The sequence below is a fragment of the Paenibacillus nanchangensis genome (assembly GCF_046543445.1).
Lineage (GTDB): Bacteria > Bacillota > Bacilli > Paenibacillales > Paenibacillaceae > Paenibacillus_AQ > Paenibacillus_AQ nanchangensis.
Window position 1 is genome coordinate 1 of sequence record NZ_JBHOFD010000033.1, and the last position, 57,671, is coordinate 57,671.

At 43.0% G+C, this 57,671-nt stretch carries 51 protein-coding genes (1 of these 51 running past the window's edge); 41 read left to right on the top strand and 10 right to left on the bottom strand.

What is annotated here, in order from left to right:
* Nucleotides 1–139 precede the first annotated feature (139 nt).
* On the bottom strand, nt 140–526 hold the full coding sequence (locus tag ACE6ED_RS22700; RefSeq protein ID WP_410829707.1) for a carboxymuconolactone decarboxylase family protein: 387 nt from the start codon (nt 524–526) through the stop codon (nt 140–142).
* A gap of 101 nt (nt 527–627) precedes the next feature.
* Between ACE6ED_RS22700 and ACE6ED_RS22705 the strand changes: the two genes are divergently transcribed.
* From ACE6ED_RS22705 to ACE6ED_RS22735, 7 genes are all read left to right on the top strand, one after another.
* Nucleotides 628–1,002, top strand: coding sequence for a MerR family transcriptional regulator (locus ACE6ED_RS22705; protein ID WP_410829708.1), 375 nt, complete (start codon nt 628–630; stop codon nt 1,000–1,002).
* Between the two features lie 78 nt (nt 1,003–1,080).
* Complete coding sequence (locus ACE6ED_RS22710; RefSeq protein ID WP_410829709.1) at nt 1,081–2,457, top strand: hypothetical protein; 1,377 nt, start codon at nt 1,081–1,083, stop codon at nt 2,455–2,457.
* A 466-nt stretch (nt 2,458–2,923) separates the two neighbouring features.
* Nucleotides 2,924–3,334: a hypothetical protein gene (locus tag ACE6ED_RS22715; protein ID WP_410829710.1), complete on the top strand. Its 411-nt coding sequence runs from the start codon at nt 2,924–2,926 to the stop codon at nt 3,332–3,334.
* A gap of 105 nt (nt 3,335–3,439) precedes the next feature.
* Nucleotides 3,440–4,270 (top strand): hypothetical protein, encoded by an 831-nt coding sequence (locus ACE6ED_RS22720; RefSeq protein ID WP_410829711.1) that lies wholly within the window; start codon nt 3,440–3,442, stop codon nt 4,268–4,270.
* A 4-nt stretch (nt 4,271–4,274) separates the two neighbouring features.
* A complete protein-coding gene (locus tag ACE6ED_RS22725; protein ID WP_410829712.1) occupies nt 4,275–4,844 on the top strand; it encodes a GNAT family N-acetyltransferase in 570 nt (189 codons plus the stop codon).
* A gap of 30 nt (nt 4,845–4,874) precedes the next feature.
* Complete coding sequence (locus ACE6ED_RS22730; protein ID WP_410829713.1) at nt 4,875–6,698, top strand: sensor histidine kinase; 1,824 nt, start codon at nt 4,875–4,877, stop codon at nt 6,696–6,698.
* Nucleotides 6,679–7,281: a response regulator transcription factor gene (locus ACE6ED_RS22735; protein WP_410829714.1), complete on the top strand. Its 603-nt coding sequence runs from the start codon at nt 6,679–6,681 to the stop codon at nt 7,279–7,281. Before ACE6ED_RS22730 ends, ACE6ED_RS22735 begins: the two co-directional genes overlap by 20 nt.
* Nucleotides 7,282–7,725: 444 nt before the next feature.
* Here the strand turns inward: ACE6ED_RS22735 and ACE6ED_RS22740 are convergent, their stop codons facing one another.
* From ACE6ED_RS22740 to ACE6ED_RS22750, 3 genes are all read right to left on the bottom strand, one after another.
* Nucleotides 7,726–8,502: an ABC transporter permease gene (locus ACE6ED_RS22740; RefSeq protein WP_410829715.1), complete on the bottom strand. Its 777-nt coding sequence runs from the start codon at nt 8,500–8,502 to the stop codon at nt 7,726–7,728.
* Nucleotides 8,499–9,392: an ATP-binding cassette domain-containing protein gene (locus ACE6ED_RS22745; RefSeq protein WP_410829716.1), complete on the bottom strand. Its 894-nt coding sequence runs from the start codon at nt 9,390–9,392 to the stop codon at nt 8,499–8,501. Before ACE6ED_RS22745 ends, ACE6ED_RS22740 begins: the two co-directional genes overlap by 4 nt.
* Before the next feature lie 361 nt (nt 9,393–9,753).
* Entirely contained in the window at nt 9,754–9,837 is an 84-nt protein-coding gene (locus ACE6ED_RS22750; protein WP_410829765.1) for a putative holin-like toxin, read from the bottom strand.
* A gap of 190 nt (nt 9,838–10,027) precedes the next feature.
* On the opposite strand from ACE6ED_RS22750, the gene ACE6ED_RS22755 reads away from it, so the two are divergent.
* The 16 genes from ACE6ED_RS22755 (at nt 10,028) to ACE6ED_RS22830 (ending at nt 26,099) form a co-directional block, all read left to right on the top strand.
* Nucleotides 10,028–11,017, top strand: a complete 990-nt coding sequence (locus ACE6ED_RS22755; RefSeq protein WP_410829717.1) for a tRNA dihydrouridine synthase — start codon at nt 10,028–10,030, stop codon at nt 11,015–11,017.
* Between the two features lie 82 nt (nt 11,018–11,099).
* Entirely contained in the window at nt 11,100–11,408 is a 309-nt protein-coding gene (locus ACE6ED_RS22760) for an SDR family oxidoreductase (protein ID WP_410829718.1), read from the top strand.
* The gene (locus tag ACE6ED_RS22765) at nt 11,405–11,851 is read left to right on the top strand and encodes a copper amine oxidase N-terminal domain-containing protein (protein ID WP_410829719.1); all 447 of its coding nucleotides are present in this window, start codon (nt 11,405–11,407) and stop codon (nt 11,849–11,851) included. Before ACE6ED_RS22760 ends, ACE6ED_RS22765 begins: the two co-directional genes overlap by 4 nt.
* Nucleotides 11,852–12,224: 373 nt before the next feature.
* A complete protein-coding gene (locus ACE6ED_RS22770) occupies nt 12,225–12,794 on the top strand; it encodes an SF0329 family protein (protein ID WP_410829720.1) in 570 nt (189 codons plus the stop codon).
* A 340-nt stretch (nt 12,795–13,134) separates the two neighbouring features.
* Nucleotides 13,135–13,692: a PadR family transcriptional regulator gene (locus ACE6ED_RS22775; RefSeq protein ID WP_410829721.1), complete on the top strand. Its 558-nt coding sequence runs from the start codon at nt 13,135–13,137 to the stop codon at nt 13,690–13,692.
* Complete coding sequence (locus ACE6ED_RS22780) at nt 13,685–14,404, top strand: CPBP family intramembrane glutamic endopeptidase (RefSeq protein ID WP_410829722.1); 720 nt, start codon at nt 13,685–13,687, stop codon at nt 14,402–14,404. The genes ACE6ED_RS22775 and ACE6ED_RS22780 overlap by 8 nt, the downstream gene beginning before the upstream one ends.
* Before the next feature lie 260 nt (nt 14,405–14,664).
* Nucleotides 14,665–15,618: a hypothetical protein gene (locus ACE6ED_RS22785; RefSeq protein WP_410829723.1), complete on the top strand. Its 954-nt coding sequence runs from the start codon at nt 14,665–14,667 to the stop codon at nt 15,616–15,618.
* Between the two features lie 100 nt (nt 15,619–15,718).
* Nucleotides 15,719–16,255: a hypothetical protein gene (locus ACE6ED_RS22790; protein ID WP_410829724.1), complete on the top strand. Its 537-nt coding sequence runs from the start codon at nt 15,719–15,721 to the stop codon at nt 16,253–16,255.
* Nucleotides 16,256–16,574: 319 nt separating this feature from the next.
* Nucleotides 16,575–16,904 carry a MazG-like family protein gene (locus tag ACE6ED_RS22795; protein ID WP_410829766.1) on the top strand — a complete coding sequence of 110 codons (330 nt, stop codon included), beginning with the start codon at nt 16,575–16,577 and terminating at the stop codon, nt 16,902–16,904.
* 19 nt (nt 16,905–16,923) lie between these two features.
* On the top strand, nt 16,924–18,816 hold the full coding sequence (locus ACE6ED_RS22800) for a DNA/RNA helicase domain-containing protein (RefSeq protein WP_410829725.1): 1,893 nt from the start codon (nt 16,924–16,926) through the stop codon (nt 18,814–18,816).
* Between the two features lie 249 nt (nt 18,817–19,065).
* Complete coding sequence (dndB, locus tag ACE6ED_RS22805; RefSeq protein WP_410829726.1) at nt 19,066–20,163, top strand: DNA sulfur modification protein DndB; 1,098 nt, start codon at nt 19,066–19,068, stop codon at nt 20,161–20,163.
* A complete protein-coding gene (gene dndC / locus ACE6ED_RS22810) occupies nt 20,160–21,545 on the top strand; it encodes a DNA phosphorothioation system sulfurtransferase DndC (RefSeq protein WP_410829727.1) in 1,386 nt (461 codons plus the stop codon). The genes dndB and dndC overlap by 4 nt, the downstream gene beginning before the upstream one ends.
* Complete coding sequence (dndD, locus tag ACE6ED_RS22815) at nt 21,542–23,545, top strand: DNA sulfur modification protein DndD (protein ID WP_410829728.1); 2,004 nt, start codon at nt 21,542–21,544, stop codon at nt 23,543–23,545. Before dndC ends, dndD (ACE6ED_RS22815) begins: the two co-directional genes overlap by 4 nt.
* Entirely contained in the window at nt 23,535–23,918 is a 384-nt protein-coding gene (dndE, locus tag ACE6ED_RS22820) for a DNA sulfur modification protein DndE (protein ID WP_410829729.1), read from the top strand. The genes dndD (ACE6ED_RS22815) and dndE overlap by 11 nt, the downstream gene beginning before the upstream one ends.
* 2 nt (nt 23,919–23,920) lie before the next feature.
* A complete protein-coding gene (locus ACE6ED_RS22825; RefSeq protein ID WP_410829730.1) occupies nt 23,921–25,048 on the top strand; it encodes a cysteine desulfurase family protein in 1,128 nt (375 codons plus the stop codon).
* 22 nt (nt 25,049–25,070) lie between these two features.
* On the top strand, nt 25,071–26,099 hold the full coding sequence (locus tag ACE6ED_RS22830) for a nuclease-related domain-containing protein (protein WP_410829731.1): 1,029 nt from the start codon (nt 25,071–25,073) through the stop codon (nt 26,097–26,099).
* Here ACE6ED_RS22830 and ACE6ED_RS22835 read toward each other — a convergent pair.
* Nucleotides 26,096–28,171: a UvrD-helicase domain-containing protein gene (locus ACE6ED_RS22835; protein WP_410829732.1), complete on the bottom strand. Its 2,076-nt coding sequence runs from the start codon at nt 28,169–28,171 to the stop codon at nt 26,096–26,098. The two genes, ACE6ED_RS22830 and ACE6ED_RS22835, sit on opposite strands and share 4 nt — an antisense overlap.
* Nucleotides 28,168–31,068 carry a PD-(D/E)XK nuclease family protein gene (locus ACE6ED_RS22840; protein WP_410829733.1) on the bottom strand — a complete coding sequence of 967 codons (2,901 nt, stop codon included), beginning with the start codon at nt 31,066–31,068 and terminating at the stop codon, nt 28,168–28,170. Before ACE6ED_RS22840 ends, ACE6ED_RS22835 begins: the two co-directional genes overlap by 4 nt.
* Before the next feature lie 115 nt (nt 31,069–31,183).
* Between ACE6ED_RS22840 and ACE6ED_RS22845 the strand changes: the two genes are divergently transcribed.
* The 6 genes from ACE6ED_RS22845 (at nt 31,184) to ACE6ED_RS22870 (ending at nt 39,717) form a co-directional block, all read left to right on the top strand.
* Nucleotides 31,184–31,393, top strand: a complete 210-nt coding sequence (locus ACE6ED_RS22845) for a DNA modification system-associated small protein (RefSeq protein WP_410829734.1) — start codon at nt 31,184–31,186, stop codon at nt 31,391–31,393.
* Complete coding sequence (dndD, locus tag ACE6ED_RS22850) at nt 31,390–33,387, top strand: DNA sulfur modification protein DndD (RefSeq protein WP_410829735.1); 1,998 nt, start codon at nt 31,390–31,392, stop codon at nt 33,385–33,387. Before ACE6ED_RS22845 ends, dndD (ACE6ED_RS22850) begins: the two co-directional genes overlap by 4 nt.
* Before the next feature lie 11 nt (nt 33,388–33,398).
* Nucleotides 33,399–33,794, top strand: a complete 396-nt coding sequence (locus tag ACE6ED_RS22855; protein WP_410829736.1) for a hypothetical protein — start codon at nt 33,399–33,401, stop codon at nt 33,792–33,794.
* 593 nt (nt 33,795–34,387) lie between these two features.
* Nucleotides 34,388–34,675 carry a hypothetical protein gene (locus ACE6ED_RS22860; RefSeq protein WP_410829737.1) on the top strand — a complete coding sequence of 96 codons (288 nt, stop codon included), beginning with the start codon at nt 34,388–34,390 and terminating at the stop codon, nt 34,673–34,675.
* A gap of 298 nt (nt 34,676–34,973) precedes the next feature.
* Nucleotides 34,974–37,331 carry an MrcB family domain-containing protein gene (locus ACE6ED_RS22865; protein ID WP_410829738.1) on the top strand — a complete coding sequence of 786 codons (2,358 nt, stop codon included), beginning with the start codon at nt 34,974–34,976 and terminating at the stop codon, nt 37,329–37,331.
* The gene (locus ACE6ED_RS22870; protein ID WP_410829739.1) at nt 37,303–39,717 is read left to right on the top strand and encodes a DUF2357 domain-containing protein; all 2,415 of its coding nucleotides are present in this window, start codon (nt 37,303–37,305) and stop codon (nt 39,715–39,717) included. The genes ACE6ED_RS22865 and ACE6ED_RS22870 overlap by 29 nt, the downstream gene beginning before the upstream one ends.
* Before the next feature lie 209 nt (nt 39,718–39,926).
* Here ACE6ED_RS22870 and ACE6ED_RS22875 read toward each other — a convergent pair whose 3' ends face one another.
* Entirely contained in the window at nt 39,927–40,889 is a 963-nt protein-coding gene (locus ACE6ED_RS22875; RefSeq protein WP_410829740.1) for an NAD(P)-dependent alcohol dehydrogenase, read from the bottom strand.
* A gap of 107 nt (nt 40,890–40,996) precedes the next feature.
* On the opposite strand from ACE6ED_RS22875, the gene ACE6ED_RS22880 reads away from it, so the two are divergent.
* Nucleotides 40,997–41,587 carry a Crp/Fnr family transcriptional regulator gene (locus ACE6ED_RS22880; protein WP_410829767.1) on the top strand — a complete coding sequence of 197 codons (591 nt, stop codon included), beginning with the start codon at nt 40,997–40,999 and terminating at the stop codon, nt 41,585–41,587.
* 268 nt (nt 41,588–41,855) lie between these two features.
* Here the strand turns inward: ACE6ED_RS22880 and wsfD are convergent, their stop codons facing one another.
* Both wsfD and ACE6ED_RS22890 read right to left on the bottom strand, forming a co-directional pair.
* Nucleotides 41,856–43,928 carry a glycan biosynthesis hexose transferase WsfD gene (wsfD, locus tag ACE6ED_RS22885; protein WP_410829741.1) on the bottom strand — a complete coding sequence of 691 codons (2,073 nt, stop codon included), beginning with the start codon at nt 43,926–43,928 and terminating at the stop codon, nt 41,856–41,858.
* Nucleotides 43,929–44,154: 226 nt separating this feature from the next.
* Nucleotides 44,155–44,616 (bottom strand): MarR family winged helix-turn-helix transcriptional regulator, encoded by a 462-nt coding sequence (locus ACE6ED_RS22890; RefSeq protein ID WP_410829742.1) that lies wholly within the window; start codon nt 44,614–44,616, stop codon nt 44,155–44,157.
* Nucleotides 44,617–44,760: 144 nt separating this feature from the next.
* Here ACE6ED_RS22890 and ACE6ED_RS22895 point away from each other — a divergent pair, with 144 nt between their 5' ends.
* From ACE6ED_RS22895 to ACE6ED_RS22945, 11 genes are all read left to right on the top strand, one after another.
* Nucleotides 44,761–45,690, top strand: a complete 930-nt coding sequence (locus tag ACE6ED_RS22895) for an ATP-binding cassette domain-containing protein (RefSeq protein WP_410829743.1) — start codon at nt 44,761–44,763, stop codon at nt 45,688–45,690.
* Between the two features lie 14 nt (nt 45,691–45,704).
* Nucleotides 45,705–46,493, top strand: a complete 789-nt coding sequence (locus tag ACE6ED_RS22900) for an ABC transporter permease (RefSeq protein ID WP_410829744.1) — start codon at nt 45,705–45,707, stop codon at nt 46,491–46,493.
* Nucleotides 46,494–46,657: 164 nt separating this feature from the next.
* Nucleotides 46,658–47,074 carry a MerR family transcriptional regulator gene (locus ACE6ED_RS22905; RefSeq protein ID WP_410829745.1) on the top strand — a complete coding sequence of 139 codons (417 nt, stop codon included), beginning with the start codon at nt 46,658–46,660 and terminating at the stop codon, nt 47,072–47,074.
* A gap of 11 nt (nt 47,075–47,085) precedes the next feature.
* Entirely contained in the window at nt 47,086–47,439 is a 354-nt protein-coding gene (locus tag ACE6ED_RS22910; protein WP_410829746.1) for a DUF4260 domain-containing protein, read from the top strand.
* 73 nt (nt 47,440–47,512) lie between these two features.
* The gene (locus tag ACE6ED_RS22915; protein WP_410829747.1) at nt 47,513–48,040 is read left to right on the top strand and encodes an AAA family ATPase; all 528 of its coding nucleotides are present in this window, start codon (nt 47,513–47,515) and stop codon (nt 48,038–48,040) included.
* A 99-nt stretch (nt 48,041–48,139) separates the two neighbouring features.
* Nucleotides 48,140–48,616: a GNAT family N-acetyltransferase gene (locus ACE6ED_RS22920; RefSeq protein WP_410829748.1), complete on the top strand. Its 477-nt coding sequence runs from the start codon at nt 48,140–48,142 to the stop codon at nt 48,614–48,616.
* Between the two features lie 406 nt (nt 48,617–49,022).
* Nucleotides 49,023–50,063, top strand: coding sequence for a zinc-dependent alcohol dehydrogenase (locus tag ACE6ED_RS22925; protein WP_410829749.1), 1,041 nt, complete (start codon nt 49,023–49,025; stop codon nt 50,061–50,063).
* Nucleotides 50,064–50,172: 109 nt separating this feature from the next.
* Nucleotides 50,173–52,128, top strand: a complete 1,956-nt coding sequence (locus ACE6ED_RS22930) for an alpha-amylase family protein (protein WP_410829750.1) — start codon at nt 50,173–50,175, stop codon at nt 52,126–52,128.
* A gap of 15 nt (nt 52,129–52,143) precedes the next feature.
* Complete coding sequence (locus tag ACE6ED_RS22935) at nt 52,144–53,271, top strand: sugar ABC transporter substrate-binding protein (RefSeq protein ID WP_410829751.1); 1,128 nt, start codon at nt 52,144–52,146, stop codon at nt 53,269–53,271.
* 32 nt (nt 53,272–53,303) lie between these two features.
* On the top strand, nt 53,304–53,963 hold the full coding sequence (locus ACE6ED_RS22940) for a RibD family protein (RefSeq protein ID WP_410829752.1): 660 nt from the start codon (nt 53,304–53,306) through the stop codon (nt 53,961–53,963).
* A gap of 50 nt (nt 53,964–54,013) precedes the next feature.
* Nucleotides 54,014–55,387 (top strand): MATE family efflux transporter, encoded by a 1,374-nt coding sequence (locus ACE6ED_RS22945; protein ID WP_410829753.1) that lies wholly within the window; start codon nt 54,014–54,016, stop codon nt 55,385–55,387.
* Between the two features lie 298 nt (nt 55,388–55,685).
* Here ACE6ED_RS22945 and ACE6ED_RS22950 read toward each other — a convergent pair whose 3' ends face one another.
* Nucleotides 55,686–57,671 carry the 3' portion of an S-layer homology domain-containing protein gene (locus ACE6ED_RS22950; RefSeq protein ID WP_410829754.1) on the bottom strand. It continues 1,968 nt past the right edge of the window, so 1,986 of the gene's 3,954 nt are visible here — the last part of the coding sequence; its start codon lies off the right edge, out of view; the stop codon is at nt 55,686–55,688.

A 57,671-nucleotide genomic window follows, 5' to 3' on the forward strand; every position in this document is an offset into this window, starting at 1 on the left:
CTACAGACTGTATAATAAGTAAGAGCTTCGCATAAGGATAAAAGAAACCGTGACAGCTATTGCTGGCGCGGTTTCTGCTATGTGCGGCGAAAATATGGATATTGGATTGGATAGGATTGGATTGGTATTGGTATTGGTTTTACCCGATTTGTACATTCTGTTCTTGAAAAATACGTTTTGCTACAAATATAGCATTTAACACACGCGGAAAACCTGTGTAGGGAATACAATGCGTGATAGCCTCAATGATCTCGCGAGGAGAGAGTCCCACATTAAGAGCCGCGTTAATATGAACCTGAAGCTGGGGTTCGCAACCGCCTTGTGTGGTTAAGGAAGCAAGAGTGACAAGCTGCCGTTGTTTTAAGTCCAAGCCTTCTCTGGAATAAATATCTCCAAAAGCAAATTCAACCACGTACCGGCCAAGGTCAGGAGCAATGTCCTGCAATGACGCGATCACCCGCTCTCCCCCTTCCCCGTCAATTTCCATTAGCTTTTCCCAGCCACGTTGATAGCGCTCTGTAGTCATATTCAACCCCCTGTAAGTAAATGATCAAGCCACCTCTTAAAGTCATGCTATACTTTCGAGTGCACTCTAAGGCAACACTATTTTTTGTTATAATCAGTATCATGGACAAACATTTTACGATTCAACAAGTTTCGCAAATAACCGGGCTGTCCGTTCACACTTTACGTTACTATGAGAAAATTGGTTTGCTGAACGGCGTAGCGCGTAACGAATCTGGATACCGCAAGTATCGGGATTCCGACTTGTTATGGATAGATTTTTTAATCCGGCTGCGGGAAACTGGAATGCCAATCAGTGAGATGAAGCAGTTTTCTGAGTTGCGGAGTCAGGGTGAAGCTACAATCAAGGAAAGGAGAACAATGCTAGAACTGCATCAAAATAAAGTAACCAAACAAATTGAAGAGCTACAGGAGAACCTGCTCAAAATCGAACATAAAATTACACTTTATAAGGGGTTAGAGGAAGAAGGCATTTGATTGAATAGGGCAAAGGCGGCTAAGGCGCTACGGTATGTTCTATATCTCAAAGTACAGATTTAATTAATAGGAGTGAAAATGAAAATGACGAGGCAAACTGAAGTACAAGCATTATTAAGTCGTTTGTCCAAAGACGAACTGATTTGTATTATTGCCCAATTCGCGGAGCAGGATGAGATGTTTAGACAACGTCTTCTGTTGAAATATGCTAAAGGAGAACATTCTCAGCAGATTCAGTCCTACAAGAAACGAATCAAATCCATTGTGAAAAGCTATGTTGGACGAGATGGATTCATTCCTTATCGGGAAACCTATGGGTTTGCGAGTGAAATGCTTGAGTTGTTGGAAGACTCTAGCGACATGGAGCATGAATCGCTGGCACTGGAGATCATTTTACTGGTACTGGAAGAAGGGCTGGCGGCATTTCAGTATGCGGATGATTCTAACGGCGACATTGGCATGTTAGTGAAGGAAGCGTTGGGACAGATTCAGAAAATCGTTGATAGCCAGGAACGTCAGGATCTGTCGGCTCGGGAACGGCTTTTTAAACGTCTGCTCAGCGTGGGTAAGAGTAAGATTTTTGAGGGATGGGAGGATTTCCAGATTGCATTATTTCATATCTGTGCCGAATTTGCGGATGTGGAGAAGCTCAGAGGGCAGTTGAAAAGGGAGATTGAGCATCAAATTGCTTCAAATGCCAACGATGAGTATCTAAAATATACAAATGAAGCGCTGCTCAAAATTTTATTTCAGTTCGTTCAGGACTACGGCTCTAAAGAGGAAGTGGAGAGATTTGTACAAGAAAATCTTCATTTTTCTTTTTTCAGAGAGTGGGCCATTGAGAAAAGTCTGGCAAACCGAAATTATCGCCGTGCCATCGAATTAGCTGAAGAAGGGGAGCAGCAGGATCAGCCGTTTCCTGGATTGCTTACCAAGTGGAAGGCTGTAAGATATGAAGCTTATAAAAAGCTTTCTCTCAGGCAAGAGCAGGTGGAGTTGGCTAAAGAGCTTTTGCTGAATGGGGACTATGTCTATTATCATGAACTGGAGTCGTTGTTCCCTGGGGACAAGGAAGAGTTCTACCGCAGCATCCTTCCCGAATTGAAAAAAGCTAACCATTGGAAAACCCGGGAAGTCTATCTTAAGCTCATTGCAGAAAAAAATGACACGGAAGAAATGATGGCTTATGTAACGGCCAATCCTTCCAGGATAGAAGAATATGCAGACCGGCTGTCTACCGATTACCGCGAGGAAATGAAGCAGGTTTATAGCCAACATATCTATAACACGGCCAGCACATCTTCCAACAGAAAAGAGTATCAGCGTGTATGCGCCATGCTTAAACGATATAAAAAAGTAGTAGGGAAACCAAGCCAGGAGGAAATCATCGCTCAATTAAAAGCTCAATATCCTACACGGCCGGCTTTTATGGATGAGCTGGCAAAGCTAACGTAAAAGAGGCCAACTGTGGCCTCTTTTATTTTTAGCGGTTTAAGTGCCCGGCTTATGGAAGTGTCACTTCAAGCCCCTGTTCGCCCAATAGACGGTTGCGGTACATCTCGTTCTTCGCCCAGTCCGGTCATCGTTTCTTCTAAACAGTAACTGTAGGCGCAAACAGAACAAATATCCTCAGGCGGCACGATGTTAACAAACTTAATGTTTATGTTCCTCAAGCATATTGAAGATAGTGCCTTCAAACTCTGCGAATAACATTTTTATGTATTAAACAGTGTGGAAATGAATCCCTTTAGCGGCTGCTTTCATGATATCATCGGTTAACATAGATAATATAGCATCAGAAAACACAGAAGTTGTACACAAGAACGATGAGGATAACAGGTGAGGATAGCGTTTCAATGGCACTTGGGCAGGCAGGACTTCGGTGTGATCAACGCAGACTAGGAAGTCAGGAGGTCATTAATTGGGAGAAAGAAAACTTACAAAAAATCAATTCAAAGAGGCATTCAAACGGGGACTAGGCAGTTCGTATATTGAGTTAAAAGAGAGTAACTGTCGTGAAAAATATAAAGATATTGTCTTATGGGCTTGTCTTCGTAACACCTGCTATGACATGCAATGCGAAGGAGGACGTGGGACTTTTCTATATAAAGCAATAGGTCTATTCGAAGATAAGAGCTTTTTTGAAGAGGCAATCATCCACAAGTTTATGCAAAAGAATCTAGATACGTGGTTATTCGATCAGTTGTGCGAGCTTTTATATCTATTTGCAGTAGATGGCAGCGTTCTAGCAAGGGAAGCATTATATGAGAAATATAACGTATTGCTTGGATTGCTTTCCCATCGCGTAAGTCATAAAGAGAAGGATCATTGAGAATGGCTTTGTGTATGGCTGACCTCTCTAGATGGATTTCCTGCATTCAAAAATATTGTAAAGCAGCTTGGCGAGCATGCGTTAAATAAGCGTAATCATGTTGATATGGATTGGTTCTACTCCAATGCACAAAACAAGTTTGGGGATAAACGTGTCGATACTTATTTGCAGAACAATGCGATGAAATCGGAAGCTGTAAAAGCCTTTTTAAACTCTGTTTCACACACTACTATTCAGAATGGACAAAGTATTGATCCCCCAACATTAGAAGAACTGGTCAAAGCATCAAAAGAAAAGTGCAGCCGGGGGCTTGCACTTCGTTTTGCGAGGATTGCTTCAGCAGAGGATTTGATTAAATTAGCGAAATACTCCATTGAAGAAACAAATCCAGAAATAAAGTTGGAATTACTTTGGACGTTTAGAAAAGTGCGCTTCCCGTTGGAGGAGCAGTTTATTTTTGAACTTGCCGAAAGCGAAAATCAAGCAATACGTGATGTTGCGTTTGAAATGATGCAGCATTTACCGCCAGACATGATCCATGACTACGCATTAAATCTTCTTAAACAAAAGAACGAGACCGCAAATGCTCTAAGCCTCCTATGTTACTGCTATAAGCCTGAAGATGAAGCTGTTCTGCTCGAAGGCATCCAGAGCCTGGAAGTATCTTATGAGGATGGCAGCTGGCATGGAGTCTTTATGGACGTTGAGAATTTATTGGATAACCGAACAGTGAAGATTAGTCCTGCATGTTTTACCTACATATATAGACAAACGCTGTGTTCATTTTGCCGTCATACTCTAATTCTGAAAATGTCCAAGAGAAAATTTCTCCCCCAAGAGATAATAGAAGAATGCTTGTACGACAGCTACGAGGACACAAGAAAGTTTGCAGTACGAAAGCTAAGGTCCCAAAAAATAAAAAGCAGGGAGCGGTGAGGGTATGAACTTAACGGCAGTTTTTGAGCAATTCCCTATCCTAAAGTCAGAGAAACTTGTATTAAAAAAGATTGAAGCTCATCATATTGACGAAGTCTTTGAAATCTATGACAATGACACAGTATTTGCATACTGCGGCATCTTATCCAAACATAATAAAGAAACGGTCAAAAATATGATAGGGCATTTTGAAAGAGACTATAATAAAAAATCGAGGGTAAAGTGGGGGATCTTCGCAAATGCTGAACCCGATCAGCTGCTTGGGATTGCTGAAGTTTTCGACTTTAACCAAAAAGTTAACGGAGCAACACTGGGCTATTTTTTAGCGGAATCGCATTGGGGAAAAGGTATTGCTACGGAAACGGTAAAAATACTGCTCGATTATTTGTTCACGGAGGTCAACGTCAACAGAATTCAGGCTGAAGTGATGCCCGGGAACGAGCCTTCCAAGAAGGTGTTGATGAAGAACGGTTTCATCCAGGAAGGAACCTTAAGACAAGCAACCTTCTGGGCCGGTAAAGGGGTTATCGATATCGAAATTTACGGTATTTTAAAAGAAGACCATGTAAAATAAGAAAAAAGTAACAAGAGCAGGAGCCATCTAATGCAGCATAAGATATCTGGAACTCATATTCAGGCCAGCACAAAAATGCTTTTTTTTGTTTATTCCGTTGTGTTAGCGTTGACTTGTTTATTTCAAAATAAGGTGATTATTTTTCCGGCGCATTACCTTTTTGTATTTGTGATCGGTAACGTACTGCTTTGCTTCTATTTATTTTTGGCGGGTGGTGCAAAGCCGAAATATTACATTCCTATTCATCTTTTTTTGTGGATGTTTTTGCTTTATGAGGGCTATTCTTACTTGTTTTATAGCGCAGCGCTTATTTTTATCGCAGCTTCGATTTATTATATGAGGCGAAACTCCATTCAGCCTTGGGTTACAAGGCTATACTATATCGTTGCTTCAGCCAGTATAGTGCTGGCATTTGCTCTAAATCCGGCAATTTTATTTGCAGTCTGCACCTTGTATACCATCGTGATGGTACTGCATGCTGACCTGACTACGATGCAAAAATGGAATGTGATCATATTAGGATTATTACATAGTTTAGCGATTGCAGCTTGTGCTTCTTCTTTTCTTTTTCCTTTTCAGCAAAACACGATTTTTACGCTGCCGACGAGCTTTCTAATCTTTGTTCTTTATGTGGCGTCAGCATCAATACACCGGGTGGTATTCCGCCTTCTGTATGCAGAGTCCATTATTTTTTTATGTATGATAAGCCTGTTATTTGGCTACTCCATAGCCAGCTATAAGTGGGTTTATTCAGGCAGCAGCAGTCCCTTTGCCTTGTGTTTAACAGGCAGCCTGGTGTTATTCGTTATGGCCTTTGCAGCATGCTTCAATATACAGAAGGTACTCCGTGCCAAGGATGGAATCCTCGAAAGCGGGCTCAATGACTGGTTCGTGAAAAAATGGGAGGATGCATTAAGCCAGCAGGAAAAAGAATTGTCCTGGTCTGGTTTTGACTCCAAGCTGTCCCCTGTTATTCCGAATGACGGCATCAAAATCATGTATAATCACAAAGTCATATATACCAGTGGAGTCTTTCTTGAGCCTGGTTTTAAGTCAGGCAAGTCTCTATATGCCGGAGAAGTCTTGCTGGTGCTCCATAGAACCGATACACATCAGTCCTTTACACCCGGGCACTACTACACGGCCTATGCTTTAGCCCGTTATCTGTTGAACAAGCTTAACCAATGGGAAGAGATGAGTAAAATCAAACTGCTGGATGCTGAAGGGAGCGGGAATTTCAGTAAGGAGTTGAGCTTTCGCAAAGAGGTGACGTATTATTTGCACGATAATATTTTGCAGAACATTATTGCGACTAAAAACATCGTGGCCACCTTACCAACGGAACAGCCTGCGCTAAAGGAGCTGGCGGTCGAAACTTTGGCTGACCTCAATACGTCGATCCGCTCGCAAATGCATGAAATTTATCCGTCTACCCTTGCGGATCTGTCTTTTGAGCGAAATATTCATATCTTACTTGATGAGATGCGCAAGCGGTACGGTAAAATTCCGAATCCCCATATTCAGTATGAAATCTTCGAGCAAATGGATGAGCAGTCTGCGTATTTGTTCTACCGTACGTTACAGGAACTGCTGGCGAACACCTGTAAATATGCGGAGGCCAATCATATATGGATCCATTTGTATACCGCAGACCATTGGATTATGGAAGTGAAAGAGGATGGCAGACCCATCGTGCAAGAGGACATGGAAGTCAAGATTAAGCATTTGGGGATCTCCAGCTTGAAGCATCAGGCGGGTTCACTTGGCGGAGCTTTTGAATGGGCACAACACGATGATTATAAATTGTTTACATTAACACTTCCAAGGAGAACACATGAAGGTACTGTTATTTGATGATCATAAATTGTTTGCCAAAAGCCTGGAAATTGTAATGGCCAATCATGTAGAAGAATTTATCTGCTTCCAGACACCGGAAAACATCGTTGAAATTGTGCAGCAGGAAAAGCCTGACTTAATCTTGTTGGATATTCATATGGGGACGTACAGCGGGTTAGATGTATGCCGGGAGGTGTTATACCATCTTCCTGAGTTGAAGGTCGCTTTCCTGTCGGGATACAACCTGCATGAATACAACCTGGAAGCGAAACGCATGGGGGCTAGAGGTTTTTTGGATAAAAATATGTCCGTTGAAAATCTGATCGAAAACATCAAGCATATCCATCAAGGGGGCACCATCTTTATGGAGAATAATGCTGAGGATGTTATTGAAGAGTTAACCCCGCGGGAGAAGGAAATTTTGCAGTATGCAAGCAACGGGGAGACGCAGCAAGTGATTGCGGATAAGCTGTTTATTAGCAGACGCACCGTAAACAATCATTTAATGTCGATTAACGATAAGCTAATGGTGAACTCCACCGTTGCCGCCATTGTGAAAGGGATTGAGCTTGGTATTATTAAGCTGTCCAACAATCGCTAGAGAAAGTTTCGACACGCGCACCAGAACCTATTAATTACTTGGAGATGCTAAGGCTAACGGACTCCAGATCCATTATTTTGCGCTAGAGGTGTGTTTTGGAATCCTAACGGACCTTAGATCCGTTATTTCATCCGAAAGGGCTTAATGTACCCATCATTTAGCAGAATAAAGGAACCACGGTCCGTTAGCGATGGAAACGGGGCCATTTTCGGCAAATAACGGACGCAGAGTCCGTTAGCGTGCGAAAGGGACGAGGCATATAACGGATGCAGCGTCCGCAGACATGGGAACACAGTAAAGAAACCCAAGACTATTAAAACAGCTGGGTTTCTCAACAATCAGAAGGCATCCATGACGGATGCCTTTTTTATAGGTTTTCGGGGTCTACGCAAAGTACCTGAGTCAGCATCCGTATAAAAGCCAGCCCCACTTTGTGGGGTTATTTTATTGAGCCAATGCTGCGGATGTCTTTTGAGCGAAAATAAAGCGCTGAACACAAATCGCTAGGATGACAAGTCCAACAGAGATAGAGAGCAGAATTACATTATCTTTTACTACATCTCCGACTGCAGGATTGTTAGTCCATGCCGCCAGTAATGCATTTCGTCCGTAGATGATGGGATTGATATAATAGACTAGCTTTTGCAAAAACTGCGGGAACATTTCAATCGGGAACGTTAAGCCGCCAAGGAACATCTGGAACATATAAAAAGCTAAGGAGATCGGATTATAAATTGAGGTCTTTCTTAGAACCGAAGTTAAAAAGAACGTAACGGCAAAATGAAAAATCTCGATGACGGCAAGGGTAACAAGGACCGGGATGATGTTTTGCACCGGGAATACCGTTCCATTATAAAAATAAGTAAATACAATAAAAGCAAAAATGACAGTAAGCTGAAAAGCGAAGGTAGCCATGAATAAAGTGAAGGAAAAGCAAAGCTCGTTGACACCCATAAACTTAAATTTTTGCAGGTTTCCGCTTTCCCGCGCCTGTACATAAAACGTACCAAACACACTAATGACCGCATTGCCTATAATAATGATGATGTACAGCGGAACAAGCAGATCGGATAAGGCCGAGCCGCTGAATTCCACATTCTGCAGCATATATCCAAATAAAATATAAAACCCGATGGGCATTAAAAATGCCATAAGTACAGACGATTTATCTCTAAATAACAGTTTAAAATTATATTTGGTTAAGCTAACTACCGGTTTCATTTGGTGTCCCCTTTCTCATCCAACTCATAGCCGATTATTTTGAGAAACGCATCTTCAAACGTTCTGTTCTGCAGCTGGATATCGTATCCTCCGCATATTTTTAAATGATCGTAGACCTCTTTTTCGTCTTCTTTTTTGTATTCAATCATTAATTTATTGCTTTGCTGCTTATATGCATATTTTAGAGAGGAAAACCTAAAGCTTGAATCCACCAGGCAAGTCGCTAGTTTATGCATCGCAAAAGCATTACCGATAATATCAGGAACCGTCCCTTGCAGCTTGACCCTGCCCTTTTCAAGGACAATCACATAATCGGACAAGTATTCAACCTCGTCTAAAAAGTGACTGGTGAGCAGGATGCTACCCCCTTTTTCCTTTCGGATTTTGTTCAATAAATCCCAGATCATTCTGCGGGACATTACATCCAGCCCTGTCGTCAGCTCGTCCAGAATAATCAGCTTAGGATTGCCGATGGTCGCAAGCAGCACTGCAATCTTTTGTTTTTCCCCGCCCGACAGCTTTTCCAGGTAGGAATTTTTAAAGGGTAACATTTGGATACTTTGCAGAAGCTCATCCACCGTTTCCTGACTGTCCAGCAGTTCAATATAGAGCTGTACAATATCCTTCACTTTCGCGTTTTTTTCGAACGTAGACGTCTGGGTTTGCACCCGGATGTATTTATACAGGTCCTTTTTGCTAAAACCATAGGTAATGGACCCTTCATAGTTTAAATTTTGCATTATGGCTTGAATCAGTGTGCTTTTTCCTGCCCCGTTATGTCCCACAATCGATACAATACGGTTGTCCTCAACGGAGAAGGATACTTTGGTTACCGCATTGGTATTGGCTTTATGATAGCGTACGGATACGTCCTGTAAATTCAAGATCATAATTGATGTGCTCCTTTCGTTGCTTACAAGAGCTATTCTATATGAATCAGGACCCTGGGGCATGAGTAATTTGTGCAATGTTGGACCAGCTAAAGCCCACCATGATTTGACTTCCAAAGAACTCGAGTTATTCTTGCAAAGAAAAAACGAACACCTGTCCAGTAACAAAACAGGGTTATACTGATATAAGTGAACGGATTGAAATTTTCTCTTGCCATGTTATAATAAAGGCAGAAATAGCGTAAAATGCAAAGAGAGCCGTGCGCTAACACGACTCCCCATTTGCAATAGCCGCTTTTAAGGGCGGCGGCTTCGGAATAGCAGTCAATGAGATAGACCGTTTCCTTTGGACTAGGGCGGTCTATTTCTTTTTGAGGTAGTTAAGCAGCGCAATAATGAACATGCCGAACATGAACATCAATGACAACACTTGATAAACCTCCATTGGCCTCACCTCCCTTCCGGGAGATTAGCCGACCACCCTTGCAAGCCTTCTATTGCTGTTGCGATTATATCATGTTGTACTACAGTTTGGAAGATTAGACGAGTTTTACCACTAACAGAAGTGGGAATTAAAAAAATATACTCCTCTGGAATTAAGATTTTATCCTGGTACTTATAGAGAGGTTTTTGACATGACAGAAAGTTTTTGGCGTGATTTACCACGGCCTTTTTTTATACTGGCGCCCATGGAGGATGTGACGGATGTTGTATTTCGTCATGTCGTAAGTCAAGCGGCCAGACCGGATGTGTTTTTTACGGAGTTCGCGAATACAGAAAGTTATTGTCACCCGGAGGGGAACCATAGTGTGCGCGGGCGTTTGACGTTTACGGAGGATGAGCAGCCCATTGTAGCGCATATCTGGGGAGACAAGCCGGAGTTCTTCCGTCAAATGAGTATCGGTATGGCGAAAGAAGGCTTCAAAGGCATCGATATCAATATGGGTTGCCCTGTAGCAAATGTAGCGGAGAACGGGAAAGGAAGCGGCTTGATCTGCCGTCCTGAAATCGCAGCAGACATTATCCAGGCTGCCAAAGCTGGAGGACTCCCCGTCAGCGTAAAAACAAGGCTCGGCTTTACGGAAGTAGACGAATGGCGCGGCTGGTTAACCCATATTTTGCAGCAGGACATTGTAAACCTGTCCATTCATCTGCGCACAAGAGAAGAAATGAGCAAAGTACCTGCTCACTGGGAGCTGATTCCGGAAATTAAAAAGCTTCGGGATGAGGTTGCGCCGAATACCCTTTTGACCATTAACGGGGATATCCCGGACCGCCAGACCGGCCTCAAGCTTGCTGAGCAATACGGGGTGGATGGGATTATGATTGGGCGCGGTATTTTTCATAATCCGTTTGCGTTTGAAAAAGAGCCGAAGGAGCACAGCAGTGAAGAATTGCTTGATCTGCTGCGGCTGCACCTGGATCTCCATGATCAATATTCGGCACTGGGGCCGCGTTCGTTCAGCCCGCTTCAACGATTCTTTAAAATCTATGTCCGCGGATTCCGCGGGGCCAGTGAATTAAGAAATCACTTAATGAACACCAAGTCCACAGGTGAAGTGCGTGCGCTGCTGGATGAGTTTGCAAGCAAGGAGCAGGACGAAGCAGAAGAGTTTAACGAATAAGAAGGATATATGAGACATTTCATTATTTTTGGAGCAAGCAAAGGCTTGGGAGAGGCCTTCGTCAAGGCGCTGCCGGAGCCGGGTGATCAGGTGGGTAGTCTACAGAACGTACCCGGACAGCCTGAAACTGGAGGATGGGGTGCAGCGGACCTGGATCGAGGCCGATCTGGCAAGCCCAGGGGCAGCAAGCCTGATTGCCAAGACCTTGGGCGGCGCTACCCTGGACGTATTCATCTATAACGTAGGCGTATGGGAGAGCAAGGGCTTCAGCGATGACTATGATTTTGAACAGGACGACCCGGCTGAGATTGCCAGTATCATTAACATTAATGTGACTTCGGCGATTACGTGCATCCAGAAGCTTTTGCCGAATCTGGAGGAGATATTATGAAATTGAAATTTATAATACCGTTTCTTGTTTTCATCATGGCCTCAGTAGGCTGTATTTCAGTCTCCAGTGTGAGTGCAGCGACACCAACCACGTATGGCTCTGTTATTTTAGACGGGAAGCCGCTTGGCTTCGGTGCCAAGCCTATCATCATAAATGGGAACACTATGGTGCCATTTCGTAAGATATTTGAAGCATTAAATATGAATGTCCAATGGGATTCCAAAACCGGAAATGTTACAGCCAAAACCACAGGGATAACGATTAAAATGACTGTGGATAGCCTTAAGGCCAATGTCAATGGCAAAGAATTCACTTTAACTCAAACGCCATTTAATACACCTGAAAGCACGGTTTATGTGAACCTCCGTTTTATTAGTCAAGCCGTAGGGGCAACTATAAGCTGGGATAATGTGAAGAAGATTGCAACTATAGATACTAAATAAACTTCGTGTAAATAGGCCGATTCCCCATAAGGGCTGACCCAAACGTCATTTCAAGGCGTGAAGGTCAGCCCTTTTTCCTGCAAAATGGAGACATAGAAAATATTTCAATCCTTTTCCGCCGCTCAGCCGTCTTCCTTCTGGAACGCTGCAAGAGGTGTTGGATGCGCACGCGGAGACCATCGGGGGCCTGCATGTGCTGAAGCCGGTGGGCGTATTTATGGCTGGCGCGGATGAGTTCGATCTGTATAAGGATTGAGGGTAGTTCATCCATCACAAAGTCTCCACAGGCGGGAAACGAGGACGGGATGTATGGTAACATAGAATTTTAGGAAGAGGCCGACAGGCCTTTTCCCATTTTCACGGAGGTGATTACATGTCCTGGAGCAAACTCAAGCAACAACTGGAGGGCTTTCTCAGCCCTGCGTTAAATGGAAGGATAGAATACCGAGCACCAGCATACCGCTATTTCCCTGATAAGTCTGGTACTTGTTATATATCGGTGGACAAAAAGAACATACTCAACATGAACGATAAAACCAACTCCATCCGATGGTATCAAACGGAGCTGGAAATTAAAAATGATCCGGATATCCGTATTCCTGTCACCAATGACGATATTGAGGCAGTCAGAGCAGGTACCAAGGGGCCGGTTCCGGAGGAGCGTTTAGTCGTAATGGCCCGAAGCAGAAAAAGCACAGAACATGCTAAAGAGCTTTTGGCTGCACAAGCTTCGTTGAGCAAATCCAATTTTATTGTGCTGGCTAATAAGTTCTTAACTACTCCTGTCGAGGAGAGCCTGGAGAGCAACGATATTTTGTTGAATGTTCTGGCTTTGATGGACCGAAGGGTTGGGAAAAAGCGGATTTTAGGCATGTCCGATACGATCGCTTTGAAGCATCCGATTGTGCAGTATTTTTATGAGCTGCGGCGAGGGACGTTGTGAAGTTTGATCTTCGCGAATCGTCATAGACCGAAAGAGTGCAAGAAGGTGAGATGCGTGAAAAAACGTGGGATAAGTGAAAGAACGTGAGAAACGCGAAAAAGCGTGGGAGAAGCCTGTTGAGAAATCGCTGGAGTGGTGGAGAACAGGTAACACGTGAAAGCTCAGGCCGGTAAAAGGCGTGGGCTTTCTTTATGTGGGGCATAGGCAAGAACGGGCAGCTCAATTAGGGAGAGGCCTTGTTTTTTTTATTTTCTGAAAACGGATTGTAATCTACAGCATTGTAGGGTATCATGCTAATTATATATATCCGAAAGATATATGAATCTACGAGGGGGAACGTATGAAAAGAATCAACACCACCCATTTTGCTATTCTCGGCTTACTGCGGATTAAGCCTATGAGCGCGTATGAGCTTGTTAAGTTTTCGAAGGAAAGCATTGGTCTGTTCTGGAACGAATCCTACGGACATATTCACAAAAGCATTAAACAGCTGGAGTCAGAGGGCGCTGTGTCGGTCGTGGAAGAAGCGGAAACGGGAAGACGTAAAATCGTCTACGGTGTTACGCAGCAGGGATGTGACCAACTGGATGCCTGGTTAGCCCTGCCGCCTGAGGAATCCGTGATGCGGAACGAATTGCTTATGAAGCTGTTTGTTTCCGAGGAACGTCATATCCCTCAATTGGTCACTTTTATCGAGGAAGAATTAGAAGCGTGTGAGCAATTAACGGCAACTCTTGCGGGGATTAAAGCAAGTGTTCCTGGCGGGGAAAGCCAACAGGCCCAACTCTGGTTATTGACGCTCGACTATGGGGAACGGTATTTGCGGATGACAATCGAATGGTGTCAGCATGCGTTAAAAACATTAAACCATCCAAACGGGGGCCATAAGAATGACTAAAAGACGAAATAATCTTTTTCCCATCCTGTTGATCACGATCGTGGTCATTGCTTGCGCCCCTCTCCTGCTGTGGCTCAGGAACAGTCCCCCCCTTGCATTAGAGATATTCCAAAATACTACATACAACGTGGAGATTAGTTATCAAATTACGGCCTTGGTATTGGCGATTGTGGTAATCGGCATTGTATATGGGCTGACAGGCAGCGAAGGACTTGCGTATTTAAATCTTACCAAGCAGGATGGGAAAATCCGGCCCGAACCGTGGATTGGCATTAAGCCAAAGGCAACAGAGACGTGGAAAAACTTAGGTGCAAACTTTGCGATAGTGATTACGCTGGTAACGGCGGTTGTCATCTATTTTCAGGTGGTCCACGGGAAAAGCATAAGCCTGGAGTTATTTCCAGGGGTGATCCTGATCCTTTTGTTTGCGCTTATGAATGCTTTTACAGAAGAAATCATTTTTCGGTTTTCCTTTGTGGCCGTTGTTAGTAAATACGGATTCTCCCCCTATGCAGCGCAGGGATTAGCAGCAGCGACCTTTGGTGTCGTTCATTATTTTGGAAACCCAGGCGGGATCCCGGGCGTATTGATGGCTGCTTTTATCGGATGGTTCCTGGCCAAGTCGATGTTGGAAACGAAGGGATTCTTCTGGGCGCTGTTGATTCATTTCTTGCAGGATGTTGTTATTTTTAGTGCTTTGTTTATGGGGTAGGGGGTACATACGAACTTAATTAAAGGCGAGATTTATTGGCGAGCTGCATAGAAGTTTAGCGGAAAGCTACATTAATTGAATTTAAATTTATTTCTTTAATATACAAAATTTATAATATATATAAAATTATTTCATTAATACAAAAAATACCTTACTTCGACATAAGGCGTATGATAGGGTAGACGTAGGAGAGAGGTGGTCTATGTACTGGTAATTTATTTGTTTTATTTATGCTAAAAATTTGCTGAAGGAGAGTGAATATGAAAAAGTTTTGTAGTATTGTGTTATCAGTCATGTTAGCGGTGGGTTTCAGTACAAGTGTTTTTGCTGAAGCAGGTTCTGTCGAACAACACACTGAATTTCAGTATCCGGTAACGCCTGCTGATAAGGAATGGGCAGAGTTCACATCAAAACAAGAAATGCTTGACGCGACCGATATCCCTACGACTGTATTGGAAAAGATGACTACTGATGAAGTGCTTGATGCGGTTTTGGATTTTCCACTGATTGTAAATTTGTATCTCTACGATTCTTATGAAGTAGCGTTAGAAGCTTTAGCAGAGGATTCTGATGCATTTTTTGAGCTGAAACAAAGGGAAGATGCTGGAGAGGCTATTTTGGGAAAATTATCTTCAGCAAAAGCGTTTAACACTGAGGATCCCTCTCTTGAGGACCGTACACTCAACATCCTTCTTACAGATAAATCTATACTGAATAGTATCAATGAGAAAGAAAAGGCCAATAGCATCGTTGCAGCTGCGAGCAGTTATGTGCGCACACCGAACGGCACTTCAGTGCCAGTCGATATTCTTGGAGAGCAACTTACGGTGACTCAGAAAGCTAGCTTAAATCAACAAACACAGGCAGCTTATCCTAGTGCAACATTTGTATCGTCATCCACATCAAACTATAATTGTCATTCATACGCGTGGTACTCGAACACAACAAGCAATACATACTGGATGAATAATGCGAGTGCATATATGACTGATGGGAGTTATGCAAGTGTTACAAATCTGATTAATGCAGGGATTGGTACACGTGTATATTATGATGGAGGATTGCATTCAGCTATTGTTACGACAAATGGTGGCCCACTTGCAAGTCCGAAGAAACTAAGGGTAACTTCCAAGTGGGGACAAGGTCCTCTGATGAGCCATACCGCTGAGTATTCACCTTATGCTTCAAATGCGCTTACTATGTGGAAGCGGTAAATTTTAGTTCTCTATAAGCTTTCTCCATTATATTTAAAAATAGTGGGGAAAGCTTTTAGTATCCTAGTACTTAAATGGTAGGTAGGAGGCCACAATTATAATGAGGGTGCTTCTTAAATCTCATGTGTTATTATTACTCGTGCTGATCATGCTTACTGCATGTAGTTCTCAAAATGTTCAAGACAAAAATATTACGTTAAAGACTAAAGACGCTGATCTGACAAATTCGTTGAAAAAGAATGAAGGGGCTAGCGCAGTGGGAAAAGATGATTCTACATTGTTTGAGTCTATTATTGCAGATGATAAAATAACAATACCCTATGTAAAAATCGGTGAAGTCATCTCTATAGACTTTCAGGAGACTCCCCCGGATCAGTATGAGCTATATGATTATATCCTTAATGAAGATGGAACTATAAAATATACATCGTTAGCCACCGAAACAGTTACACTTCAAATAGATAAGAACGTAGGAGCTTTTACATTAAACGAGAATTTAAGCTCTAAGTTTAGTTCAGACACTAAAGACTATGAGCCTGGGCGGCTGTTGAGGGGATTTCTCCTCATCGCTCAACAAGGGGATAAACAGCAAGAGTATGCTTTTGTAATCAAATCCGATGCTAACAAAACCGAGTAAACATTACTTTGGTACTCTCCTGAAACTCGAATCCCTGCGGTTCGGTCGTTGAAAACAAGCGAAACTGCCTCAGAGCAGCAACCGTTCAGGTTGTCCTATGCGATGAGAAGGATGTTTATACTGCGAAGTTTCAGGTCATTCCGCATACCCACGACGTGTACTGGAAGCCTTGGTCCGATAAATGGAGCACGGCTTGGAACACGTCTTTTTCTGTTTATTTTGCAGGAAATTCATGGATTTACATGGAGGATTGGGCTATCATTATTTTGTGCAGAGCAAGTGTCAGAGATTAAAAGTGAACAACATGACGGGGGTACAAATGGACGAATTAATCGAGAAAATTATTCAATTCCGTGATGAGAGGGACTGGAAGCAATTCCATGATCCCAAAGATCTGGCTTTATCTATCTCGCTGGAGTCTAGCGAACTGTTGGAGCTCTTCCAATGGAAGAACAGTCAGCAAGCCATAGAGCAACATTATTCCGACATGAAGGACGAAATCGCTGATATTCTCATATACACGCTAACGCTCGTTCATGATTTGCAAATCGATGTAAAGGATGCCATCCTTCAGAAAATAAACAAAAACGCGGAGAAATACCCGATCTCCAGCTTCAAGGGAAGTTCGCAAAAAAGTACACGGCAGTGAACACATAGGGGAGAATTCCATGATTATTTATGAATCGACCAAGCAACAATTTATGAACGATGTGACCGAAGACAGCATTGCGGTAAAGATTCATAACCAATTCGTGCAAAGAGTCGGCAAGGTTTCCATGGGGGAAATCAATGCATGGAATAATTCCATGAACTACCTATATAAAGTATTAAATACATCGACCATTCCGGATGACGCAGGAGTCGCGATTGAATATAAAATCCCCGCGTCTTCAAGAAGAATCGACTTCATGATCACCGGCTTGAACGAACAGGATCAATACTCCGTTGTCATTATCGAGCTTAAGCAATGGACAGAAGTTGAAGCGGTTGAGGATGCAGATGGCCTTGTTAAAACTTACTTTAACAGAACAAAGACGAGAACCCAGCATCCTTCTTATCAGGCTTGGTCTTATGCCCATCTGATTAGCGAGTATAACGAAACCGTGCAGAATGAAGCAGTGCAGCTCTATCCGTGTGCTTATTTGCATAACTATGTACAGACCGATAATGACCCTCTGTTGCATCCTATCTATAATCAATACCTGGAGGATGCTCCTATCTTCTCAAAGGGGGATGCTCTAAAGTTAAGAGGGTTTATTTCGACCTTCATTAAAAAGACCGATAGAAACAAATCGCTTTACCTAATTGAACATGGGAAAATCAAACCCTCTAAATCGCTGCAGGATTCCCTCGTCAGCATGTTGCAGGGAAATCAAGAATTCATCATGATTGACGATCAGAAGGTAGTATATGAAGAAGCGTTAAGATTGGCGCAGCAAGCCCAGTCAGGAAAAAAACAAGTTTTGATTGTCGAAGGCGGCCCAGGGACAGGTAAGTCGGTTCTCGGAATTAATCTTTTGGTAGAGCTCACGGCACGAGAATTAGTCTGCCAATATGTTACCAAGAACAGCGCACCTCGCAACGTATATATGAAAAAGCTGCAGCAAAACGTGAAGAAATCGGTCATTGATAACTTGTTTAAGGGATCGGGCGTTTACTATGAAGCATTGCCAAATGAATTTGATTGCTTGATTGTTGACGAGGCGCATCGCTTAAATGAAAAATCGGGTCTGTTCAAAAATAAAGGGATTAATCAAACGATGGAGATCATCCGAGCTGCCCGGTTTTCTGTGTTTTTTATCGATGAATATCAGAAGATCGCGATGCATGATGTCGGCAGCAAAGAGCAGATTAGACAGTATGCTGAACAAATGGATGCGGATATCACGGAGTTGACGTTGGCTTCTCAATTCCGATGTAATGGATCCGATGGATATCTGGCATGGCTCGATGATGTACTCGATATCCGCGAAACGGCAAACGCAGATGGTTTCGATTTCGACTATGAAATTCGGCTCTATGATGACCCCAATGCATTACGGGACGAAATCTTCAGCAAAAATCAGATGAATAATAAGGCAAGAATGCTTGCCGGCTACTGCTGGGATTGGAAGACGGATGGAAAAAACAATCCTGGGGTTCATGACATTCAATTAGAAAGCTACCAATTTTTCATGAGCTGGAACCTTAGCAATACGACAACCTGGGCGATCGACCCCGAATCCGTCGAACAAGTGGGCTGCATCCATACCTCACAGGGACTTGAGTTTGACTATGTCGGAGTGATCATTGGTGAAGATATGCGTTATGAAAATAACCGTATCATCACCGACCCGTTTAAACGTGCGAAAACGGATAAGTCGCTTTCAGGCTTCAAGACCTTGTATAAGAAAGATAAGGACGAGGCACTCCGAAAGGCCGATCAAATTATACGAAACACCTACAGGACATTAATGACCCGGGGAACGAAGGGGTGTTATATCTACTGTGTGGATCCTCATCTGAAGGCGTACTTGCAGAGGCGGTTGGCTTTGCAGGGTACGGTGGTTGGTTTGGGGTGAGAGAGACTTAGTTTGAAATTATTACAGAATTTAATAGAGTTTAAATAGGAGCCAAACCTAGATATTGTTAGTTTTGCTCTTTTTTGATGGAGCTTGGTATCTATTGAATGTAGTGTAAGAGGAGTTCCAAATATTTAGAAAAAACCTCTTTTATTTGTGAGAAATAATGATCAAGTCATTGACCCATAATGTCGATTGCATTAACATATAAACTGGAAACTACGTACGTAATAACGAGGTGGTTTATAAATGGATGCAACCTTCAGCTATAGTTTTCCAGCTTTGCGGGGTATTCAAGCTTCTGATGAGTTTTATGTAGTAATGTGTCCGTTGAAATTAATACCCAAAATTTTCCTTTTTGACGAAGAAGAAATCCCACCGGAATTTAGAGCTCAACGTACACTTAATAGGTCAAGAATTCCCGAAATTTCAAACTACATATTGGATAACCCAAAAGATTATGTATTTAGTTCACTAACTGCCTCGGTAGACGGACAAATGCAGTTTCAACCCTACACGGATGATCCTAATTTTCAAAATTTAGGTCGTCTTTTTATTTCTTTGGAGGCTCGATTTCTTATTAATGATGGTCAACATCGCAGAGCGGCTATTGAAGATTCTTTAAAGGTATCCCCAGAGCTTGGAAATGAAAATATATCAGTTGTATTTTTCAAAGATGAAGGGCTGAGAAAGAGTCAGCAGATATTCAGCGACTTAAATCGTCATGCGGTCAATACAACGTCATCCTTAGGCATTTTATATGAACACCGAGATGACCTCGCAAATATTACAAAAGAAATAATTCAGAATATAAATATACTTGAGAGATATACTGATAAGGAAAAGCAGTCACTTTCAAAGTTATCTCCGAAGATATTTGTTTTAAGTAACATTTATAACACAAATAGTCGGATTTTAGAAAAACGAAAAGGAGATCGTGTTTCTGAATCTGAGAAAAGCTTTTTACTTGAGTTTTGGAACGAATTGTGCAGTTCAATGGTGGAGTGGAATTTAGTATTGAAGAAACAATTATCTCCGAACGAATTTAGAGTAAATTATATTAACGCTCATGGCGTATCACTTGAAGCACTGGGGCAAATAGGAAACTATTTAATGCTCAATCATCCTAATGATTGGATGATATTTTTGAGAAAAGTATCAGAAATCGATTGGAGTCGAAGTAATACAGAATGGCTAGGACGTTCTTTTGGACATATGGGAAGAATCAACAAAAACGCTGAAGCAATTAGACTTACTTCGAATTTAATTAAAATAAAAATAGGGATTCCATTAAACCAGCAAGAACAGTTGCTGGAGGATAAATTGAAAGATGGTGAAACAGCATGATAAATATCTTAACTGATAATAAGATTGATGATACGATACAAAACATTCAAGCTGTTTACCTAATGGATTCTCTTCCTTGGGTAGTTGGTTATAGTGGTGGTAAAGATTCAACAGTGCTTGTACAGCTTATATTCCAGGCAATCGCTAAATTACCCGAAGAAAAGCGTCACAAAAAAATATATGTCATTTCTTCTGACACGTTAGTTGAAACTCCTTTAATTATCTCTTCAATTAATAAAACATTGAAGCGCATTGACGATAAGGCAATTGAACTCGATTTACCGTTTGAAACTCATAAAGTTAGACCTGAGACCGAAAAGAGCTTTTGGTCTTCTATTATTGGAAAAGGATACCCTTCACCGCGCCAAAAATTCCGCTGGTGTACCGATCGAATGAAGATCGATCCGGCGAATAAATTCATTAAAGATAAAGTAGATCATTTTGGAGAGGTAATTATGGTTCTTGGAGTGAGAGACTCTGAGAGTGCTACAAGAGCTCAAGTGATGGAGAACCACACGGTAGATGGTAAAGTTTTAATGCGACACTCAACACTCTCCAATGCTTATGTATATGCGCCGATAAGAGGCTTTGAGTTAGATGATATTTGGAATTACTTGCTATCTGAACCTTCCCCATGGGGCAATGACAATTTTGAACTACATGGTTTGTATCAAAATTCATCAGGTGGCGAATGTCCATTAATCGTTGATAAAGATATTAAAGAAAGCGCTGGTTCTTGTGGGAACAGCAGATTTGGATGCTGGACTTGTACCGTCGTTAAGGAAGATAAAGCCTTAAATGGGTTTATTGAATCTGGAGAAGAGTGGTTACGACCTTTGGCGGAATATCGAAAATGGCTTTCTGACATCAGAGATAACAGAGATATGCGTGAGAAAAAACGTATGAACGGAAGTATCTATTTTGTTGGGCAAGGTGAAGACAAAGAGCTTGGATTAGGTCCGTTCACATTAGAGGCACGGAAAGAGATACTGCGGAAACTTTTAGAAACACAAGCTGCTGTTGAAAATCCATACGATCCTGATTATGAATTGATTACCGTAGAAGAACTCAAGCATATTCGTAAACTGTGGATTGAAGAAGGAGATTGGGTTGATAGTTTGCCGAAAATTTATTTCGACGTAATAGGGCATGATTTGGACTGGGACTACAATGAACGCGCTCTGTTTGAGGAAGATCAAATTACGGACTTGGAATTTTTATGCGAAGAGCATCAAGTCAGTCTTCAACTTATAAAAAAACTAATTAATGTTGAGAAGAATTACAGTGGATACCGTGTTCGTAGAGGTCTATTTCAAGATTTCGATAAGATTCTTAAACAAGATTGGTTACATTACGGGAAGGTAGAAGGTTACAAAGAATGAAGTTTAATAGACTGCAACTTGTGAATATTGGGCAGTTTTGGGGAAGATATGACTTCAATATTCAAACAAAGGGAAAAGAAAAGAACGTTGTACTTATTGGTGGGAAAAATGGATCGGGAAAAACAACTATTCTTGAAGCTATCCGTTTAGCGCTCTATGGTACATTTTCATTTGGACTTAAAAACGAATCACCAGCCTATTTTGATAAAATTGATGCTAGGCTAAATACACAAGCTAAAAAAACAAATGATCGGTTCTTTCAAATTATCCTTGAAGTGGAAATTGTTGAAGATTGGAAAAAAAACGAATATGTCATTAATCGTAGTTGGACACGACATAAATATAGCTTGAAAGAAGGAATTTCGTTAAAACGCAATGGTATTCCTATGAAAGACGAAGAAATCGAATTATTCTTCTCTAGATTGCGTGAAGAAACACCACCGCAACTATTGGAGTTTTGCTTATTTGATGGAGAGAAAATTTCACAGGTGGTGTCAAACGAAACATTATCCGTATACCTTCAACAAACGGCAAAAGTCATGTTTAACCTGGATCTATTTGAGAATTTAGAAGCTGATTTATTTAACTATTTAAAACAAGCTGATGTTATGGGAACATTGTCTATTGAAGAGAAGTACCTATTAGACTTAGAAAATGAGAGTAATGAATTATTAAAGAAATATGAACAAAGCCTTGATGAGCTGAATGTAGTGGAGACAAAAATTGAAAATGCTACTTCTCATTTAACTGAACAAAAAAGACAATTTAATGTCCATGGTGGTTTAGTAAAAGAGCGAAGAGACGAGTTAATTAATGAAATTAATATGATTGAAAATCAGCGTTTCTTAAAAATGGAGAAGAACAAAGAATTCATTCACAGTTTATTTCCTTTTGTTATTGTAAAAGATCTTGTTGCTGCTACAGTTAGTCAGATGAAAACTGAGTCTAAAAATGAAGTGAAAAATAATGTGGCTGCATTAATTAATACAAACGACTTGGCGAATTTATTCAACACTTATGTCGATGAATTTACATTAAATGAAGAGAAATCAGACCTTATTTTGAAAGGGCTATTTGAACTGATTTCTTCTGAAAATGAATTGACCATTCACAATGCTTCAAGTCAACAACGTGCAGAGATTGAAGCATTCAATCAACAAATCGCCTTGTTTAATCCGGAAGAACTACTTAGAGACTTTAAACAAAACACTGAATTATTAAAACAAGTGCAGAAATTAAAAAAGCAAATTGATAAAAATGACTCTTCTTCTGACTTGAAGGAACTTATTGATAATATCCGCGATATTGAAGATGAAATAAAAATAGCTGAATTTAAAAAGAGGCAGTTGCAGGAGATCGTTGAACTTGCGCATGCACAAATGGATGAGAAAAATAAGGCATATGAATTGCAAAAAGAGAAACTTATCAATACAAAGAAAGCTGGTAATATTTTCGAAATCTCAACTCGAGTATTGGATGTAAGTCGAGCATTTAGAACTAGACAAATCCGAAAGAAACTACAACAAGTTGAACAGCAGACTGCCTTTATGCTTCAGGCTATTTTTAGAAAAGAGCTTTTTATTAAGCGAGTAAAGATAAATCCAGAGACTTTTCATCTTAAAATTTATGATGCCTCTCAAGAAGAAATTTCGATTGAGAATATATCCGCAGGTGAAAAACAGATTTTGCTACTAGCTACTGTATGGGCAATGGCAATGTGCTCTAATAGAAGACTTCCGTTTGTTTTCGATACATTATTAGGACGACTCGACCAGACACACAAGAAAAGTATCATAGAATTTTTCATACCTCGATGTGGTGAACAAGTAATTATTTTGGCAACCGACTCAGAAATTAACGAAGAGAATTTCTCCTTAATTGAGCCCATTTTAGCCAAAACTTATACGATTGATTATGATGCCGAAAGGTCAACTGTCAAATGGACGGATGAATATTTTAATATGTCCATCAAGCAGGAGGAATTTAAACATGAACTTTAGACTAAGAACTTCAAAAAAAACGGCAGAGAAGCTAAAGAACCTACAAGATAAAACACGAATGACTCCGAATATTTTGTCCCGATATGCCGTGGTACTATCATTAAGAAACCCAGAGGCAGTTATTAATTTTGTGAGAGATACTTCAGGACTTGAGTTTAATCGTACGACTCTTACGGGGGCTTATGATTTTTTATTTAAGTCTCTTATAGCGCAACATACACAGAGGGAGATAACGGATGAAGAATATTTCCCGGATCTATTTAACGCCCATCTTGAACGAGGCATTTCACTTCTTGAAAACGAGTATGATTATGCGGGGAATCAAGAAAAAATGATAATAAATTTAATGACCAAAATGCCTGGGGTGGGATAGATATGATCTATTTCGATAATAGTGCAACGACTAGAATTGACAGTCGTGTAGTGGATGCAATGTTGCCATACCTCTATGAATCTTTTGGTAATCCATCAAGTAAATATTATTCGCTTGCAACAAATGCAAAGAATGCAGTTGAAGAGGCTAGAGAGCAAATATCTCGGCTTCTCGGTTGTGAAGCGGATGAAGTCATATTTACAGCTGGTGCTACTGAGAGCAATAATATGATCATTAAAGGCGTCATGGAGATGTACGGTAAAGATAATCCACATCTTGTAATTGGAAAAGCGGAGCATTCTTCCGTTCTTGAAATAGCCAAATATGTTGAAAATAAAGGTATCAAGGTTACATATTTAAATGTTGACAAGTATGGTCGCGTTAATCTTGAAGAATTTAATGATTGTGTTTCATTAAGTCCGACATTAATCAGTATTCAATGGGGAAATAATGAGCTTGGATCAATTAATGATATAAAATATATATCTCGGCGCTGTGAAGAAGAAAATGTTTTTTTTCATACAGATGCTACACAAGTCGTTGGTAAAATTGCAATCAATTTGAATGAATTACCGGTGAGATTCTTATCTTGTTCTGCTCATAAATTTCATGGTCCTAAAGGTATTGGGGCGGCGATAATCCGAAAGGATACCTTAGGAATTCGTACGAAAATAGCACCGTTAATTCACGGCGGAGGGCAAGAAAATGAATTTCGAAGCGGCACCCATAGTGTCCATAATATTGTGGGTTTTGGTAAAGCAGCTGAAATAGCATTAAGTGAGCAACCGGAGACGACAAATATTTTAGAGCAGCTAGATAAAGAGTTGAAGAGCAAACTTGTATCGATGTTTTCTGAGGTCATTCATTTTAATAGTGATGACTACAACAAGATCCCTGGGATAGTTAATATTCAATTTAAAGGAATTAATAATGAGATATTAATTAAAAAATTATCGGATCGTGTTGCAATTTCAACAGGTTCAGCTTGCAGTTCAAGCAAACCATCGCATGTTTTACAAAGTATCGGTCTTACTTTAAGCGAAGTTAGAAATTCAGTACGTGTCTCCTTGTCTAAAGATAACAATATTGAAGAAATCGACGAGTTTTGTTCCTTGTTGTCTGGAAAATAAGGTTTGTAAGGAAGGATATAAAATGGCGATTCTCTATCCGGAAGCCGCTTTACCTCAAATCCAGGGAGAACAAAAAGTATTGTGGGCTTTGAAAAAAGGACTATCTGATGCATGGCATGTTTTTCATGAGCCATTAATCCATGAAACTAGACCGGATTTTGTTCTTTATTCTTCTTATTATGGAATAATTATCCTGGAAGTGAAAGATTATAAGGCAAAAACTATTCAGCGGTTGAGTCCTGATATTTGGACGATTTTTATCGAAGATAGAGTGAAACGACTAACTTCTCCCCTAAAACAGGCGCGGGATTATGCATATGAGCTAATGCAGGTAATGGAGAGTTCTGATGTACTAAGTAATACGCAGGGCGCTTTCAAAGGAAAATTAAAGTTTCCAGTGGGTTATGCATGTTGGTTTGCTAATCTTTCATGGGAGGATGTTGTAACAATAGGTATTTCTGAGGTTATACCTAAGCAGTGGATTTTGACTGCAGATGATTTATTGGAAATGAAATTAGAATCAAAGTTTGTGGACAACCTGATCTCGAAATTTAAGGTTAATCAACTAAACAACGAAGTTTTAACCACCATTAAGGCGTTGCTCTATCCTGAAATATTACCTTTGAGTTTTGAACTGAGACAGAGGATATGGTTTGATGACTTTAAAAAGAACATTATAAAGTTTCCGGACTTTGTCGATGAAATTCTATTTATTGCTACTGAAATCAGACATTTACACATGAAAAATGTGAAGCTTGATCAAATTTTTATATATTATTTTCAAAATCACATTTTGAAATCCGGGACAGTTGCTGAAAAGATTAGCAATATTCTGATATCCATGGGGATATCCAATACAATTAATAATCGTAAAAAAGATAATGTATGCATTTTGCCCTTCTATGAATTCAAAGATAATTCTGTTATAGAGTATAGCTTTATCGTAGGATGTTCCTTTAGTTCTCTAACCGAAGAAAAAGAGCTGTCTCTAAAATTGATTTTTAGAGACAACCCTTCAAATATTTATATTTCAAGCTCTGATTTAAGTTAAGTAATCTTGAGCCAGTTTTGAAAACAAATCGCCTTTTTTGGACAGTGTTCATCCCCGACGAACACTAATCTTTTTTCAGCTCGCGTTAAGGCTACATAAAGAACACGCAGTTCCTCTGAGTATTGCTCATTTTGAAATTCATCAAGGTTATAATTGTAGTTATTACTTAAAATGCGTCCAGAGTTTCTACCACCATAATAGGGTTTATAACTAAACTCTAAGCCAGTATCAGGTGAATAAGTAATTGGAGGCGCCAGTACGGTTTGACTTGTTACATCGTCTAAGTAAGGCAGGATGACAATTGGATATTCTAGTCCTTTGGCTTTATGAATGGTAATAAGCGTGACTGCATTCGAATCATCACCAGCGAGAAGATCTGATTGCTGCTCTTCCTTGTGGGACGCAATCATAGTATTTAGCCAACCTATAAATTCATTTAGCTGCATATTTTCTTTGATACTGATATTTCGTGTGAGTTCTTTCAGTTTATTTAGGTTAGTGGCTGCCTGAGGATTGTAATTCAGGAGCTTCTCCCGAACTCCTGTAAGCTGATACAACTGATCCAAAAGTTGTGCAGGAGTTCTCAGATGTAGTTGAGGTAATAGGGCTTCAGTGGCAACATTTAAGCTTGTTCTATTGTATTCAAAATAAAGGGTTTCAAGAGCTTCTTCAATTAGGATGGCTGACTTTGGCTCCAATAAATAATTCATAACTTTATAAGTGTCAATAATTTCTCGTTGATTGTAAAAGTTCCCGGCGCCAATGAGTTGAAACGGGATCTTTCGATCGGCTAAAGCCGTAGCAAAATCCATCATCTGATAATTTTTCCGAAACAAGATAGCAAACTTTCTCGGTTCATGTCCAGCGATAATCTGCTGTTGAATATAATCACTTACCAAATCAAACTGATTAAGTCCTTCCTCTTTATTTGCAAGTAACCAATCGTAGCAATCAGATAAATTTACCGGTTCTTGAAGGACATGTTGTGTCTTAAGAGGTTCCGGTTTAAAGCTAAGTTTAGGATAAGAATTCTTAATCTTTTCAAACAACATATTTACAAAGAAAACAAGTTCACCAGTCGATCGGAAATTTGTTGATAAATTAAGGACTTCGCCCGAACGTTTGATCCAATTTTCTACAGATTGATACGATAATAGATCAGCACCTCTGAATTGGTATATGGACTGTTTACTATCACCGACCACAAATAAGTGCGGACTTTCCATACTTCCATCACATATTTTCTTTATAATTCCTGTCTGATACATTGAGGTGTCTTGGAACTCATCGACAAAAATATACTTGTACTTATTTTTTATGTTTTCTACAATTTCCTGATCACGTGCTAGGACCTTATAGCAGTACTCAAGAAGATTGTCAGGATCAAACGTGTAAAAGCGAAGTTGCTGATGATTTTTAACTGCAGAATATAGTAAATCTACAAGTTCTTGTTTAATGTAACGTGAGATTCCAGTTTCTAGAGAAAGGGATTCTTCGGTTTTTTTAATTACCTGCCCTATCATTAATCCTTTAGAACGTAACATGTTATAAAGATTAACAAACGTTTTTCTGAACTCATGAAAAGGCATGATTTCTTCATGGTAAATATGTTCGCCATTAATATTTTTTTCAGTAAACCATGTTTCAAAAGTCCGATCTACTGCTTGTTTCATTGAATATTCGGAAACAACAAAATTAGGTGAGTAATTAAAATCAGGAAAATGAAGAGGTCCAGCCTCTTTAAGCACTGTTTTACAAAAACTGTGTATCGTCGAAATTTGAGTTGAATTAATACACTCAAGTTCATAACGGAAGCGTTGCTTCGTTAAAGGATCGAGTGAAGTTTTCCATTGGTGATATAAATAAAGCTTTAAACGAGCAGAAAGATTTTCTGTAGCTTTGTTGGTAAAGGTTATAACCGCCATGTCCCTTAAACTTAAATCAGGAAAATCAGAAAGTAATCTTATTATTCGACGACTGAGAACTTCAGTTTTTCCAGTTCCTGCACCGGCTTTGACTAGAATAAACTTTTTATCAGATTCTATTGCGAGTCTTTGTTCTTCTGTAATCATAAAGCGACCTCACGTTCTCGACAAAGATGATTAAAAGTACAATACTTACAATGCCCGCCAGTATGTTTTCTAAATTCGTTTTGATTTATAGAGTCTATAACATGATTAAGTGTTGAAATAACTGAATCTGACTCAACCCGGAATTCTCTTTTGAGTTTAAAATACCAGTCTTTAAGCTCTTCCATAATTTCTATTTCATCTTGATTCCTGGATCTAAAAGATAAAATATCTTTGCGATTTGAGATTGAATAGCGATGAGTGATTCGATTATTATATTGTACTTCCAACTCCCTTAAAGAAGTAAAGGTGAATTCTCCAATTTGAATAATATCGGGAATATTGGTTAAGGAAAGTTGAATAGTAACCGTGCTGTCGCCCTTTTTTCGAATCTCTGACACATAAGGATTTTCAAAGATTATTTTAAGCAGTTCCTTTAAGAAAAAATCGGTTTGTGCCGTAACATTCTGCCACTGCCGATTTCCAAAGGGAAAGACCTTACGTATGTCAATCTCGGCGGTCTGTCTGTATTGTTTGAGATTATTCAGAAGCCGTTTTTGTTGCTTTTTTAAGTCAATGGATTCTGTTATTGGAAAAGGTTCATTTTCTATTAGATATTGAATTGATTTTTCATAAAGACAAGACGAAGCATAAGATTGAATATGAAAAAGTTGAGTGTAAATACCCTCTTTTTGATATTTATGCTGGTAATAAAACCTACGCTGACAATATTGAAAAATAGCAACATCTTCGGCAGTGAAATTACGTTCTTTGAGAATGAACTTTAAACCGTCTTTTGGTATGAGTTCGCTCGATGCAGAAGGTTTTAGGTTTGATGGACTTTTTATAACACCGTGTCTTTCCAGAAGTGCTTCCAAAGAGGGTTCACTTTTGTTTTTTAACCGGTCGCCTTCTTCGATACCAAATACTTTGGCAATGTCATGTAAATAATGCGATGGAGTTTGTGGTTGCCCATTATCCATTTGCGAGTATGAAATTGTCAATTGAATTCCTGGAGCACACATTGTTAAGTATAAATAATATAAGGATCGATCTAAATAGAACGTATCCAGCATTTTTAGATCATTCACCTTAAGGCTTGTTTTGCTCTGTAGAATTTGTTGTTCAATTTCTTTTGGCATACACCAAGGATAGGTTTTAGATTCGGGATATTTATCTTGGGTAAATCGGCACAAAAATACATAATCGTAACGTTGAAACTCGACGTTATTTGGCCCCGTAACAAGAATTTCTTTTTTGAGGTAAACATCCTCCTGATCTTCAACTGGTTCTTGCCCTTCTTCAAAATCTTCTTGTTCAGTAAAGAAAGCTGAAATGCGTGAACCGAACTCCAAGCCAGAAATAACAACGTTATGTTGATAACCTATCGTATCCGTTATCTTCAAAATTCTATCCCATAAGCTTTGAGAAATGTCCATAATTCGAGAATCTGTTTGTAGTGTATGGATCAAAGCTTGAACGTGATCGCTAATAGTTTTTGGAGTTACCTCAATAATAGATGAGCTGATTTCAAGGATATTTAACAAGAGTGTTTTTATCTCAACTAGCTCATAATTATCAATATCTGTTAGGGGATGTAACTCATAAGCTGGATCAAGTTGAGCTTTAGCTATCATTAAAGAATCCACTTTATTGATAAAACCCTCTATAGAATTCAAATCTTCAAAGAAACCTTCAATTTTAGCGTAGATTTGAAATAATGAAGGATTATGTTTTAATAGCGAATTGTTGATCATGACTTTCATCATTTTTGTTGTAAAGTACGTATGTTCTTCTTTTCGAATATCTGTAAATACATCAAACAAATACTTAATTGCTCTTCCTTGCACCAGGTGAATCAGAGGACGTCTTGGTAAATGAACCTTCAGATTGAATTGCTCGGATATTTCGCGCATTAAGGGACGAAGCTGCATTGCTCCAGGTGTAATAATGACAATGTTTTTTGGACTAACCCCTTTAAATTTTATAAGAACATAAATTTTTTGCATGATAAAAGAAAGTTCTTCTTCAACAGTATTAAAACGTAAAAGTTCGAAAGAAGCATCAAGAAATATAGGCTGATTATCACTAAAAATATTCTTAGGAAGCTGGTTAATAAAATACGTTTGAGATTTGTTACTTCGTATCGATTTCCATTCTGACATAGGCTTAATTTTTTCATAAGCTGTTCGGGTAGCTTTCAAAGCAAGATGATCTGGTGCCTCTAAGTCAAATGGAAGATATATTGTTATGGGTTTATTAGCAGCAGAAAATTTGTTTATTATCATTTGAATAATGGGCGTCGGGGGCAAAAAGGCGCCGTCTAAAATCAGTTCTTGATATTGTGAAATATCAAGACCCTCAGCGGCTTGATAACTAGCAATACCTCTATCTGCAACTTTCATGGAGTTTAATTTTTTTATATATATTTTGTAAATAGCCATAAGTAGTAGCCACTTCTTACTTTTATTCATACTTTGAAATTCTTCTGGGGTTATTCCAGTCAAACTTAAATCGTAAAAAAGAGTATTCAAGTCTTGTACAACTGATCCCCAACTCGGATTAGCAGTAGATTGGTTTTCTTTGAGGATACGCTCTAAAACAACGCTACTCTCAGATTTAGTAAGTACTTTAGTCGACATATTGTGACGAAGCATTTTTAAATATTGATTTACTTCGTAGATGTCAATGTACTTGTGAATTTGTTTTTCTATGTCAATTTTTTCTGTTGAGTTACTGTTTACTTGTAATTGTCGAGACAGTTTTTTCGCATAAAACTCTAGGCGTCTGCGATATAAAATTAAAGTAGGGGTTAAATGTAAAACTCGCTTATCACTGATATTTCGATCCTCTAAATTGAGTTCGATATCTTCAGTGTATGGTGAACAAAGAATCTCCACTGGAAGTTCCTCCTAGAAAATATGGTGCAAATTTACTATAATTAAAAGTATACATGAACTACATTGTTATGAATATACGCAAAGGATGAATATTAGGGCTCTGGAGGTAAACAAAATGGCTGATATACTTCAAGATGAAGATGATTTGTTAGTCGAAATATGTAAAAAATACGGTGTTAATCCACAATATTTACGAGAGCTATTTTCAATAGAAAAAGAATATGCAGATAAGAATATGGCAAAACGAAGAGGGCTTTTTGATCGCATTTCCGATTCGATTGAAGAATGGATAGAAGAAGAAGAAGCGGAGATGGAATTACTATGATTTTTAATTTTATTAGCTTTGAAAATTATAGACCATATTATGGTGTTCAAATCTTAGAACTGCAAAAGAAACAGGGGCAATTTTCGCCTTATAAGAAAAATATTACTTTAGTTGGTGGATTGAATGGTGCTGGGAAAACCTCACTCATTAATGCATTCTATATCTGTTTTTATGGCAGAAGAAAATTCTCGAAAGAAGACTATGAAGTCATAAAAAAAGAATCAATCAATTTCCGGTATAAAAGAGAAGGGGGAAAAGCAAGTAGTATTCAGCTTTCCTTTAGTGATCGAACAGGTGAATATATTATTGAAGTGACTTTTGAGTTGAATCATAAAAATGAAATTGTTGAACAGCGGAAAATATATGTCTCCTCTGGGTTTGAAAAAGTGAGACCTATCGCCGCTGCTGAAGATGAATTTAACGATTTTATTGATCAAAGAATTCCTATTGATGTTGCTCCATTTTTTATATTTGATGCTGAGAAAATTAGAGACCTGGTCGGTGAACATGATTCCAAAGAAACAATACGAGCGATACAAAAGATTGTTTCGTTGGAACTTTATAATCAATTGCATAGTGACCTTTCACAAATTCGTTACAACACAGAATTGAATATATCGAAATCCGTAAAAAATGAGGATATTATCAAACTTACTACGCAATTGGAAACGTGTGCTTCTGAGTTAGAATCATTAAAATCGCAAGATAAGCCTGTAGAAAAAGAGATCGATTTTCTAAATGAAAAAAAGAATTATTTAAATCAAGAAAGACGGAGAAAACTTGCAAGTAACTCTATTACCAAGGGACAAATCAATCGCCGAGTTGGGGAACTAGAAAACGAACAGAAAAAAATAAAAATGGCGCTAGAAAGCGTTGGACGCTCACTACCTAAAATAGTCATTTATCCGTTGGTGAGAAAACTCCAACAGCAAATCAAAAAAGAGAAGGAACATATCTCACTTTTGAATAGAAGCCAAGCAGCGTTTGCACCGTTTGATAAATTTATTGCGTATTTATTAAATCGGGAGACTAATCCTCCATTAACGAGTGTTCAAAAAGATCAAATCACAGAACACGGCAAAGAGGCTTGGTTAAAGGTTAATAAAATGCAGGATATCAAAGTTGAGCCTATGAAAGTCCTACATAGCTATGATTTGTCGCCCAATGAGCTCCAGGCAATTCTAAATTGGAATTTACCTACCAACCTTAGTATCAATGATTTAATTAAAAAGAAAAATAAAATTGATGTTGAACTTCAAACCTTGATGGCGCAACTAGAAGATGCACCGGATGTGATTGATACTAAAGCTGAGGATGAAGAGCTTGCTAAGATTTCTGAACAACTTGGAGCATTATTCAATGCAAAAAAGAGCAGAAATGAAAACCTCCGTCGGCTTCAGGATCGTCATCAAGATCTATCAAAAGAGCTCACGACCAAAAGAAAGGCGATACAAGATCTCGGTCCAGTAGAGCAAAAGTTAGACTTGATGTCCAAATTGATTGATGCGACAAAAGAATTTGTTGATCGTGTCACAATTTTAAAGGCAAACCAATTAAAAGCGGAAATTGAAGCGATACTGCTTCAACTGTTCCGTAAGCGTGATTTACACCGTGTTGAATTTGATTCTAAGGAATTTGCTTTGAAAATATATGATGAGTTCAATAACCTGGTCGATCTGAATTCAAGATCTGAAGGAGAGAAACAACTGATCGCTTTATCCATGATTTGGGCGCTCACTAAAGTTTCCGGTACGAATTTCCCTTTCGTCATTGATACTCCATTGGCGCGGCTCGATAGTATTCACCGCTCTAATTTAGTGAATCGTTACTTTACGAATTTAAGTGATCAGGTGATTATTCTGACGACAGACACAGAAATAACTAAAGACTTCGTTACAGAAATCGAGCCCTTTGTCCAAAAATCTTATTTATTGCAATACGATGATGTAGAAATGTCAACGAATGTCCGTGAAGGTTATTTTACATTTGAATAGGAGCATTTTCAATGGCTAATGGACGATTACCTCTTTCTCGAGATGGGGAAGAAAAACTTATGAAGCTTATGAGTGAGCTTGACTGGAATGACAAGAGACCGGAGGCATTAAAATTAGCATTTGTTAAAGGATTGGTTTCTAATGAGGGAGTACCCGAACCTAAAGAGAGAGTGAAAAGTGATTTTATGATTGGAGACGGAGTAATCGCTAGAGGAGAGGAGTACATTTTATATAAGCATATCTTGATTGACAAAATTGGACAGCCGTTGGATGCGAAAAAAATTGATGAATTAATTTTGAGGTATCTAGAAGAGGGGCTTGAGATTATTTCAACGGAAATCGACTCCCTATCAGATTTGGACAACTATCTTTTATATTTGGTTGAAAATCACAGTTTAATTAAATAAAAGAAGTAATACAAGAATGCGACAAGAGTTAGATTAAGATATTACCTGTTTCACAGTGCAGTTTAAAATATCGATTATCTGAAGAGGGGAGCCATTCCTCTCTTTTTTTGTTTTATCAACCAATTCATTTAATCAAGTTAATCAAATTTTCTGAATAAGTTTATACCTCCGGTTATACCAGGCATCCTTTAAAAACTCTCCTATGAATCTTCATCATTCTAAAAAAATCAAATCAGTTCCCTAATCTATAATTTTGCACAAGCCTAATGCTAAATTCCAATTTGGGGAGATATAGAATGATTTGAGATTAAAAAAATGAAATATATTTCCTATAGTAGATAGCAACTATAGTAATTCTCTTCGTTCATAAGAATAATTTTTTTTAATTCGACCTTAGCATTAAAAAAACATTTTCTTCGCATACAATTTTGCTATATTGTGAGGTGATAACTAATTGCGGTTTGGAGGGAATACTAAGGGAAGGTGAGGATGCAGGATAGTCTGAAGCACTAATGAGGTGGAGGCTAGGTTGCATCATGAAAAAGTTGATATTCAGGAGTGTTTCAGTAAACTTCTAAATTGGAGGAGATGACTTGGGCTTTCCAGCATGGTTTATACAAACAATTCAAGGTCGATTGGATGAGGTAAGCGCCCTAATTGAACGGCATTCTGAGTCCAAACAAGCCTTTAAAGATGAACACAGAGCTTTTCAAGCGTTGTTTGCTTCCATGGATATTGCACGTCAACAGGAGTTTGAGTACTGGGAGGATAAGCTTTCTATAAAGCAATCTATTCAGTATGAACGTTTATATCTTCAAGAGCTCATGGATGGTATGCAGCTTGCACATGCCTCTAGTGCTCCTTCTGTTCTCTCAGAATAAGAAAAGATAAGAACATAAGTTTACTCTTGTTTGGGCTGTTCATGTAACAGTCCTTTTCTTATGCTCTTTTTGGAAGGGAACCCCTCCTATATTGTCGAATTACCATACATATTGTAGATCTAGAGGATACTAGGTTGCGCTATGACCGTCTGAATTGGATAGTTAGACAAGTCTAAGGAATGCGAACATTAAACGATCTAGTGCTTCCTAATCCCTAGTCTAAAACCCTAATTATTTTCTGATTTAGGTGAACGCACATCAGGAATATACTAAATCTTTAACGATCCTGGAGGACTCCATGCCATTACCGGAAACAATCACACAAATTTTCAAACGAAAACAAAAATCATATAAGATGGTCCTAATCCTATCCTTAATTGAAGAGCTTAGAGCATCTAAGCGGGAACGTGTGTCTTATGATCGCGTTAAAAAGCGGTTTCGTAACTATTACATAGCTGAACAAGAAAAAGGAAATCGGGTAGACTTGCCACAAGGGAAGAGGTTGTGGAGAGAGGCATCTAAAATTCGATTACAGGATATAGTTAACAGTCCTGATAGTGAGCTTTCGCGTATTTTGTTTTTAAATTTGAAAGATAATACTATTGGGTTTCTTAGCCAAATTCATAGACAGCTAGGGGAAGAGGGGCTTTTGCAGTTAGAGCGGCTTGCCAGCGAAGAACTCCAATCCTATAATTCTGCGTTACAGCACTTCTCTTTGCAGGGTTATCTAGAGAAGATTATGAACGAGTATACCGCTGCCAAAAAGGAAGTCTTCGCAGGGCATTCACTTGGTACATTGTTTCGCCAGACCCTGCCCTCAGAGCTTAAAGGGCTACCCTTCATAGATGATCAATACAAGGTTCAAGGGTCAATTGGACAAGGAAATTGGGCAACGGTACCCTGGTTGGCAGTTTTGGATAAACGGATAACGGAAACAACTCAGCACGGGGAATATATTGTGTATCTGTTTGCTGAGGACATGAGTGCTGTATATCTTACGTTTAATCAGGGTGTAACAAAGCCAATTCAAGAATACGGACGCAGAGGTGGCTACGCTTATCTGAGAGAACGCAAACAAGAGCTTCGAGACCTCATTGCTCTAGTTAATATGAATAAGGATGAGAACATTCAACTCGTGGATAGTGGCCTTGGTAAAGATTATCAGGCATCGACTATCGCTTACATTAAATATGATAGAGGAAGCGTCCCGAATGATGAACAGTTGGTACAAGATCTTGGGAATTTAATTGACGATTACCGTCTATATGCGGAAAGGGTCATCGCTGCAAGTGATGATGAAGCTAATGGCGAGGAAGTGGAGCCATTGCCACAAGAAGCTGAGCCGCTGGAGGACGAACAAGTCCTAAGTATCCTCCACCAAATCCAATCCCACATCCGCCGCAAAGGCTTCTTTTTTCCTGAGCATCTTATCGAGAACTTTTACTTGTCGCTAAAGACGAAACCTTTTGTCATCCTGGCGGGCATATCGGGCACGGGGAAGACGCGGCTCGTGAAGCTGTTTGCAGAGGCGCTTGGGGCGACGGGGGATAACGGTCAGTTCACCTTGATCCCTGTGCGGCCGGATTGGAGTGATCCTGCGGATTTGCTCGGGTACAAGGATTTGTCGGGCAGCTTCAAGCCGGGCCCGCTCACGGAAGTGTTAGTCGAGGCACGGCAGCCGGAGAATGGGCATAAACCTTATTTTATCTGCCTGGATGAGATGAATTTGGCACGGGTGGAGCATTATTTCAGTGATCTGCTAAGTGTGCTGGAAACGCAGGATTGGCAGGACGGGAAGATTCGCACGCAGGACCTCATTTCTTCTACTTTGCTGGATAAGGCTGAAGACCAAGCGAAGTATGGCAGCCTGGGTATCCCCGAGAATGTGTTTTTGATCGGGACGGTAAATATGGACGAGACAACGCATCCTTTTAGCAAAAAAGTACTCGATCGCGCCAACACGCTGGAGTTCAATTACATTAATCTGCGGCAGTATCCGGACCTGGGTGCGCAGGAAGCGGCGGATGGTGCCGTAGAGCTTACTGATCTTGCTCTCCCCGCCGAGCCTACTGGTCTTGCCGTCTCCGGTGGCCTAGCTGAGCTTACTGCCCCAGCCGGCCCGGCTAATTTTGCTGTCTCTGCTGACCCCGCTAATCCCGCCGAACTAAACCACCTTTTTCTGCGCTCGGATTATTTGCAGCTGGTGGATGCTTATGATGCTAACAAAGCGCTTGTTGTCCGGACGACGGAGAGACTGGTTACCATTAATGCCCTGTTGGAGGACATCCACGCTAATGTGGGCTTCCGGGTCCGGGATGCGATTTGTTTCTATATGATCTACAACGAGCGGTACAAGCTGATGGATGAGGAAGAGGCGTTTGACTGGCAGCTGCTGCAAAAGATTTTGCCGCGCATCCAAGGCAGCCACTCTTCGGTGCGTCGGGTTCTGCTGAACTTGATGAAGGTGGCTCTTGGTACTGGAGCTGGCGTTACCCTAAACCTTCCAGAGCTTATGGACGATGCTTCTCCGCTCTACATGAAATGGGCTGCTGGCCAAACTCCGCCAACGGCCGTACATCCGCAAAGTGCGCGTAAATTGGCGTTTATGCTTAGGAGGCTGGAGGAAGATGGATTCACCTCATACTGGCTCTCTTAATCAGACGGTCGAATTGCTCCGTGTGGACACGGAGCTTTTTACGCTTTTTCTTCAAGGACGGCCCTATCATCCTACGGTGGAAACCTTGCAGCTTCATCGGTTATCGGATCAGGAGTGGGTGAATGCGCAGCTTGGGCTGGTATGCTCCGAACGGCTTGGTGAGGTGAAGATCAAGGTCTTTTCGCCAGAAGCTTACGGGATGGTGGAGTGGCGGCCGGGGGAGGCGGCGTTTCCGTGCTTTTATGAGACCCAGTCCTATGAGCTGGTGATTCAAAAAAAGACCTCCGGGAACCTCACCTTTTACCATGACAATGTGCTGTTGCGGCAGGCGATCAAACCTTTGGGGGATTCCATCCTTGCAGGTGCGCTGAATTTTGGGAATGAGGTTGGCCTGACGGAATGGGAAATCCGGGAGGAGGGGCAGACGCTGTTGCGGGTGGAGATGGAGATTTTCCCCTCGAAGATGGATTACAAGCTGGATTACCAGAACATTTTAAATGAAGTGAATGAGCAGATTTATAATCTGGCGTTTGATTTCTTGCGCCGAACCTATCAGCTAACTGGCCTTCGGGAGACGCAGCATCAGAGTTTGACGGAGTTTTTTACGATACTACAGCATGTATTTAGACAGCTCTTGGATGCCGTTGAACGGATTAACAAAAATCCGAATTACGCGTTGCTCCAGGACCGACGGCTGGTCGATGCCAATCGGGTCAAAAAGGCCGGAAAAGAAAATATCCGCGAGCTCGCCAAACATCCCGAACGGCTGAGAGAAGATAGGGAGCTTGGTTTTTTAACGGTCGATGGCCGAAGCTACACCGCTACACATTTATTGGAGACGCGCAGACGTCTCGCGTATGATACTAATGAGAACCGGTTTATCCGCTGGATGCTGGAACGTATTCATGGGAAGCTGAAGGGGCTTAAAGGTCGCTGGAAGCTGAACAACCGGACCCAAGACCCTTTACTCCTGCGAAAAATGGACACCATGCTTACTCAACTGGAGCGTGTGCTCCGGATGGATTTTTTGCGTGAGGTGGGTGTGCTGAAGCAGATGTCGGTTACGCTTGTGCTGCAGATGGCGCCGGGATACCGGGAAGTGTACCGGTGTTATCTCATGCTCCTGAAAGGCTTGTCGATCCAGAGCGACCTGTTCCGCTTGTCGATGAAGGATGTCGCGCAGCTCTATGAATATTGGTGTTTTCTCAAGCTGAACCAACTCCTGGGTCAGAAGTACAAACTGGTGAAGCAGGACATCATTAAGGTGAACCGGAACGGGATTTTTGTGACGTTGGATCGCTCGCAGAGTGCCAAGATGGTGTACGAAAATCCAGTCAATGGAGAGCAGTTCATCCTGTATTATAATGCGATTCCCGGCTCGGATAAGACGCCGACGCTCAGTCAGCGTCCGGATAATGTGCTGACACTGAAGAAAAAGGATGCTGGCACAATCAAAGAGTACAGGTATGTTTTTGATGCGAAATACCGGCTGAATCCGGCGTATGAAGGCACTCACTACCACAGAGCATATGGTCAGCCTGGGCCTGAAGAAGACGATATTAACACGATGCACCGTTATCGGGATGCGATTGTGTATCACGAAAAAGGCTCGGGGGAATACGAACGAAGCATGTTTGGCGCGTATGTGTTGTTTCCGTACCCTGATGAGGAGCGGTATAAAACCCATCGTTTTTATAAAAGTATTGAGCTGCTGAACATTGGTGCTTTGCCGTTTCTGCCGAATTCCACAAGCCTGGTCGAGCAATTTTTGGATGAGATTATTCAAGACAGTCCAGAAAAAGCGTACGAACGCTCCACCCGCCCACGCGGAACCAAAGAGTATTATGCCAACCAGCTGGTAGGCAAAAATGTGCTTGTTGGTTCAGTCCGGGGACCGGAGCAAGTTGAGGTGGCGAGGAAGCATTCTTTTTACCATGTGCCGTTAAAGAACCTGTCGGACGTAAAAATCCTCACTCAAATCGAATACGTGGCGATGTGCCAATCCCGCAAAAAGTTTATTGATCCTGCAAAAACGGGCATTCACTGGGTAGGAAAGGTTGCGGATTGGAAAGTGCTGCGGCGTAAGGAGATTAAGGAGGTCCCTTGCCGCCCGGGGACGGAGGAGGAACTGTATGTACGATTTTCGATTGAGGCATGGAAGGGGTTAGTCGTTCCTATCGCCCTTGGAGGGCAAGGGATTTATAAGGTGCTTTATACCAGCAAGTACATTCTGGACCGGGCTTTGGAAATTGCCGAGCTCCGCTTGGAAACGGAAGAGGCGCTGCGGGAATGGCGTGAAAAACGCCGCAAGGGCAGAGTGCAGGTGAAGCTGGATCATGAGGAGTATGTGGATTTGGGCAGGGTTGTGGAGGTGTGGAATATATAGGGAGAAAAGTAGGACGGTGGACCGTATCCCGTGGGGAGCGGTCTATTTCTCTAGAAGTCACCTCGGCTCACAGTACGAAGAGCCAGTTCCCAATGAACTGACTCTTCATCACATGCCTCGCCTTTAGCCAAAGCTCCTCCAATATTAATAGATAAGATGAACCCTCCCACATAAGCTGCAAGATCGTAAGCCAAGAGTCACGGCTGACCTTAGAGCGTAATAATTACGTTCCCTTTTTTTCGTTCGGTCTCTACATATTTGTGGGCATCCGGCAGGAGTTCCAGAGGATAGCGGCGATCAATTACGGCGTTTAGTACTCCCGTTTTTGCGAGTTTCATGAGAAACGCTAAGTTTGCTTTGTTTTGCATAAGACCGGCTGTTGCGAAAATGGCCCGTTTCCCTTGAAACAATGAGGTCCACAGCATCTGTATAACGATCGACAGCTTTGGTGCGGTAGTCAGATAAATTCCCTTGGCTGTAAGTACACGTCTGCATGACGAAAAGGTTCTTTTGCCCACAGCATCGAATACGACATCATAAGTTTTGTCCACCATCGTAAAATCCTCTTGGGTGTAATCTATAACATAATCTGCGCCTGCTGACTTAACCAGACCGGCGTTGCCGGCAGAGCAAACACCGGTCACTTCAGCGCCATAAAACTTGGCTAATTGTACAGCGTAGATGCCGACAGCCCCCGAGGCACCATTAATAAGCACCTTCTGCCCCTTCCGCAGCTTTGCCTTATCTCTCAGAAACGTCAACGCGGTGGCACCTCCGTCACAGACGCCGACGGCTTCTTCGTAAGAGATGTTGTCCGGGATAATCGTTAGGGGGCTCTCTTCAGAAAGACACTTATATTCGGCATGGGCACCGAAATTATTGGCACTCATCCCCAACACACGATCCCCGGGTTGGATATGCTTTACTTCTCTGCCTACCGCTTCGACCACGCCGGCTAATTCGCAGCCTCCAACAACATATCTCGGTCTGGAAAGTCCATAGATCAATTTAATGGCTGGCGGATCGCCCTTGCGAAAAGCGCAGTCCGATGGACCCACTGCGGCAGCGTGGACCCGGATGAGGACCTCCTTGTTTCCAGGCGACGGTTTGGGGAGATCTTGCGGGACTATTACTTCCGGTGGACCATATGCGATTTGTGCCATAGCTTTCATGAGATTTCCCTCCTATTTTTAATGGAAAAATCCTTTACAATGTGCTCACCAACGGTAGAAAATGGATCAAAGGAAATACGGAAGGGAAGGAGATAAACATTATGGACATGAAGGACGTTTTATTCAAATATTTGTCGAGATGGACTTCCCTTACCAAGGAAGATCAGCAAGCCATTATGGATGAGCTTCGTGTAGAACAATTTACAAAAGGAACCGTTCTTATTCAACAAGGGGATGCTCCTACAACCTGTTATTTCATCCTAAAAGGTTGCGTAAGGCAATATTCTATCGATGAAGAGGGAAGGGAGATGACTTCCAATTTCTACACCGAGGAGCAAGCAATCGCCATCTTTAATCATCACAAACCCGACAGGTTATCCGATTATACCTTCACATGCATAGAAGATGCGGTAATGGTCGTTGGAGATCTGGAGACGGAAAAAGACATGTACAACAAGCACCCGCAATTGGAGACCATGACCCGCATGATGATTGAGGAGAACTTCGGTCAGGTCCAAGAGGAATTTGCTGCTTTTATCGCTTCATCGCCTGAAGAACGCTTCAAATTGCTGCAAAGGAAACGCCCCTCACTCATTGACCGGGTACCTCAGCATCAATTAGCCAGCTACCTCGGCATTACACCTGAGTCACTAAGCAGAATTAAAAAGAGAATCCACCAAGCCCCTCCGCTAGTCTGATCACGATTTATTTGGATACATAACCAATGTCGAAGTTATGATTTTATAGTAACTGGGGAGATACTTCCGCGCATTGACTTAAGTTAAGGGCCGAGCCAGGGTAGGGTTGTGCGTTCATAGCGGCTAACAGCACGAAGAGCCAGTCCCCAATGGACTGACTCTTCATCACTTGCTTTAGCCTTGTTTTTTTAATGCAATGATTTCAACCTCAGACAGCCCGGATGCCTTGGCTATATCCCAATTGGATTTATCGACACTTAGGTACACTTCACAGCTTAACCCACATGACCGGCCGTACTCCCAGTACAGCATTCACCTTGCGGCAATAGACCTGATAATCAGAAGACATGATTCGCGCCATGTCGGTACTGTTGGAATAAGGGGTGGACAGCCAATAATCAACGGCTAATACAGAAGCCGCCTTAGACCGGTCAAAAAGCTGCTTCACATCCTCTACCGACGGCAAGGTTAAATAAGCGGAATAGGGTTGCCGAAATGCCCGGTTGCTGTTCTGAACGGCATATTTTATTGGCGAAAAATAGTAGTGGGGCCGGTCTCCGGCTGCTGCCTGCTGCGAATTATTGTCGTTACATATTGCGTAATACGCTGCATGACCAATACGGCTCCGCTCATCCTGTGTAAACCATTTATTCATGTAATGGGTGTTCAAACTCTCATGAACGCTTGCTAGCGTATAGTCGTTAGAGGTTTCATCATACGTGCTGCGACATAAAGCGTCTCTAGCGATCACCTTTGCCCAACCGTTGCTTTTCTCCAAAACATACCACTGAATGGATTTATCATCTATACGGCCAAGTGTCAGCATTTCGGGTCTGCTCGAATAAAAGGAAATGACGATCAAAAAAGCAACGGTGACCGTGCCTGCCCACCGAAAAGTCCGGCTCTTAAAATCAAGATGGTCCAGCAGTAACACGATGACCAGGATATCCCAATGCACATTAAATAAAAACATGTGCTTCTGCAAATCCGCATTCCCATTGCTTACAATGGGGACAATGAATTGCCCCACTGCGGCCCCCATCAGCGCCAACCGGAGCAAAATGCTGTATAAACCGGCTTTTTTTCTTAATAAGGCAATCACATTTGCTGCAGACAAGACCAGGACCAGACTTAGAAACAAAGAGGCAGAGCCTGAAAAATGCTTTCTGATGTTCTCCCATACATTCATTCGATCAGCGAACAATAAGTCGGCTTGCCGGGAAGATAAATGAAAATTGGTCAGATAAGTAGGTCTCAGCGGCAGGGCGGCCTCCGCGCTTATATCCAGTTTTTTGGCGAAAAAGACAGGATGGGTTACATAATATTTTAACACTCCAAATGGGCTGATACGGTCAAAAAACAAGGTCTGAAAATTCATATCCTTTATTTTTGGATTTAAGGACTGCCGATTGTAAGCGGTCATGGATTCGAACCCGGACAGATCCCGCGGTAAACCCAAATCCTGAAGAGCCTTCTCCGGTGATGGGTTATTGTATAGCACGCCAAAAAAAACGGCTTGGAAGGTCGTATCATTTTTCATCCAATGCGGCGTCAATCTAACATAGTTGTAAGAGGCAACCAGCATAACAACGACTGCAACGCAAATTGTGATTTTTTTCCGCATTCCTTCATGTTTGATCGCGTAGTAAACAAGGGGAACACACAACAACAAAGTTGAAGGGAAGTTGGCGGACTTGGATCCGGAAAAAATAAACAGCGACAGGATTAAGCCTGTGTAAACCCAATAGCTGTTTTTATTTTTTTCAAGATAAAGAAGTAGGACAAAGGATAAAATCAGAAAAATAAACGTCGGTGATTCTCCATAAAAAGAGTTAAAATAAACCAAATATCCGCAATCTAAAAAGATTAGAGCAAAAATAGCTTTAACCGCGTGATTGGCGTAGGCATGATCTCTCCAATGTTCATTCAAGAACAAAACCAAGGCAAAAGCGTAAATGAGAATATACTGTACCGTTTGAAAAAACAGATGAAACAAGTTGGGGGTACGATGGAAAAGTTTGTTGGCTAAGGCATTTAGGAAGAGGGCTACCTTCATAAACATAAATTGTGTCGAGTGGTATTCTGCAGGGTTGTCTTTAATGGGTAAAAATATATTTTTGAAATACTGAGTCACACTGTCGGGAGCGGATAAATGGTACTGATATTCAGCACTCCAATACTTGATCCCACTGATCGAAGTCATCCCAAAAGCGCGCATTGTCCGGTTAAAGTCGGAATTATCGGCAAGTCCAATCGCCGCGGGGATATAAATCAGGATAGAGATGACGATCACAATGAAAATATAGAGGACCGAGATGCGAATCATGGTGGATTTAAGCAAGATGTACCGCCCCTTGATGTCCTTAAGATAAGTGTTATCTATAAACTGTGTCCAAAAGTGAATGGTTACATGCACTCGGATTCGCTCTATAGATGTTACAGTAAAGGGAGCCGTCCCCAAATCATCGACTTAGGGACGGCTCCCTTTGATTGTCGCAACCTACCTTACCGGAAATTCAAGCGTGCAGCTGGTACCCCTCCCCCTTCGGCATCTATAGATGATGCCCCTATTGCTTGTTTCGAAATTTCGCGACTTCGGGTTCAATTTCGGATACAAGTTTTTCGAGTATTCGATTAAATTGTTGTTTTTCATCCATCGTTAGAACATTTAAAAATACAGGCTGAAAATCTCCGGTTTGATTTAAAACTACTTTGCCGGCTTTAGTTAGTGTAATCATCATCACGCGTTGATCCTCTTCAGATTTATACCGCTCGATGAATCCCTTTTTTTCTAGCTTTTTAATCATTTCTGAAGCAGATTGCGGGCGCATATCCAATTGATTGACTAATTCCTTTTGGGAAATATTTGGCGTTTGATGAAGGATACTCAATATTTTCCCCTGCCCCCGATTTAGTGAGGTAAATACGTTGCTGCCTTTAAGTATGTTTTCTTTTAAGAACGCCGTAAGTAAATCATTATATTTCATGAAGTTAGTGGTTATATCGACGTTTAATTGTTTTTCATCCACAATAATTTCCCCTTATTTGTTCTCCGTACCCCTCTATTTTATCAGGTCACCGAAGTAATTCAAATTAGGTTGTTGACAAATTAATAAGGGTACCTTATTTTATTAGTAAGGGACCCTTATTAAATTTGCGGAGGAGAAAACAGAATGACAGAGCTAGCCGTTTCAACTAAAGAGCTCGTTAAAGAATTTCCTAACAAGCGAGCAGTCGATGGTATTTCTTTGGATATTAGGAAAGGAGAGATCTTCGGTATTCTGGGTCCGAATGGTGCAGGGAAGACAACTTTCTTACGAATGCTTGCAACGATTACTAAAGTGTCAAAAGGCGAAGCGATAATTTTTGGCAAAGATGTCACCAAAGATGCTCGAAAGGTTCGAAGCTTGATTGGCTTGACGGGCCAATATGCAACCGTTGATGAGGAATTGACTGCGATGGAAAACTTGAGGCTCTTTGGGCAATTGAATGGTCTATCAGCGAGTCAATCCAAAGCGAGGGCTCTTGAACTACTCAACCAGTTTTCATTAACCGAAGCAAAGGATCGGCCGATTCGTGAATTTTCGGGGGGGATGCGTAGACGGTTGGACTTATCGGTGAGTTTAATCGTGAAGCCCCCACTCATTTTTCTTGATGAACCGACAACGGGCTTAGACCCGCGCACACGGGGGGAGATGTGGGAAGTGATCCGCAACTTGGCAAACGGCGGGGCAACGATCTTGCTGACCACTCAGTATTTGGAGGAAGCGGATCAACTGGCAGATCGGCTAGCGATAATTAATCATGGAAGAATCATTTCTCAGGGAACGCCGAATGAATTGAAGTCTTTGTTAAGCGATACCCAATTTGAAATTACTCTGGAGCATATGAGGGATGCCGAAAGAGCCAAAGGACTAATCAAGGCGGGAATTGCTCAGGAGGCCATGATTTCACCCGAAGGAACCAAATTGACCGTTAAGCTGGCAGACACGAAAGTGATGACGAGATTGCTATTAGATTTAACTCAGCAAGATATAGAAATCAAAGAGTTTTCAGTTAGAAAACCAACGCTTGATGAGGTTTTTTTGGAACTAACTAAATAATTAGGGGGATAAACATGGAATCTGTGATAAGCAAACAAAACAACTTAAAGAGCGCTCTGTATGATATTGTTGTAATGGCAAAAAGAAATATTCTGAAAATCAAACATAATCCTGATAAATTGATCGATGTAACCGTAATCCCTATTTTCTTCATGATCGTCTTTTCTTATCTGTTCGGAGGTGCGATTGCTGGAGGTGTACAAGGATACTTGCCAATCATCGTGCCGGGAATTCTCATTCAAACACTGGTCATGTCGTCAGCAGCAACGGGCACGCAGTTACGGGAGGATTTGGATACTGGTGTTTTTGACCGGTTTAAATCATTACCCATTGTCCGGATTGCTCCACTGGCTGGTTTAGTGGCATCAGATATTTTACGATATGTCGCGGCGGCTTTTTTCTCGATCGGTACGGGCTACGTTCTTGGATGGCGTCCGGAAGCCGGGTTTGGGTGGTTGATCGTCGCTTCGCTTTTGGCCATCTTCGGCGCATGCGCCATCAGTTGGGTGTTTGCATTGATTGGTCTGCTATCCAAATCGGCAGCAACGATCTCTAGTATTTCGACAATGGTCACCATGATGATGTCGTTCCTATCCAACGCCTTCGTGCCTATTGATACGTTGCCCCATTTTTTGCGGAGCGTAGCTGAACATAATCCTATTACTTATTTGGTCACGGCTTTTAAAGATTTGGCTAATCATGGAGAGTTCACTTCAAGCGCATCAATGACCATCTTTATCGGCATACTCCTTGTTATGATTGTCGCTCCAATTACAGTTAAAATATATAATAGAAAAATTTAGCTAAAGTAAAGAAGGACAGGGGTCACTGCAGACCGCCCTGTCCTTTCTTCATAGATGGGGGAGAATGCAGCCCCCACCTAACACGTTCTGTTTCCTGCCGCCGAATGAATTGTTGACTCTGGAGTTTACTCCAATGTTATGATTTTACTGGAAAGGGGGCTAATATGAAAATCAGGGATTTTGCGGTCAAATATCAAATTCAAACGGATACCATTCGTTATTATGAAAAAGAGAACTTATTGACTCCAATCAGACGAGAAAATGGTTATCGAGAATTTGATGAAGAATGTGAAAAACAGATACGGCTTATCATCGTATTAAAGCAACTAGGTTTTACAATAAAGGAAATTCAACAATTACTGCTATTACGGGACAACAAATCGATATCAACAGAATGTAAGGATACAACAGTACTGTTGTTTGATCAAAAAATCATGAAGCTTGAGGAAAAAGTCCGGTTTTATCAACAGGCATTAAAAGTCGTGCAGACCATTAAAGAACTTGCAAGTGATGTGAAGTATTTAGAGAATATAGACGATATTGAAAAACTAGTGCTTAGTTTATTTCAAAAGGATTTATAAGGAGTGAGGTCATGACGAATAAACAAATCGTTCACGTTGAATATGCGCTTGCCTTTGCGCTGTCCTTTTTTATTTACATGCAGCTGCACTTCCCCATAGGGTTGTTCGTTGTTCTGTTATTAGTTCCTGATCTTACAATGCTTGGCTATACAATAAATAAGAAAATAGGCGCGATCGTTTATAATTTTGGACACACCTTTATTATCCCCCTGCTTTTTGCACTAGGTTACTTATTTTTTTCAAACGATTACCTATTATTGGGATCGATTATCTGGATCGCTCATATCTGTATGGATAGAGCAATAGGTGCCGGGCTGAAATATCAAGAATCTTCATTTACTAATACACATATCCAAAGGCTTTAACGTAACAAATTAGACAGAAGGTTCTTGGATCTGCCAAACTATCTGTTTACTTCGTTGTTAGGAGGGAATCATAATGTTAGAAATAGGAGAAATAAAGCAACTAATTGAATCAAAACGAGATCCTGATAAGTCTTTAGTTGTATTAATGTGTGGAATAGCGGGCTCAGGGAAAACGACTTTTTCACAAAAATTGGAGGAGCGTGGGTATATACGCCTGTCCATTGATGAGGAGGTATGGTCAGTTAACGGACGATATGGAATTGACTATCCCATGGAAAAGTATAGGGATTACTTAAATGAAGCGCATATTCGATTAAAAAATAAGATCGTGCAGTGCGTTCAAGATAAAAAGCAGGTTGTGATTGACTCTAGCTTTTGGTCCAGGTCGGAAAGAAATGAATATAAGCAGCTTGTTGAAAATGCCGGGGGGCAATGGGCACTGATTTACTTGAAAGTGCATCCTGATGAATTACGGAGGCGCCTTAAAGCTCGCAGCGTACGGTTTGATGCCAATGCCGCCTTTACAATTACAGAGGAATTATTAACCACCTTCCTCAACGGATTTGAAGAACCAAGCGATGAAGGGGAAATTGTTATATAGAATGAACCCCAGAAAATTTGCAGTTATAGCAGCGTGGAGAACCGTATCCTAAAAGAGGCAAGTTTTCCGTAATAAACAACGCTATGGGGGAATATCGCTATGATTACACTCAGAAAAATCACACTGGAGAATCGGCGTGCCATGTTTAACTTGGAAGTTTCAGAAGACCAACGGCGATATGTGGCTTCCAATCTGTCGAGCGTGGCTTCGTGTTATGTCCTTGCGACCAATGGAGGCCGTCCTTTTCCATTTGTCATTTACGCTGATGAGCAGCCGGTCGGCTTTGTTATGCTGGCTTATGGAATTACAGGTTACGATGAACCGTCAATCGCGGAAGGTAACTATTGTATCATGCGGTTGATGATCGACAAGCAACACCAGAACAAGGGTTATGGCCGGGAGGCCATGAAAAAGATATTGGAGTTTATTCGTACCTATCCGGCAGGGTCAGCACAATATTGTTGGATTCCTTATAAAGCTGAGAACATGGTTGCCAAACAACTTTATGAAAGCTTTGGCTTTCGTGATAATGGTGAAGTTTTCAACGAGGAGTCAATAATGGTGTTGCAGCTCTAATTTGCTTTCAAGCCGTGGATGAACGACCGCAGGAGCAGGGAGGTCACACCCCACCAGCCACGATGCGTAAACAGACCTCCTCGGTTTTTTTCGCATTGAATGACGGGGTTTCCCGAAAAGTACGTTGCTCCCTGTCCCCACAGTAACGCTTCTCTTACAGCAACTTTCTCCCACAGCGACTTTGTCCTCAGATCAATAGCCCTCAAACATGCTCACACCACTCACCTAAATCCCCCCCCCACCCAACCCCCAAATGACACCGCAACCCCCATTATTCTTGTAAAAAATATAACCAGGTTGAATTATTTTACATAATTCACCTTACTTCGACACAGCGCGTGTGTTATATTCTGGACGCATCTTACATTTTGCTCCATCTCTCAACAAATGGAAAGAAGGGATTGGTATGAGGGCTCTGGTGTATACGTCCAATCGTAAGCTGGAGTTATGCGAATGTCAGGAGCCGCAGGTCACCGCGCCGGATGAAGTGAAGATCCGGATTGAAATGACCGGGATTTGCGGGACGGATTTGGCGGTGGTGACAGGAAAAGAGGAGGGCGTGCCAGGCGTGATCCGCGGACATGAGGCGGTTGGCACAGTTGTTGAGATCGGCAGCCGTGTTGATCGCTTGAAGGTGGGCGACCGCGTCGTGATTGATCCGAACAAGAGCTGCGGCGGCTGTTATTACTGCTTGAGGCAGCAGCCTCACCTGTGCGTGGGAGCAGACGGAAAGGGAATGCCCATAGCCGGTTTGACTGAAAATGGTACGTTCACTTTTTTTTACTCTACGGTTCAAACGTTTGCACACCGTCTTCCAGATCATATGAGCTGGGAAGCTGGGGTTTTGGTTGAGCCGCTGGCCTGTGTGCTGCACAATTTTAAGGAGGCTAATGTGTCGGCAGAGGATAAGGTGCTTATTCTCGGATCGGGTCCGATGGGGATTTTGGCACAGGTGGTCAGCAAATCGAAAGCGGCGCTCACGGTGGCGACGGAGCAGCAGCCTTACCGGCTTGCTTTTGCCAAAAAGATTTCGGACTACGCCCTAACGCCTTCCGAACTAAACGAAGCGGCCGTACATGAAATCTGCTCCGGACATAAGTTTGATGTGATTATCGACACGGTGGGGACTCAGCTTGAGGTGGCGGAAAAATGGATCGATCGTGGAGGACGGATTGTCCCGTTTGGCATTAACGCCACGTACCGGTATACGTTTTCTCCGACGAAATTCGTTCAAAATGCGATCAAAATTATCGCGGCAGGGGAATACCGCTACATGTTTGAGGAGGCGCTGCGGTTTGCCGCTGAGCACCCTGAATTGGCGCAGTTGGTGACCCGGAAAGTAAAGCTGGAGCAATACGAAGCGGCGATTAACGAACTGCTTGGTTATGATTTAGGCTCTGGAAAGCCGGTACCGTGTGAAACGGTTAAGACGGTTTTTGTCCCGTAAAGCACAGCTACCCTCTGATCTGTAGAGCACAGCTACCCTTGTTCCTTTAAGTCCAACGCCCATGTGTTCCCTAAAGCACCCTACCAAACATAAAAGGTGAGACCAGCCGATGAGCGAAAAAAACAAATTAGAATTGGTTCACGATTACTTATCTTCACGGAGAGATAGTGACGTCCAGCCCATTTGGATTCCTGCCATCTGGAACGAGTGCCAATATGACTGCATTCTCGAGGAGAAGGCGGGGGAGATCGCCGTACATCCCTATGATTTTTTGACGGAGCATCTGCATTATTTAGCGAAGCTTTCCTGGAAATATCCGCTGAAGGAACGCACCAATCTGGACAACAGCTCCATCTATTCCGCGCTGATCCGTTACTCGACGGCCTGGGATTACAACCATGATGGAATCATTGAATCTGGTACGTTTTTGCGGTTCTGCATTCTCCTGCCGCTGCTCAAAAAAATGGGCATCAACATTCTCTACATGCTTCCGGTGAACAAGTACAGCAAGCTGAACCTGAAAGGGGACATAGGCTCCCCTTACGCTGTGCAATCGTTATTCCAACTGGACCCGAACCTGCACGACGGTCTGCTGGACGGCATGGAGAACTTTACGATTCACGACGAGCTTTGCGCGTTAGTGGAAGCTTGCCATTTCCTTGATATTAAAACCGTTGTCGATTTCATTCCGCGCGTGACGGCGAGAAATAGCGATTTTATCACTGAGCACCCGGAGTGGGTGTATTGGATCAAAAAAGAGGCTTTAGAGGGTTTTGCGCCGCCTTCCATTCCGGAGTTTGGTTTTTTTGAGGAATGCACGCCGGATAAGCTGAAGACCGTCTATCGCAGCCAGGAGACCGCGGGGTTCCTGCAAAAGTTTACGCACCCGCCCAACGAGCTGAACTTCACACTTTGGGAGCAGTTGAAGCAGCGTGCAGCTAAGACCGGGGAAGAGCTTTTAACTCTGGTGGAGCAGGAGATGGGCATCACTACATCGCCGGCGCATTCGGACTGGATTAACGATGTTCAGCCGATTTGGACCGATGTGACCTTCCTGCGGCTCTACAAGGATTTTGCTCCGCAGGTGAGACCTCTGATCGCTCCCGATCAGGCGCCCTACGTCCTGTTCGATACGATCAAATGCAACTATTATCCGGGAGAAGAACCAAACCTGGAGCTGTGGGACGTGCTGGAGCAGGCCGTCCGGTTTCACCTCGAAACGTACCAGATCGACGGCTTCCGTATCGACATCGGACATGCCCTGCCGGTTCCGCTGCTGACCCGAATTTTTAACACCATCAAAGAGCATAATCCGCATGCCATATTGATTAGCGAAGACCTGTTTAACCGGAATCACAAAAAAGCGGCCAACGCCGGCTACAACATCATGCTCGGCAGCGGGTGGAACGTCATGACGCAAATTACGAAAACCAATCTCGTTTCGTTTTTGGAGGAGCTGCCCGAATTAAACATCCATGTGTTTGCCTGTGCGGAAACGGCGGATACGCCGCGCATCATGAGCCGGGGCGGGGTCGAAATTGCCCGGATGACTGCGGTCTTTAATCAGTTTTTGCCGAACGCGATTCCGTATGTGACGACCGGCTATGAAATGAACGAGGAGCAGCCTTTGAACTGCGGTCTAGGCGACAATACGGACGGTGCCGAGATTCTGCGCGCTTTTTTTAACGTCATGCGCATTAATTGGACGAACCCCGCGCCGCTGCTGCCGCTGCTGGCTGAGCTGAACCGCCTAAAAAAAGACTGGCTCGACCTGGTGAAACCCGATAATTTTTTTGTGGCCCAATCCCCGGACGAAACCGTGCTTTACGGGTATCTGCATAGGGACCAAATGCTGCTGTGCTGCTTTAACTTGAGTGTTGATGCATCTGTCCGAGTGGATCTGAACACTGCCGTACCCGGCTGGGTCCCGATGACCGTGCTGCTTGACAGTTCCTTAACGGCCAACAGCGTGGGGCAGACGGTTGACCGCCTGCTGCTTGCGCCGAATCAAGCGGTGGTGCTCGAAGCGGTGGTGTCCCCAGACGAAATTAAACAAGTGATTTAAGGGAGGAAACCGGCAATGAACAGCAGCAAACAAGAAATCGTGTTATGGCACGAATTTGACGGACCGGGAGATACGTCGATTGAAGTGCTGGAGGAAATCTGCAGGCTGTATACGGAACGTTTTGGCGTACAGGTTACGCCGCAGGTGATGAACATTACCGAGCTGATTGCCGGCCTGAGCCAAGTGAAGAAAACCGGTCATGGTCCGCATCTGGCGTTGGTTCCTTCCGACATGTCTTCTTTTGTGGAAAAAGGGCTTTACTCCGAAGTGCCGGAAGAGCTGTTGGGTGATGTGCTGCCTGAAGCCGCCCTTTCAACAATGCAGCTGAATGGGGTGCAGTATGGTGTCCCGGTATTGAGAGGCAACCATCTGGTTGTGTATTACAACAAGGAGATTTACGCCAGTGCGCCCACGTCATGGGAGATGTTTGAAGAGGCGGCGGAACAGCTGTCCGCTCATGGCATCGTGCCGATTGGAGCGGATTTGAAGCAGGGGTATTGGTTTATTCCGTTCCTGTCGGCTTTTGGCGGTTGGCCGGTAGAAGCGGGACAGCCGAATCTGGTTACCCCTGAAATGAAGCAGGCCCTGCAGTTCATCCGCGAAAAAATGGACCAAGGCGTGCTGGTCAGCCTCGATGGCTCAACCGGACTGCTGGAGCAGTTTATTGGCGGCAAGCTGGGCGCCATCATTTGCGGCGAGTGGATTTATAACCATCTGGACAAGCATATGAAGGATAAGCTTGCCGTCTGCCAGCTGCCCGCCATTGGAGGCCGTAAGGCGTGGTCCATGTCTTCTTCGATCGGCTTGGTTTACCCGAACCAGTCGCTAACGTCAGAGGAGCGGGAGCACATCTTTTCATTCACGCGGTTTATGCTGAGCAGCGAATGCCAAGCCCTGTGGGCGGACAAAGTGCAGCGCATTCCGGCTCATGAGGAAGTAATGCGCCGGCTGGCCGCCTCAACTACCGCTAACCGGCAAAATATTTTATCTCTGCTGGACAATACCCGTCCGATGCCGACCCAACCTTTTATGATTCATGTGTGGGAGTCGCTGGATGCCGGTCTCACCGAGCTGGCCGCCAGTAATGAGGAACAGGCGCTGAACAAAATCGATCGGACCCTGCACGCGTCATTGAATGCCTAACGGAAGCTAACAGGTGAAAGGAGAGAGGTTAGATGAAAACAACGATCTTCAGTCAAATCTCCATTGATGGAAAATTAACTTTGGGGGCAGGCAATTCGAGCAAGGAGCTGTTCACTTTGTTTTCCAATCAGGATATGAAATACATCCACCTGTTCCGGGGGAAAGTGCAGGGCATTATGGTCGGGAAAAATACAATCCTGACGGACAACCCGTTCCTGACGAACCGGTTTGAGGACAATAAAAATCCGATCCGCATCATTCCGACCCGAACGCTGGATATTCCGCTGGACAGCAATGTGCTATCTGATCAAGGGCAGACGATCATTGTTACGACGGAGCGGGGGAGAGATGAGGCCAAAATCCAGCAGATCCGGGACAGAGGGAAGGACTGCATTATCTGCGGCGAAGATGAAGTCGACTTCGTGGAGCTTGGACGCCAGTTGGAGGAGAATTACGGCATCACGGATCTAATGGTCGAAGGCGGCGGCTTTTTGAATTGGCATATTCTGAATCAGGACCTCGTGGATGAAATTATTTTGATGCAGCTGCCGATCATCATTGGAGGGTCCTCGAACATTACTTTGGTGGACGGTGAGGGGTATCAGGAATTGTGCCTCACGAAAAAGTTCAAGGTTGTGGAAATTCAGGCCAAAGATAATTACACGCTGATGCGCTACAAAAAAGTGATCTGATATCAGAGCCAGGCAGGTGAAATCAACGATATAGGAGACGTGAAAAATCCATGTCCGACAGGAATGAATTCTACAAAAGCGTGTATAAAATCGCTGTACCGGTTACGCTGCAAAGCTTGCTCATGTCACTGCTTAATTTGACCGATCAGCTGATGGTCGGACAGCTTGGGGATGTGGCCGTCGCATCCGTGGGGATGTCGACAAAAATTTATGGAATCATCTCGGTCGTACTGGCCGGCTTATCTACCGGCGTATCGATTTATGCCGCACAGTTTTGGGGGAACAAAGACAGCAAAAGCGTATCGCAGGTGCTGGGTCTCGGCGTTATTACCGGTTTTGTGTTTTCTTTTTTGTTCGCCGCAGCGGTTTTTATGGATTCGCCGTTCTTTTTGCAATTGTTCACCACTGACGTAAATGTGACGCAAAACGGGTATGTTTATCTGCAAATCATGTCGCTAGGGTTTGTGCCTGTAATGTTCACGATGATGTATTCCGCCATTCTGCGCAGCACCGGGCATGCCAAATGGCCAATGTATGTCAGTTTAATCTCAGTCATTTTGAACGTGATCCTGAACTACCTGCTCATTTTCGGTAATTTTGGCGCACCAGAACTGGGTTTAAAAGGCTCGGCTATTGCTACGCTGATTGCAAGGATTGTTGAATGCTTGCTGATCATTGGCGCGGTCTACCGGTACCGCCTGCCGGGAGCCGTCGGGCTAAAGAACTTGTTTATTCTTCCTAAACCGCTGGTCCGGAAGTTTTTTGGAACAACTTATCCGATTCTGCTGACGGAATTGATCTGGGTGTTGGGCGAAACGGCATATGCCATCATCTACAGCCGGATGGGGACGATGGAGATGACGGCGATGACCATCACGTTCCCGCTGCAGGGGATGTGTATCGGCTTGTTGTCCGGTCTGGCCAGTGCAGCCGGGGTTATGGTCGGCAACCGTTTAGGCGCAAACGAAATCGATGTCGCACTCGATCAGGCCAAACGGTTTATCCGTCTTGGTATCATCATCTCTTTGGTCGTTGGAGTGATCATAGCGGCAGGATCGAGTCTGTATGTCTCTGCGTTTAACATCTCCGGGGATGCGAAGCACATGGGCACTTATGTGATCATCGTGTTTGCTGCATTTCTTTGGGCCAAGGTATCCAATATGATTATGGCCGGGGGGATTTTGAACAGCGGGGGAGACAGTAAGTTCGTATTCGCTATGGAATCGACGGCCACGTGGATTATAGGTGTCCCTTCCGGACTGCTGCTGTCGTACGTCTGGAAACAGCCGGTCTACCTTGTCTATCTTGTCATCTGTCTGGAGGAGGTTGTCCGCTTCGGCTTCGGCTATGCGCGGATTTATTCCCGGAAGTGGATGAAGAATTTAGTTAACGATTTGGGCGATACGCCAAACGCAAGTGTTTAAATATTTGTTAAATAAATTCGTAAAACAATGATAGAAAATATGTGAAATTTTCGAATAAGAGAGGAGATGAGGCAGGGGAGGAGCTGGAGATAATGCTGGGGAAGGCGCTCGGATGTTTCGGCCGGCGATTGATCGCATGATAGAGGTCCTGGAATCAAAATTGAGTATGGTATCAGTGGAGCATCAATTTTGCCTGGTCCCCCGCGCAAAAAGAACCCACACGCCAAGTGCCGTGTGGGTTCAATAATGTACAGGGCGTGGAGCTGCCGCCTTTCGGAGAGGCAGCTCCAGTTTCTGTTTAATTGATAAACTGCAAATACTGCAGCATCCGTCTCAAAATAACTGCGCTTTCGGCGCGGGTAGCCGGCGTTTTGGGTGAAAAGTTCACCGTCTCAGAGCCTTGCAAAAGACCCGCCTCCAGCAGCATGGCCACAGGTTCGGCAGCCCAGGGGGAGATCGTGTCCGCATCGGCAAAGGCATCCGGCGGAAGCCCGTTTGTACGCGGGGCTTTTCCGGCTAAGCCCAGGGTCCGGGCGATTACAGCAGCCAGCTGCTCGTGCGTCAACTGGGCATTTGGCCGGAAGCTGCCGTCCTCATACCCCGTAAGGAGACCCAACGAGTGGGCAGCAGTGACAGATGGCGTATACCAGGAGTCGAGGGACACATCGGCAAAAGACCGGCCCTTCTCAGACTCAATCCCTCCCAAAGCACGTACCAGCAGTGCAGCCAGCTCGGCCCGGGTCAAGGGGGCATCCGGCGCGAACGAGGTTTGACTTACTCCTTGCATAATCCATTTGTTAGCCATAAGCTGAATATCCGCTTCCGCCCCGTGCCCGTTTATATCTGCAAATGTATGCTGGGATTGGGCCGCTGCAAACATGCCGCTACGCGGCGAATGAATGACTGCTTCAGCTGCATTCGTGCTGAATACCGCAGGTACAAAATGCACCTTGTTCCCGCGATCTACCCATACAACTGCGGACCGCAGCGGATCGGCGGGGGCAGGGAGAGGCAGCGTTTTGCCCAGGTACCTGCTCGAAAACGTGTTGTTTAAGCTCTCTACTTGCTTTCCGTTTACCTCGATGGAAAAAGCAACCGGGCTTCCGATCAGCTCCGCACCTTGCTGCGCAAGTATGGCGCGTAGGTCATTGACTGAAGCGGAAGCAGGCCAGGTGATGCCGAGAGTCACCATCATGTCAGGCTCCAGCGCAGGCGTAAGCCCGTTTAACCAACGCAAAGGCAGCTGATGCTCAGCACCGTTCACTGCAAAAATGACGGCAGGTGTACTTGAGTCTGTGCTGATGGTTTTGATGGTGTTTATAGCGTTGATGGCGTCCCCGGAGGGATTCGCTGTGCCTGAATTATCTCCGATGGCGCTCGCTGCTGCCGTCTGCTTCTGCTTATCCAATAACGCCGCTCCCGGCAGGTCAAGATAAACGACGGGTACGCTGCTGTCCGCTTGAAACTCGACCCGAACTTCATGTTTAGCCGTGAATGCTTGGGCCAGCAGTGCGGCATCCGGCTTCAGACGGATCGCAGGCCGTCCGTCTTTCGCAATCTCCCGCGACATGGTAACCAAAACGCTTTGACCGTTGATCGTCAGCTGAACCTTGGTTGGGTCAGCCGTGGCCGCCGGCGATGTTACCGATTCCGATGGCACCTGTGACGACGACGGTGTCGGAGTGGGCGACGGTATCGGTGCCGGAGTCGGTGACGGTGTCAGAGTCGGCGACGGCGATGGTGACGGTGTCGGTGACGGTGACGGTGACAGTGTCGGCGATGGTGACGGTGATGGTGACGGTGACGGTGACGGTGATGGTGTCGGCGACGGTGATGGTGACGGCGACGGTGACGGTGTCGGTGACGGTGTCGGTGACGGCGACAGTGACGGTGACGGCGACGGTGACGGAGTCGGTGATGGCGATGGTGACGGTGTCGGTGACGGTGACGGCGACGGAGTCGGGGAAGGCTCCGGCTCAGGGGTTTTGCTTGAAAGAAGCAGGATTTTTCCCGTATCTGCAGTTTGCCCTTCCAGCACCTCAACACTCCGCTCGAAGGTGTGATAGCCTGCTGCTTCTACCGTTAGCGTGTACGTGCCGACCGGAATTTGATCCAGTCTGAACATCCCTTGCGCATCGGTCAGCTTGCTGCTGCCGTCGAGTGTTACTTCTGCGCCTGCCAGCGGGTCAAGCTCAGCGCTGTACACCGTGCCTGTAACGCTGCCTGTCGCAGGTTGGACGGTAACGCTCGCCACAGCGGTAAGACCGTTTGAAGCGGTCGCGAT

Bases quoted from the DNA above. Each gene is read 5' to 3' on its own strand.
- ACE6ED_RS22700 (WP_410829707.1), bottom strand. From the start codon at position 526: ATGACTACAGAGCGCTATCAACGTGGCTGGGAAAAGCTAATGGAAATT.
- ACE6ED_RS22705 (WP_410829708.1), top strand. From the start codon at position 628: ATGGACAAACATTTTACGATTCAACAAGTTTCGCAAATAACCGGGCTG.
- ACE6ED_RS22710 (WP_410829709.1), top strand. From the start codon at position 1,081: ATGAAAATGACGAGGCAAACTGAAGTACAAGCATTATTAAGTCGTTTG.
- ACE6ED_RS22720 (WP_410829711.1), top strand. From the start codon at position 3,440: ATGGATTGGTTCTACTCCAATGCACAAAACAAGTTTGGGGATAAACGT.
- ACE6ED_RS22725 (WP_410829712.1), top strand. From the start codon at position 4,275: ATGAACTTAACGGCAGTTTTTGAGCAATTCCCTATCCTAAAGTCAGAG.
- ACE6ED_RS22730 (WP_410829713.1), top strand. From the start codon at position 4,875: ATGCAGCATAAGATATCTGGAACTCATATTCAGGCCAGCACAAAAATG.
- ACE6ED_RS22735 (WP_410829714.1), top strand. From the start codon at position 6,679: ATGAAGGTACTGTTATTTGATGATCATAAATTGTTTGCCAAAAGCCTG.
- ACE6ED_RS22740 (WP_410829715.1), bottom strand. From the start codon at position 8,502: ATGAAACCGGTAGTTAGCTTAACCAAATATAATTTTAAACTGTTATTT.
- ACE6ED_RS22745 (WP_410829716.1), bottom strand. From the start codon at position 9,392: ATGATCTTGAATTTACAGGACGTATCCGTACGCTATCATAAAGCCAAT.
- ACE6ED_RS22750 (WP_410829765.1), bottom strand. From the start codon at position 9,837: ATGGAGGTTTATCAAGTGTTGTCATTGATGTTCATGTTCGGCATGTTC.
- ACE6ED_RS22755 (WP_410829717.1), top strand. From the start codon at position 10,028: ATGACAGAAAGTTTTTGGCGTGATTTACCACGGCCTTTTTTTATACTG.
- ACE6ED_RS22765 (WP_410829719.1), top strand. From the start codon at position 11,405: ATGAAATTGAAATTTATAATACCGTTTCTTGTTTTCATCATGGCCTCA.
- ACE6ED_RS22770 (WP_410829720.1), top strand. From the start codon at position 12,225: ATGTCCTGGAGCAAACTCAAGCAACAACTGGAGGGCTTTCTCAGCCCT.
- ACE6ED_RS22775 (WP_410829721.1), top strand. From the start codon at position 13,135: ATGAAAAGAATCAACACCACCCATTTTGCTATTCTCGGCTTACTGCGG.
- ACE6ED_RS22780 (WP_410829722.1), top strand. From the start codon at position 13,685: ATGACTAAAAGACGAAATAATCTTTTTCCCATCCTGTTGATCACGATC.
- ACE6ED_RS22785 (WP_410829723.1), top strand. From the start codon at position 14,665: ATGAAAAAGTTTTGTAGTATTGTGTTATCAGTCATGTTAGCGGTGGGT.
- ACE6ED_RS22790 (WP_410829724.1), top strand. From the start codon at position 15,719: ATGAGGGTGCTTCTTAAATCTCATGTGTTATTATTACTCGTGCTGATC.
- ACE6ED_RS22795 (WP_410829766.1), top strand. From the start codon at position 16,575: ATGGACGAATTAATCGAGAAAATTATTCAATTCCGTGATGAGAGGGAC.
- ACE6ED_RS22800 (WP_410829725.1), top strand. From the start codon at position 16,924: ATGATTATTTATGAATCGACCAAGCAACAATTTATGAACGATGTGACC.
- dndB (WP_410829726.1), top strand. From the start codon at position 19,066: ATGGATGCAACCTTCAGCTATAGTTTTCCAGCTTTGCGGGGTATTCAA.
- dndC (WP_410829727.1), top strand. From the start codon at position 20,160: ATGATAAATATCTTAACTGATAATAAGATTGATGATACGATACAAAAC.
- dndD (WP_410829728.1), top strand. From the start codon at position 21,542: ATGAAGTTTAATAGACTGCAACTTGTGAATATTGGGCAGTTTTGGGGA.
- dndE (WP_410829729.1), top strand. From the start codon at position 23,535: ATGAACTTTAGACTAAGAACTTCAAAAAAAACGGCAGAGAAGCTAAAG.
- ACE6ED_RS22825 (WP_410829730.1), top strand. From the start codon at position 23,921: ATGATCTATTTCGATAATAGTGCAACGACTAGAATTGACAGTCGTGTA.
- ACE6ED_RS22830 (WP_410829731.1), top strand. From the start codon at position 25,071: ATGGCGATTCTCTATCCGGAAGCCGCTTTACCTCAAATCCAGGGAGAA.
- ACE6ED_RS22835 (WP_410829732.1), bottom strand. From the start codon at position 28,171: ATGATTACAGAAGAACAAAGACTCGCAATAGAATCTGATAAAAAGTTT.
- ACE6ED_RS22845 (WP_410829734.1), top strand. From the start codon at position 31,184: ATGGCTGATATACTTCAAGATGAAGATGATTTGTTAGTCGAAATATGT.
- dndD (WP_410829735.1), top strand. From the start codon at position 31,390: ATGATTTTTAATTTTATTAGCTTTGAAAATTATAGACCATATTATGGT.
- ACE6ED_RS22855 (WP_410829736.1), top strand. From the start codon at position 33,399: ATGGCTAATGGACGATTACCTCTTTCTCGAGATGGGGAAGAAAAACTT.
- ACE6ED_RS22865 (WP_410829738.1), top strand. From the start codon at position 34,974: ATGCCATTACCGGAAACAATCACACAAATTTTCAAACGAAAACAAAAA.
- ACE6ED_RS22870 (WP_410829739.1), top strand. From the start codon at position 37,303: ATGGATTCACCTCATACTGGCTCTCTTAATCAGACGGTCGAATTGCTC.
- ACE6ED_RS22875 (WP_410829740.1), bottom strand. From the start codon at position 40,889: ATGAAAGCTATGGCACAAATCGCATATGGTCCACCGGAAGTAATAGTC.
- ACE6ED_RS22880 (WP_410829767.1), top strand. From the start codon at position 40,997: ATGAAGGACGTTTTATTCAAATATTTGTCGAGATGGACTTCCCTTACC.
- ACE6ED_RS22895 (WP_410829743.1), top strand. From the start codon at position 44,761: ATGACAGAGCTAGCCGTTTCAACTAAAGAGCTCGTTAAAGAATTTCCT.
- ACE6ED_RS22900 (WP_410829744.1), top strand. From the start codon at position 45,705: ATGGAATCTGTGATAAGCAAACAAAACAACTTAAAGAGCGCTCTGTAT.
- ACE6ED_RS22905 (WP_410829745.1), top strand. From the start codon at position 46,658: ATGAAAATCAGGGATTTTGCGGTCAAATATCAAATTCAAACGGATACC.
- ACE6ED_RS22910 (WP_410829746.1), top strand. From the start codon at position 47,086: ATGACGAATAAACAAATCGTTCACGTTGAATATGCGCTTGCCTTTGCG.
- ACE6ED_RS22915 (WP_410829747.1), top strand. From the start codon at position 47,513: ATGTTAGAAATAGGAGAAATAAAGCAACTAATTGAATCAAAACGAGAT.
- ACE6ED_RS22920 (WP_410829748.1), top strand. From the start codon at position 48,140: ATGATTACACTCAGAAAAATCACACTGGAGAATCGGCGTGCCATGTTT.
- ACE6ED_RS22925 (WP_410829749.1), top strand. From the start codon at position 49,023: ATGAGGGCTCTGGTGTATACGTCCAATCGTAAGCTGGAGTTATGCGAA.
- ACE6ED_RS22930 (WP_410829750.1), top strand. From the start codon at position 50,173: ATGAGCGAAAAAAACAAATTAGAATTGGTTCACGATTACTTATCTTCA.
- ACE6ED_RS22935 (WP_410829751.1), top strand. From the start codon at position 52,144: ATGAACAGCAGCAAACAAGAAATCGTGTTATGGCACGAATTTGACGGA.
- ACE6ED_RS22940 (WP_410829752.1), top strand. From the start codon at position 53,304: ATGAAAACAACGATCTTCAGTCAAATCTCCATTGATGGAAAATTAACT.
- ACE6ED_RS22945 (WP_410829753.1), top strand. From the start codon at position 54,014: ATGTCCGACAGGAATGAATTCTACAAAAGCGTGTATAAAATCGCTGTA.